General features: G+C 66.5%; 32 protein-coding genes and 1 pseudogene. 15 read left to right on the top strand and 18 right to left on the bottom strand.

All coding sequences use genetic code 11. From position 1 onward, the window contains the following. Positions 1-75 precede the first annotated feature (75 nt). Positions 76-1,191, bottom strand: coding sequence for an iron-siderophore ABC transporter substrate-binding protein (locus tag VE759_RS11035; RefSeq protein ID WP_324931710.1), 1,116 nt, complete (start codon positions 1,189-1,191; stop codon positions 76-78). Positions 1,192-1,313: 122 nt separating this feature from the next. On the opposite strand from VE759_RS11035, the gene ctaD reads away from it, so the two are divergent. Next, positions 1,314-3,065: a cytochrome c oxidase subunit I gene (gene ctaD / locus VE759_RS11030; RefSeq protein WP_324931725.1), complete on the top strand. Its 1,752-nt coding sequence runs from the start codon at positions 1,314-1,316 to the stop codon at positions 3,063-3,065. Positions 3,066-3,125: 60 nt separating this feature from the next. Here the strand turns inward: ctaD and VE759_RS11025 are convergent, their stop codons facing one another. Then, positions 3,126-3,386: a hypothetical protein gene (locus VE759_RS11025; RefSeq protein ID WP_324931708.1), complete on the bottom strand. Its 261-nt coding sequence runs from the start codon at positions 3,384-3,386 to the stop codon at positions 3,126-3,128. 239 nt (positions 3,387-3,625) lie between these two features. On the opposite strand from VE759_RS11025, the gene VE759_RS11020 reads away from it, so the two are divergent. Next, positions 3,626-4,468 carry a class I SAM-dependent methyltransferase gene (locus VE759_RS11020; protein WP_324931705.1) on the top strand — a complete coding sequence of 281 codons (843 nt, stop codon included), beginning with the start codon at positions 3,626-3,628 and terminating at the stop codon, positions 4,466-4,468. Positions 4,469-4,552: 84 nt separating this feature from the next. On the opposite strand, the gene VE759_RS11015 is transcribed toward VE759_RS11020, so the two are convergent. From VE759_RS11015 to VE759_RS11005, 3 genes are all read right to left on the bottom strand, one after another. Next, positions 4,553-5,110 (bottom strand): hypothetical protein, encoded by a 558-nt coding sequence (locus VE759_RS11015; protein WP_324931702.1) that lies wholly within the window; start codon positions 5,108-5,110, stop codon positions 4,553-4,555. Between the two features lie 37 nt (positions 5,111-5,147). Next, a complete protein-coding gene (locus VE759_RS11010; RefSeq protein WP_324931700.1) occupies positions 5,148-5,378 on the bottom strand; it encodes a hypothetical protein in 231 nt (76 codons plus the stop codon). Between the two features lie 308 nt (positions 5,379-5,686). Beyond that, positions 5,687-8,050, bottom strand: coding sequence for a RyR domain-containing protein (locus VE759_RS11005; RefSeq protein WP_324931697.1), 2,364 nt, complete (start codon positions 8,048-8,050; stop codon positions 5,687-5,689). 200 nt (positions 8,051-8,250) lie between these two features. Here VE759_RS11005 and VE759_RS11000 point away from each other — a divergent pair, with 200 nt between their 5' ends. Next, positions 8,251-12,360: a TIR domain-containing protein gene (locus VE759_RS11000; protein ID WP_324931694.1), complete on the top strand. Its 4,110-nt coding sequence runs from the start codon at positions 8,251-8,253 to the stop codon at positions 12,358-12,360. 1 nt (position 12,361) lies between these two features. On the opposite strand, the gene VE759_RS10995 is transcribed toward VE759_RS11000, so the two are convergent. After that, complete coding sequence (locus VE759_RS10995) at positions 12,362-13,525, bottom strand: adenylate/guanylate cyclase domain-containing protein (RefSeq protein ID WP_324931690.1); 1,164 nt, start codon at positions 13,523-13,525, stop codon at positions 12,362-12,364. 22 nt (positions 13,526-13,547) lie between these two features. Between VE759_RS10995 and VE759_RS10990 the strand changes: the two genes are divergently transcribed. Further along, positions 13,548-14,453 (top strand): SDR family oxidoreductase, encoded by a 906-nt coding sequence (locus VE759_RS10990; protein WP_324931687.1) that lies wholly within the window; start codon positions 13,548-13,550, stop codon positions 14,451-14,453. Between the two features lie 49 nt (positions 14,454-14,502). Here the strand turns inward: VE759_RS10990 and VE759_RS10985 are convergent, their stop codons facing one another. From VE759_RS10985 to VE759_RS10975, 3 genes are all read right to left on the bottom strand, one after another. Next, positions 14,503-14,991 carry a DNA-deoxyinosine glycosylase gene (locus tag VE759_RS10985; protein WP_324931684.1) on the bottom strand — a complete coding sequence of 163 codons (489 nt, stop codon included), beginning with the start codon at positions 14,989-14,991 and terminating at the stop codon, positions 14,503-14,505. After that, positions 14,991-15,809 carry a helix-turn-helix domain-containing protein gene (locus VE759_RS10980; protein WP_324931682.1) on the bottom strand — a complete coding sequence of 273 codons (819 nt, stop codon included), beginning with the start codon at positions 15,807-15,809 and terminating at the stop codon, positions 14,991-14,993. The genes VE759_RS10985 and VE759_RS10980 overlap by 1 nt, the downstream gene beginning before the upstream one ends. 220 nt (positions 15,810-16,029) lie before the next feature. After that, positions 16,030-16,566 (bottom strand): TetR/AcrR family transcriptional regulator, encoded by a 537-nt coding sequence (locus tag VE759_RS10975; protein WP_324931679.1) that lies wholly within the window; start codon positions 16,564-16,566, stop codon positions 16,030-16,032. A gap of 58 nt (positions 16,567-16,624) precedes the next feature. Between VE759_RS10975 and VE759_RS10970 the strand changes: the two genes are divergently transcribed. From VE759_RS10970 to VE759_RS10960, 3 genes are read left to right on the top strand one after another with little or no spacing between them, the layout of a single operon-like run. Further along, positions 16,625-17,590: an aldo/keto reductase gene (locus tag VE759_RS10970; RefSeq protein ID WP_324931676.1), complete on the top strand. Its 966-nt coding sequence runs from the start codon at positions 16,625-16,627 to the stop codon at positions 17,588-17,590. Positions 17,591-17,600: 10 nt separating this feature from the next. Then, a complete protein-coding gene (locus tag VE759_RS10965; protein ID WP_324931673.1) occupies positions 17,601-18,032 on the top strand; it encodes an HIT family protein in 432 nt (143 codons plus the stop codon). Further along, positions 18,029-18,466, top strand: a complete 438-nt coding sequence (locus VE759_RS10960) for a nitroreductase family deazaflavin-dependent oxidoreductase (RefSeq protein ID WP_324931670.1) — start codon at positions 18,029-18,031, stop codon at positions 18,464-18,466. The genes VE759_RS10965 and VE759_RS10960 overlap by 4 nt, the downstream gene beginning before the upstream one ends. Here VE759_RS10960 and VE759_RS10955 read toward each other — a convergent pair. Then, the gene (locus VE759_RS10955) at positions 18,463-19,500 is read right to left on the bottom strand and encodes an LLM class flavin-dependent oxidoreductase (protein WP_324931722.1); all 1,038 of its coding nucleotides are present in this window, start codon (positions 19,498-19,500) and stop codon (positions 18,463-18,465) included. The two genes, VE759_RS10960 and VE759_RS10955, sit on opposite strands and share 4 nt — an antisense overlap. A gap of 20 nt (positions 19,501-19,520) precedes the next feature. Continuing rightward, entirely contained in the window at positions 19,521-20,360 is an 840-nt protein-coding gene (locus tag VE759_RS10950) for a uracil-DNA glycosylase (protein ID WP_324931668.1), read from the bottom strand. Positions 20,361-20,433: 73 nt separating this feature from the next. Here VE759_RS10950 and VE759_RS10945 point away from each other — a divergent pair, with 73 nt between their 5' ends. The 3 genes from VE759_RS10945 to VE759_RS10935 all read left to right on the top strand — a co-directional run bounded on the left by VE759_RS10945 (position 20,434) and on the right by VE759_RS10935 (position 23,691). Beyond that, a complete protein-coding gene (locus VE759_RS10945) occupies positions 20,434-21,675 on the top strand; it encodes an MFS transporter (protein WP_324931665.1) in 1,242 nt (413 codons plus the stop codon). Between the two features lie 196 nt (positions 21,676-21,871). Then, complete coding sequence (locus tag VE759_RS10940) at positions 21,872-23,107, top strand: cytochrome P450 (protein WP_324931662.1); 1,236 nt, start codon at positions 21,872-21,874, stop codon at positions 23,105-23,107. After that, a complete protein-coding gene (locus tag VE759_RS10935) occupies positions 23,107-23,691 on the top strand; it encodes a TetR/AcrR family transcriptional regulator (RefSeq protein ID WP_324931659.1) in 585 nt (194 codons plus the stop codon). Before VE759_RS10940 ends, VE759_RS10935 begins: the two co-directional genes overlap by 1 nt. Here the strand turns inward: VE759_RS10935 and VE759_RS10930 are convergent. After that, on the bottom strand, positions 23,657-24,811 hold the full coding sequence (locus VE759_RS10930; RefSeq protein ID WP_324931656.1) for an acyltransferase: 1,155 nt from the start codon (positions 24,809-24,811) through the stop codon (positions 23,657-23,659). The two genes, VE759_RS10935 and VE759_RS10930, sit on opposite strands and share 35 nt — an antisense overlap. Next, positions 24,808-26,457, bottom strand: a complete 1,650-nt coding sequence (locus tag VE759_RS10925) for a DEAD/DEAH box helicase (RefSeq protein WP_324931653.1) — start codon at positions 26,455-26,457, stop codon at positions 24,808-24,810. The genes VE759_RS10930 and VE759_RS10925 overlap by 4 nt, the downstream gene beginning before the upstream one ends. 58 nt (positions 26,458-26,515) lie before the next feature. On the opposite strand from VE759_RS10925, the gene VE759_RS10920 reads away from it, so the two are divergent. Beyond that, entirely contained in the window at positions 26,516-27,127 is a 612-nt protein-coding gene (locus VE759_RS10920; RefSeq protein WP_414687888.1) for an LppP/LprE family lipoprotein, read from the top strand. A gap of 50 nt (positions 27,128-27,177) precedes the next feature. Here the strand turns inward: VE759_RS10920 and VE759_RS10915 are convergent, their stop codons facing one another. After that, positions 27,178-27,993 carry a hypothetical protein gene (locus tag VE759_RS10915; protein WP_324931647.1) on the bottom strand — a complete coding sequence of 272 codons (816 nt, stop codon included), beginning with the start codon at positions 27,991-27,993 and terminating at the stop codon, positions 27,178-27,180. 49 nt (positions 27,994-28,042) lie between these two features. On the opposite strand from VE759_RS10915, the gene VE759_RS10910 reads away from it, so the two are divergent. Continuing rightward, positions 28,043-31,507, top strand: a complete 3,465-nt coding sequence (locus tag VE759_RS10910; protein ID WP_324931644.1) for a TM0106 family RecB-like putative nuclease — start codon at positions 28,043-28,045, stop codon at positions 31,505-31,507. Continuing rightward, positions 31,504-32,865: an FAD-binding oxidoreductase gene (locus VE759_RS10905; protein ID WP_414687887.1), complete on the top strand. Its 1,362-nt coding sequence runs from the start codon at positions 31,504-31,506 to the stop codon at positions 32,863-32,865. The genes VE759_RS10910 and VE759_RS10905 overlap by 4 nt, the downstream gene beginning before the upstream one ends. On the opposite strand, the gene VE759_RS10900 is transcribed toward VE759_RS10905, so the two are convergent. The 3 genes from VE759_RS10900 to VE759_RS10890 form a co-directional block, all read right to left on the bottom strand. Further along, on the bottom strand, positions 32,862-34,829 hold the full coding sequence (locus VE759_RS10900) for an MFS transporter (RefSeq protein ID WP_324931716.1): 1,968 nt from the start codon (positions 34,827-34,829) through the stop codon (positions 32,862-32,864). The genes VE759_RS10905 and VE759_RS10900 overlap by 4 nt on opposite strands. Positions 34,830-34,931: 102 nt before the next feature. After that, positions 34,932-35,516 carry a PadR family transcriptional regulator gene (locus tag VE759_RS10895; protein ID WP_324931642.1) on the bottom strand — a complete coding sequence of 195 codons (585 nt, stop codon included), beginning with the start codon at positions 35,514-35,516 and terminating at the stop codon, positions 34,932-34,934. A 117-nt stretch (positions 35,517-35,633) separates the two neighbouring features. Then, positions 35,634-36,818, bottom strand: a complete 1,185-nt coding sequence (locus tag VE759_RS10890) for a multidrug effflux MFS transporter (protein WP_324931713.1) — start codon at positions 36,816-36,818, stop codon at positions 35,634-35,636. Positions 36,819-37,003: 185 nt separating this feature from the next. Between VE759_RS10890 and VE759_RS10885 the strand changes: the two genes are divergently transcribed. Beyond that, entirely contained in the window at positions 37,004-37,756 is a 753-nt protein-coding gene (locus tag VE759_RS10885; RefSeq protein WP_324931640.1) for a hypothetical protein, read from the top strand. A gap of 235 nt (positions 37,757-37,991) precedes the next feature. Next, positions 37,992-41,747, top strand: a complete 3,756-nt coding sequence (locus VE759_RS10880; protein WP_324931637.1) for a multifunctional oxoglutarate decarboxylase/oxoglutarate dehydrogenase thiamine pyrophosphate-binding subunit/dihydrolipoyllysine-residue succinyltransferase subunit — start codon at positions 37,992-37,994, stop codon at positions 41,745-41,747. 42 nt (positions 41,748-41,789) lie between these two features. Here VE759_RS10880 and VE759_RS10875 read toward each other — a convergent pair. Continuing rightward, positions 41,790-42,072: pseudogene (locus tag VE759_RS10875) on the bottom strand (RNA polymerase subunit sigma-70); the annotation flags it as partial.

The following is a 42,072-nucleotide window of genomic DNA, read 5'->3' as shown; positions in this document are numbered from 1 at the left end:
GGGCGGGTCTGCTCGATGACGTCCAGCGGCTGCAAGTAGGTCAGCCTCAACACATGAAACACGTCGGCACCTCAACTAGTTGATCGGCGCATTGACCCAGCGCAGGTCGGCGACGACGCCTCGGGCGGCCACCACGCCTTGCCCGCTCTGCCATACTTCGTTGTTTACCACGAAAACCCGGTTGTCGCGGTTGGCCGCGAGCTTGCGCCATGGATTGCTGTTAAGTACCTGGGGCGCACGGTCTTTCGCAGCCGGCGAGGCGAACGAGACATAGACGATGTCGCCGTCGGCAGGTGCGAAGTCGGTGGCACCGCGCAGGTCGGTGTCGGTGATTCCTATTTCCATGTACGGCTTGTCGGTGAACCGCTGCGCGGCCGGGCGGTCCACTCCGACGTCGGCGAGCACGCTGGCCGGGAAGTTCGCGGCGCCGTACACGCGCATGGTGTTGTCGGTGAACTGCACGATCGACGCCTGGAAGTGGATCGCGTCGCCGTCGGCGCCCACCTTGGCCGCTTGGGCGTTGAAGCCGTCGACGATGGCATTGCCGGGGCCGGCACGTCCGGTGGCGGCGCCGACCAGTCGCACGTTGTCCTGCCACATGTTGCCGGGTGCACCGGTGAACACCGTGGGGGCGATCGCCGACAACGCGGGATACGCCTCCGGCGTCAGGCCTTGTGAGCCGAGGATCAGATCGGGCTTGGCCGCCCGGATGCCCGAGATGTCCGGCGTGCTCCGGGTGCCGACGGCCGGCAGGTTGTGCACCGCCGTGCCCAGATACCACGGCTGGGTCGGCGAATCATCGGGCAGCGCCGCCGCGACGATGCGCGACTGCAGACCCAGCGCACATAGGGTGTCGAGCTCGTCACCGGCGAGCACGACGATGCGCTGCGGATCGGCAGGCACCTGCGTCTCGCCCGCAGCGTGCCGGACCGGCCTGGTCGGCGGCCCGGGGTCCGGTGCGGCCGGCTGGGCCGCGCAGGATTCGTCGGGCCGACGCTCATTGCCCAGCACCCCGGCCCCGCCGATCTTGGTGGTGCTGGTGATCACCGATTTCGACGGCGGCGGTGTGCTGCCGCCGCTGCAGCCGGTGACGACGGTGAGTGCCGCGGCGACGACGGCGGCCGCGGCGGCAACCAGCACACGTGCGGCGGGCAGCAGCGCGGCGACCCGGGGACGAGCACCGCTGAGCACGGGGCCGACGCTAACATCTCCGCGGGTCGCGGCCGTGTACGACAGTTTGTAGGACCCGCCCCGACAGACCGGCGGCGTCGGGCTACGATTCGGGTGACCGGGTCGAACGTTTGGAGTGAACCCTGACCGCTGAAGCACCCGCGCTTGCCGGGCTCGAGGTCCGCCGCCCGTTCCCGGCGCGGCTGGGCCCCAAGGGCAACCTGATCTACAAGCTGGTGACCACGACCGATCACAAGCTGATCGGGATCATGTACATCGTCGCCTGCTTCGGCTTCTTCTTCACCGGCGGCCTGATGGCGCTGTTCATGCGGGCCGAGCTGGCCGTGCCCGGGCTGCAGTTTTTGTCCAACGAGCAGTACAACCAGCTGTTCACGATGCACGGCACGATCATGTTGTTGTTTTATGCAACGCCGATTGTGTTCGGTTTCGCCAACATCGTGCTGCCGCTGCAGATCGGCGCCCCCGATGTCGCGTTCCCGCGTCTTAATGCGTTTTCGTTCTGGCTGTTCCTGTTCGGCGGGTTGATCGCGCTGGCGGGCTTCGTCACACCCGGCGGCGCGGCCGACTTCGGCTGGACCGCATACACGCCGCTGACCGACGCGATCCACAGCCCCGGTCCCGGTGGTGACCTGTGGATTATGGGCCTGGCCGTCGGTGGTCTCGGCACCATCCTGGGCGGTGTGAACATGATCACCACCGTCGTGTGCATGCGTGCACCGGGCATGACCATGTTCCGGATGCCGATTTTCACCTGGAACATCATGGTCACCAGCGTCCTCGTGCTGCTGGCCTTCCCGTTGCTGACCGCCGCACTGTTCGGGCTCGCCGCCGACCGCCACCTCGGCGCGCACGTGTTCGACCCGGCCAACGGCGGCGCGATCCTGTGGCAGCATCTCTTTTGGTTCTTCGGCCACCCCGAGGTCTACATCATCGCGCTGCCGTTCTTCGGCATCGTCACCGAAGTCTTTCCGGTGTTCAGCCGCAAACCGCTGTTCGGCTATTCCACGCTGATCTACGCGACGATCAGCATCGCCGCGCTGTCGATCGCGGTGTGGGCACACCACATGTATGCGACCGGCGCGGTGCTGCTTCCGTTCTTTTCGTTCATGACCTTCTTGATCGCGGTGCCGACCGGGATCAAGTTCTTCAACTGGATCGGCACAATGTGGAAGGGCCAGTTGACGTTCGAAACGCCGATGCTGTTCTCGGTGGGTTTCTTGGTCACATTCCTGCTGGGCGGCTTGTCCGGGGTGCTGTTGGCCAGCCCGCCGATCGACTTCCACGTCACCGACTCGTATTTCGTTGTGGCGCACTTCCATTACGTGCTGTTCGGCACGATCGTTTTCTCCACATTCGCCGGCGTCTATTTCTGGTTCCCGAAGATGACCGGCCGGCTCCTCGACGAGCGGTGGGGCAAGCTGCACTTCTGGCTGACCTTCATCGGGTTCCACACCACATTCTTGGTGCAGCACTGGCTGGGCAATGCGGGAATGCCCCGCCGATATGCCGACTACTTGCCCACCGACGGCTTCACCGCGCTCAATGTCGTGTCCACGATCGGGGCGTTCATCCTCGGCGTCTCGATGCTCGTGTTCACCTGGAACGTGGTGAAGAGCTGGCGCTACGGCGAGCCGGTTGTGGTGGATGACCCATGGGGCTACGGCAATTCGCTGGAGTGGGCGACCAGCTGTCCACCACCGCGGCACAACTTCACCGAACTGCCGCGCATCCGCTCCGAGCGCCCCGCCTTCGAGCTGCACTACCCACACATGATCGAACGCATGCGCCGCGAATCCCACATCGGCGGTCTTCGTGAACATCGCCGCCAGGACGACCAACCCAGTCCGCTGCGAGTCGCACCCGATCGAAGCTGACTACCTCTCCCGTCCCTTTTTCGTCCTCAACTAACCTCAGCCGAGTTAGCGCTTGCACCACTAACAAGGGTCGCCATCGGGCGTGTAGTACGGCACACCCTCCACCGAGTAGCACGGCTCCTCGCCCGGCCAGTACGGGTCGGTGGCCGCCGCTATGGCCACGCCGGTCGCCACGTCACCGGCTATGTTGCTGCATCCACCGGCCGCAACATGGCGTCCGTGTGCGCCGGCGCACACTTCGGCGTGCGCCGCCGGTGCTATGGCCACCGGCACGGCCGCCATCGTCGTTGCTGCCAGTAACGCCGCTGCCAGCTTCTTCATCTCATTCTTCCTCTTGCTCGCCCGGCCCACGGTGATTATCGCGCCCACCCACCCACGCCGCTGGGAATTCACCAAACAATATTTGCCAGCGATAATTATGGTGGGTTCAGCCGACTTCCCGTGTCGCGAACTCACCTGCGGCCAGCAATTAATTCGTTGGATACTGCGCACATGACTTCACGAACTACCGCAGTGAGCTGGGCACCAAGTCGTCGTGGTACGCACGGGCAACAGCCCGCGTGACGCCAGATCGTCGTCATGATCGGCCGACCGTGATCCAGAAACTACGCGGCCATTACTTCGCTGCTGCAGCAGACCCCCGCGACGAACTCGCGCGCCTACGGCTCTTGGAAAGCGAATGCGACCCGCACACTCGCCGTTTCATCGACGCCCTCGGCATCGGCCCGGGATGGCGATGCGTCGACGTGGGCGCGGGCGCCGGCGGGCTGGTGGGCTGGCTCGCCGAACGAGTGGGCTCAACCGGGCAGGTAGTGGCGGCCGATATTGCCCCGAAGTATCTCGGCGACATTCGCCAGCCCAACATCGAAGTGCGCCAATGTGATATCACCGTCGACAAGCTCGAGCCCGGGCACTACGACCTTGTTCACAGCCGCTTTCTGTTGATGCATCTGGACGACCCGGCCGATGCCCTGCGCCGCATGGTGGCGGCGTTGCGGCCCGGCGGCTGGCTCGTCGCCGGAGAGCCTGACAACGACGTCGCGGGCTCAGTGGATCCCGCGCATCCTCTTGCGCGGCTATTCGACTCCTGCTACCGCAAACGGATCGAATTCGCTTTGGCCGCCGGCATTACCGACTTCCGGTTCGGCAAGCGCCTGCCACTTCATTTGGAGGCGGTGGGCCTCGTGGAAGTCGGCAACCAGGGTGTCGCACGTGTTCTCCACGGCGGCGACCCGTTCTCGCACATGTGGATCAAGACATGGCAGCGCATCGACGACGCGGTCATCACCAACGGCGTCCTCTCGGAATACGAGGTGGCGGAGATGCGACGCGCATACGAGGACCCCGCGTTTACCTACCGCGCTCAATTGACACAGTCGGCCTGGGGGCGCAAGCCGCTGTAGCGGGATGCCACGGCGGGCGGCACCGGCACCAAACGGGATCCGTTCTACACCAGGGCCGCCCGCCGGGCGGCTAGCCGGACGACCCTATACGGCTAGCCCGTTCTTGATCGCCGCGGCCTGCTTCTGGCCGAATTCAATGACCATGTCGGAAGGCGCAGGATCGTTCGTTGGACCATCGAACTCGATCGTCGTGGCGGTGTTGCCTTGGGCGAACTGCAGCACCGTGACGGACTTGGACCCGTCCGGTGACGTGCCGGAAACCATTGTGCCGCCCCCAGTACCCACCGGCGCGGGCGCAGTCTTGCCGTTGGCCACCTTGCCCGCCACGTTCGAGCCATTCAGCGAGTTCGTCGCCGCGGCAGCGTCCGGCAGCACGAGGATGGTGTTGGTGATCTGCCGAGTACCGTCGCGGTGGCTATAGACACCGGAAGCGCCGGGTTGCCCATTCGGGTTCACCGTGGGCGGAGCAGCGGCGGTGTACGCCATTGAATCGGTCGCTTCGTTCGGGTTTATCAGCAGAATGCTGTAGTCGGTGGGTTGCGCTGCGGCAGTCCCGAACCCGCCGACAGTCACACCGATTGTCAACAGTGTGCTCGCGGTTAAGCTTCGGATGACGGGGAGTTTCACGGTGACGTGCTCCAATCTGACAAGTCGGAAACGTTGTCCAACGATGACGGGGTTAGCAGGGGTAGCAGCCCCAGCCGCGCCAGCCGTCGCGCCAGAACCACCCCGGGCCACAGCCGTGCCCTCCGGTACTGCCGAAGCAGTCGAGTGCGTGGATGACCGGCACCGGCGCCGGTGTATTCACAGTCGTGTCGTGGGTGGTCTGCGCGGCATTGGCGGGTTGGAGGCTGACGAACGAGCCTGTCATCAGCGCTGCCGCGGCGACGGCTATGACAATTCTTCGCATTAGAGTCTCCCCGTTGTCCGGCGATTAGATTCAGCATGTTACGCCGATGTTGTCGACCAGTTGACCGAATTGGACAAGTCCGACGCGTAATTGTCGAAGCGTGCCGCCACGCTGCACCGTGGTCCAGTTACATTCTCCCAGCGGGGAGTTGGGGACGGCTCCTGCAACACAAAATGATAATCGCTTGTAATCCGCTATTAATTGCCGCACCGGTAAATAGTGACGAAATAAGCCGGCGGCGAGCCACGCGGCAGGCCTGTGATGCCGCTGGGAAGCGACTGATATCACAACGCGTCGCCGATATCAAATCACTCCACAGGTCCCTGATATCGACGCGCGAATTCTTCGGCGGATACCGGCCACTGCTCGCCTTGATCGCCCTTAACTACCCAGCCACCCTCGGGCGCCGTCGTCGGACCCTCCAGCGTGTCGATCCGTTCCCCCGGCCTTGCCGAGCGGGCCAGCACGAAACCCTTCCTGCGCCACAGGGACCCGTTGACGTGTTCGTGTGTGGCGCGGAAGATGTCGTCGCGTACCGACCAACGATGGCCACCGGGGTCCTCGACCACCCAGTCACCAGGTTCTGCTTGCATCTCGTGTCCGGTTTCGGTGGTCCACGTCCAAGGCTGCGGGCGTTGCTCTGCGGTTACTGTGCCGACGCGCCGGTACCGACGCCATGCCGGCACCGACCGGTAGCCGAGTTCGCGCAGTTGCGACAGCGTTTCGGCCAAGCTGGTCAGCGCCGCGTTGAGGAGCGCAGGGTCGGCCTCGATGACCCGCCAGTTTGTGAGGTTGGGATGCGTCTTGGCCTGTTCGTCGCGGACTTTCCCGTGCTTCCACCCGGCCTTCTTGTAGTAGCGGCACCAGTCCTCATGCTCGGCGCGCGCCATGGCCAATGCCGAAGACCGATCAAATCCCATGGCTTGCAACCGCTGCAAGGGTTCCGCCGGCGTCGACTGCGGCGGCGTCGCTGCCACACCGGCGTCCAATCCGTTCCAGGTATGACCGCCGATCTGTTCGACGATCCACAGCGCGTTGCGCACCTGGCGCCGGTTCGACCCCCGATAAAACTCGTCGAGCTCCGCCCAGGGCAGCCTGGCAGGCGAGGTGCCGCCGACCGCGCTTCGGTATCTCTCGTGGATCAGCATCGCCGCGCGCTCCCATGCATCATGAGCCTGACCAGACGGCAAATCCATGGTCAATCGGTATGTTCGCAACTGCCCGAAGATCGAGCGCGCGTTGCTCGTGGGCGCCCCGCTGGCATTCCACGCAAAAATCACCAGATCGGGAAATCGCATCGCAAGTCGTGTGCCGATCGTGGGATCGATCCGCGCGCCGAACAGCGGGTCGGCATCGACGAGGATCACCGCGGTAGCCCCGGCATCGGTGACGTCGTATGCGTCGATTAACCGCGTGAGCACCGACATCGACGGCGTTTCGTTTATCGCGTCGATGGATTCGTCTCCGGACGGCAGGCCAAGTCGCTTCTGACGGTGCAGGTGGTCGCGCCGGTATTCTTCGGCGGCGTCGCCGACCAGGGTAATGGCCGGCACCGCCCCGCCAGCGCCGTCGGCGTGGAAATTACGTTCGCGCCTGCGCTGGTCGAGATCTGCGCATAGCGCCAGGGTCAGCGGCGACGTGCCGCAGATGAGAATCCGGGCAGCGCCCAATTCCGTAATCTCGTCGAGCAAGCGCCGCGCCGTCACTTCATACTTGCCCACCGCATCGGCGGCCCATCTGGCGTCACTGCCACCGAACTGCGCGGCTCGCCAGCCTGCCGCGTGCCACGGATCGTCGATTCGCACGATCAGCGGGATCCGGCGGTCGACGCCAAGCTCCGAGCTGCGCTGTCCGATCAGCTCCAGCCGCCGCAGGTTCGTCGCGGCGTCGGCATCCAGCAGGTACAACCGGGCGAGCTTGTGCCACACCGGAAGAGCCTCAACGGCCTCGGGCCCGTCCAGGTTGGCGCCTAAGACGCGTGCCCCTTCCCTTCGGGACTCGGTCGCGTTGGGGTTTCCGGGATCTTCGGTGACGAGGACAAGCTGACAGTTGGGTTCCAGTGTGTCTGCTACCGCCTTCACCATCGACCGCGAGTCGTCGTCGACACCGACGACGACCGTCACCGATCGGGCGGTGCGGGCCCGGAGCCGATCCACCTGCGCGTGAAACATTGCCACTGCAACGCTCGTGACGCCGACGAAAATTACGCCGAGCGACGATAATCGCGCGACGTCGAGCGCCACCGGCGGCGGGTTGGGACAAATGGCGCCGTTCAGCTGCACCTGGGAGGTGCTGCCCTTGACCAGTTGCGCGGTGTACATCAACGGGGTTACGAATACCGGGTGCGTCGTATCGTGGCAATTCCAGAACGACGCCATTCCCAGGATGCAGTTCATGATCGTCAGCGACAACACAACGGTCAGCGACACGCTGCCTATGCCTTGCGTGGTCCCGGATCGGTAACTGATGACACACAGCGCGATAATCGCGGCGGCGATGATGACCATCGTCTGCCACGACGCGGGTCGACCGAACCACCGCAGCCATGCCGGCAGACCGTCTCGGATAGACGGATGCACCGCCAGCACCGCGAGATACGCGGTCGTGACGGCGACAAAGCCGAGCAGCGTGGCCCGTAGCACGCGCACTGCACCGGCGTCACGACGTCTCAAGGATCGTGCTCCCCATCACCGTGAACAGAAACCGCTCCGTTGATCCTCGCTCACGAACCGTCGATTGAAATCGCTTTTCGGCGTTTTTCGCCGTTGTTGCGGCACCAACGGAAATACGCTGGGTCGGTTGCAGATGAATTTCTTGCGGGCAAAGCGGTCGGATCTACTCCGCGGTCACCGGCTTCGGGGCTGGTGATCGAATGTCGCGCATCTTCTTGAGCCACTCCAGCCGTGATAATCGCCAGGCGATTGCGTTGCGGCAATGGCTGATCGAGCAGGATCCGCGGTTAGCTAATGAAATCTTCCTCGACCTCGATCCCGACGTCGGAATCAGCCTGGGGGTGCGGTGGAAGGACGCCCTCCGCCAGGCGAGCACCCGTTGCGAGGCGGTGATCTGCCTGGTGTCGGCGAACTGGCTGTCCTCCTCCGAGTGCAGAACCGAATACCGGTTCGCGGAGTACTTGAACAAGCGGATATTCAGTGCCCGCATCGGCCCGTTGACCGGTGAAGACCCGACGTTGGAATGGCAGCAGATCGACCTGTGCGGTGAGGGCCCCGCCACCGAGATCGACGTCGGCGACGGCGGGGCGCCGGTGAGGTTTCTCTCCGAAGGCCTATACCGGCTGCGAGAAGGCATCATCGGGGCGGGAATCGGCGCGGAGTCGTTCCGGTGGCCGCCGCCCAACGATCCGCAGCGAGCGCCTTATCGGGGCTGGGAACCTCTTGAAGAAGTCGATGCGGCCGTGTTTTTCGGCCGCGATGCGCAGATTGTGCGCGGACTCGACGCACTTCGTGGAATGCGGAGATCCGGACTGGAGACCCTGTTCGTCGTGCTCGGTCCGTCGGGGACGGGCAAGTCGTCGTTCCTGCGGGCCGGCCTGTTGCCACGCCTACGTCGCGACGATCGCGAATTCGTGTTGCTCGACATCGTGCGCCCCCAGCGCAACGTGCTCACCGGCGACACAGGGTTTGCCCGGGCGCTACACACCACCCGGACGCGGCTCGGGTTGACCGGCCCGCAGCTCGGTCAGATCAAGCAGACCTGCCTGCGCGGCGATGTGCCCCTCGTGCGTGAGTGGCTGCTCGAGGCGCAGCGAGCCGCCGGCTCGCGGCTTCTCGACGAACATGGCGAACAGCCCATGCCGACACTGATGTTGTCGGTTGATCAGGGCGAGGAGCTGTTCGTCGCCGACGCGGGACGCGAGGCGTCGCTCTTTCTCGAGCTGATCGCCAATTTGGCCGGCGGCAATGGCGAGGAAGACACGGCCAAAGTGGGGTTGATCGTCGCCGTCACGATCCGCACCGACCTGTACGAGGCGTTGCAAACCGCGCCGCAGTTGGGCGGAGTCGGCAGCGTTTTGTTCGACGAACTCAAACCGATGCCGCGCACTCAGTTCAAGGAGGTGATCACCGGCCCGGCCGAACGAGCCAGCGATGGTGGCCAACCGCTACAAGTGGAACCCGCACTGGTGAACCGCCTCTTGGACGATTGCACGGAGGGGGCCGACACGTTACCGCTGTTAGCCCTGACCCTGGCTCGGCTGTACGAGGACTACGCGAGCGACGGCATGCTGACGCTGAGCGACTACCTGTCGATGGGCGGCATGCAAAGTGTGGTGCGCTCCGAAATCGACGGGCTGCTTTCGTCGGACCCCGAGCGGCGGGCCGCGGAGCTGCGTCAGTTACGCGGTGCCTTCATTCCGTGGCTGGCCACCATCAACCCCGACAACGATCAGCCGATGCGGCGCGTCACGCGATGGGGTGACCTGCCGGCCGAAAGTCGCCCGCTGCTCGACAAATTCGTCGCCAAGCGGCTGCTGGTCAAAGACAACCGCGACGGTAACGTCGTCATCGAAGTGGCGTTGGAAAGCCTGCTGCGGCAGTGGGATGAGCTTGGTCGATGGTTGGCCGAGGAGCGGGACGACCTCAAAGAGGCCGACAATCTCGAGCGCGCCGCACTCGCGTGGGAACAAAATGACCGCGACGACGCGTGGCTTCTCGAGGGCACGAGGCTTGCCGATGCCGAAAAGCTCTCCGCCAAAACCGGTTTCGCCGATCGGCTGCAATCGGCGCGCGAATTCGTTGCCGCCTCCCGGGCGCGCGAGCAGTCACGCACCGAGGCTGAGCAGCGGCGACGGGCCGCGGAATTGCAGGCCGCCAAGGATCGCCAGCGAGCCGCGGAGGCGTTGGCGCAGGCCGAATCCGAGGCTCGGGAGAAGGCGCAGGCGCACGCCGCCGTATTGCGGCGGCGATCGCTGATATTGCGCATTGTGTTGGCCGTCACCGTGGGCGTCGCCGCCGCAGCCGTGTACGGGTTCGTCATGGCCACCAAGGCCACACACCAAGCCCAACAGCGCAACCGCGAGGCCCTCGCATTGTCGTTGACGGCGGAAGCGCAGGCCATGCTCGCCGGTGTTCAGGGTGGTGGCGACATCGAGGCGTTACAGAAGGTCCTCGCCGCCCACGACATCATGTCCAGCCCCAACGCGCTCTTCACCGCGGTGGTCACCCGGTTGGACACGCTCAAGATCATCCCAACGGCCGGCCAAGTCGAGGACGTGTCGTTCAGCCCGAATGGCCACCACCTGATCTCCGGCACGGCCCACGACACCGTGCGGGTGTGGGATACCCTCACCGGCCAACCGGTGGGGGCACCGATCATCGGTAAGGCCAGCGGCGACACGAACCTGGCGCTCAGCAGCGACGGCCACCACGTCGTCTTCTGCACCGACGACAAAACGCTGCGGGTCTGGGACGCCGTCACCGGGCAGCCCGCGGGCCCGCCGATGAGCAGCGCAGGCACGATCACCGCTGTTGATTTGAGCGACGACGGTGGCCGCGTCGTCTCGGGCACCGCCGATGGCGTGATCCAGGTGTGGAATGCGGACACCGGACAGCCCATCGGGCCGCCGGTGACCGCTCATGCCGGCAGCAGCGTCGCAAGCGTCGCGTTCAGCAACGACGGCCAACGCGTCGTCACCGGCAGCACCGACGGCACGGTTCAGGTCTGGAACGCCGACACCGGGCAGCCCATCGGGCCGCCGATGACCGGACACGTCGGCGCCGTCACCAGCGTCGCGTTCAGCCCCGATGCCCAACGGGTGGTTTCCGGCGGCGCCGACCACACCGTGCGGGAGTGGAACGTTGCCACCGGACAACCCGCGGTGCCGACGATGATCGGCCATATGAACCAGGTGACCAGTGTGGCGTTCAGCCCCAAGGCTCACCGAATTGTCTCGGGCAGCTATGACGGAACCATACGGCTGTGGGACGCCAACACCGGCATGGCAGCCGCGCAGCCAATGACCGGCCACCAGGGGTCGGTGAACGGCGTCGCGTTCAGTAACGACGGCAACTTCATCGTTTCCGGCGGCGATGACGCGACCATTCGGTTGTGGGATGCGGACTTTGACGTCCCGCCGAGCACCGCCGACGCAACCGTCACGAGCGTGACGGTCAGCGCGGACCGGCACCGCATCGTGTCGGGTGACCGCGATGGCAGCCTGCGGCTATGGGATGCCGATAACCGCCAAGTCATCGCCACGTTGACAAACGGGCGCGGAGCGGCGGTGACCGGCGTGGCGCTCACGACGAATGACGAGCGCGTTGTCTCGGGAAGCTCGGACGGCACCGTGCAACTGTGGGATGTCCAGGCACGAAAACCAATCGGCTCGACAATGAACGCCCAGCATGGCGCGGTGGACAGCGTCGCGGTCAGTCCGGACGGCCACGGCATCGTCGCGGGCAGCGCCGACGGCAGTCTGCAAATGTGGAACGCTGATACCCAAACCGCCGTCGGCGGCCCGCTCACCGGCCATACCGCCGCGGTGCTGTCCGTGGACTTCAGCCCGGACGGACACCGCATCGCCTCGGGCAGCGCCGACACGAACCTTCGGCTCTGGAATGCGGATACACGCCAGCCGATCGGCGATCCGATGACCGGGCATACCGCGGCGGTGACCAATGTCGAATTCAGCCCGCAGGGCCGACGGATCGTGTCCGCCAGCGACGACCACACGGTGCGTCTGTGGGACGCCGGGACCGTGCGCCCGATCGGCGAGCCGATGAACAGCCACAACAGTTTGATGGTCGGCGCCACGTTCAGCCCGGACGGCCAGCAGCTTCTCACCACCGGTGCAAACGCCACCCGGCTGCTGTGGCCGCGACCGGAATTGACGGCGTGGCCAGGCATGGTCTGCATTAAACTGACTCAGAACATGAACCAACAGCAATGGCGCGACTGGGTGTCGCCCGATATCGGATACACCCAGCTGTGTCCCGGCTTTCCAATCGCGCCGGAGAGTAATTGACTCACGCCTTGGCCTGAGCCGTTGGCTCCCGATTCACACCGAAGAGCTTCACCTCGCCCCTCACTCCCTTGAGGCGTCGTACGCCGGCGGGTGACCAGTCGAAGCCCGATGCGTTGCCGACGGCGTCACGCGTGGACTCGGCGACAAGCACAGATCCCGGCCGCGCGGCGGCCGTCACGCGGCTTGCCACATTCACCGGACTGCCGAACCAGTCGCCCGCACGGCTGACCGCGCAACCGGACGCGACCCCGATACGCAGGCGCGGCAGGTTTTTTGCCCTCGCGGTCTCTGCAAGGTCCAGCACGGCCCGCAACATCGGCGCGGGATCGGGGCACACCAGCATCACCGCGTCGCCGATGGACTTGACGAATCGCACCGGCGCCATTGCGACGTCGTGGGCGACCTCGGCGAGTTCGTTGGCGACATGCTCGAGTTCTTCCGGTGGCAGCGCCTCACCGAGCTTGGTAAATCCCGTGATGTCGGCGAACGCCACCGTCACCGGCCGCGCACCGGGAAGCGTGCCGGCGGCGCGTTCTGCGGCGTTCACCGCCTCCGTCTCGAACGAGTGCCGTAGCTGAAGCCGCAGGAAGTCCTCCATCATCGGACCGATCTGCGGCATGGACCTGCGCGCCAGCTCCTCCGATGCTTGCGCGAGTTCGATCTCGGTGGCGCCGGGCCTCAGCATGGACTTCAGCGCCGCCTCGCGCATGATTGCGGCGGCGTGCGCGAGCCCGTCCATCAGCACCCGCATGATGGCAACGGTCTCGTCGGGATCGATGCCAAGGTCCAGGAAGAATTTGGCGCGCACGGCGGCCTCGGCATCGGCGCGCGGCAAAACCGCAGCGTCGGGGTCCGCGATGTGCGGCAGGCCGATCGCGCGTTGCAGTCGCTCCAGTAGTTGCAGGTCAAAACCGGTGGCGTTGCATACCTCGCGTGCTGACACCAACTGGCCGTCGTCACCGAGCACCCGATGCGCGGGCAACAGCAAAGGCGCCGCAAGCGATCCGCGGATCTGGTCGATGGTGAAGCCATAGTCGAGAAGCCACGCGATCAGGTCCGCGCGCTCTTGGCGTGCTTCGCCCTCCAGGCCGTCAAGCAGGCCCAACGCCTCGATGTCGGGGTGAGATCCTCTTCGCCCAAGAGGCTCTTCGGGGCCGCTTCCCACCGGGCCAACGTACAACGGAAGCATGACCCTCCCACTATCCGGACACGTCGCCGTCGTGGCCGGCGCCACCCGCGGCGCGGGCCGCGGCATCGCCGCCGGCTTGGGTGAAGCCGGCGCGACCGTGATCTGCACCGGTCGCAGCAGCGTCACCGGGCGTGGCGGCTCCGATTACGACCGCCCGGAAACCATCGAGGAGACGGCGGCGATCGTCACCGAACTCGGCGGCGCCGGCGTCGCGATGCAGGTCGACCACCTCGACGGGAACCAGGTAAGCGCGCTCGCCGGCCACATCCGCGACGAATACGGCCGTATACATCTTCTGGTCAACGACATCTGGGGCGCGGAGACACTCAAGGGCCCACCATCGCAGTGGAATACCCCGATCTGGGAGCACGACCTCGACGCCGGATTGCGAATACTGCGCCTGGGCGTCAAGACGCATCTGATCACGTCGCACTATCTGCTACCGCTGATGATCCAGCATCCGGGCGGCCTGCTGGTCGAAGTCACCGACGGCACAACGGAATACAACGCGGCCAACTATCGCATCTCGGTGTTCTACGACCTGGCGAAGACGGCGGTGAACCGGCTCGCCTATTCCCAGGGACACGAGCTCGCGCCGCACGGCGCTACGGCGGTGGCGATCACGCCGGGCTGGCTACGCTCCGAGATGATGCTCGACGCTTACGGAGTCACCGAGGGCAACTGGCGAGAAGCGATGAATTCCAACAGAACCGACGGATACCCCTCCGCACCGCCCCCGTTCGCGAATTCCGAGTCGCCACGCTACGTCGGACGAGCAGTCGCAGCACTGGCGGCCGACCCCGATCGAGGGCGCTGGAATCAGAAGTCCGTCACATCGGCGCGGCTGGCGAGCGAGTACGGCACCGTAGATATTGACGGAACCCAGCCGGACGGCTGGGCTTAGCTGCCATGGCGCGACCGACGCCTCGGTCGGCGTTCGGAATCCTCAGTTCTTAGCGCTCGACAATCGCCCGCCACGCCTGCAGTTTCACGCCATAGGGAATCGACGCGTTGGCCGGGCTCGTCGACGGCAGCCGCCGATAGGCGATGTGGTCGCGTGTCCGTCGAACCAGCCGCTGGAACATGTGCTCAGCCTTCGCGCCGTTGAAGAACACCCTGCGGATGTCGGGGTACGCACTGAGCAGTGAGTGGAAGTCATTGGGCACTGCGCTGTCCCGCGCGATCGACGAGTCTAGGCTGCCGCGTCGCTCGCAGGTGTGCAGCACATCCCACAAGGCAATGCCGGCCTCACGCAGTGCCGCGGTGCGGACGTCATAATCCGCATCGGCGTCGAACCCGAGAAGCTCACCGGTAATGCACCAGAACATGTTTCGGGGGTGGGCGTAGTACTGCCCGCGCTGCAGTGACAGCACCCCCGGCATCGAGCCCAGCACAAGCAGCGAGGCGCGCTGGTCGACGATGGGTGGGAATCCGGTCAACATCATCGCGTCCGTACCAGGTACTCGCCCGGTGTGCAGCCAAGAAACGAGCGGAAGTCGTTAATGAAGTGCGCCTGGTCATACCACCCGAGCCGCACCGCGAGCTCGGCGAAGTCGAGGTCCGGCTCCTGTTCGATTTCCAGCGCGGCCTGCTGCAGCCGATACCGGCACAGCACCCACTTGACCGGCACACCGACGTAGTGGCGAAACACCCGCTGCGTTGTGCGCGCACTCCACGGTGCAAGCTCCACCACCTGCTCCACGCGCTGCAACCGGTCGTCGTCACGAATCCGGTCGACGAGCGTGCGCAACCGCCGGTAGGCGACGTCCGGCTCGGCGTCGGACGCGATCGCCGATTCCAGCGCGGCCACCGAGGAATCGACGTCATGCGGAGCGTTCGGCACGATGTCGTCGGCGCGCTCGACCCGTCCCGTCAGCGACGAAGCGTTCCGGCCGAACCGAGCCGTGAACCCGCCCGGCCGGAACCGGGCACCGACGACCGTGCCGGCGCCGCGGATCGTTGTGCGAAACACCCGCTCGACGACGCCGTGCAGTAACACCGCAGGCAGCCGGTGGCCGTGGCGGCTGCCGCCGGTGCCCCACTCGGTGGTCAGGTGAAGCGCCGGGAACGTGATCACCGTGCTCTCGTAGGGCTGCTTACCACGCAGGTCCCACCGCACGATCCAATAATGATCCACGAAATCGGCGGCTCGCCGCGACGGCGGCCGCCGATCCAACGAAAACAGCGAGCCCGTGTGAGCGCGGCCGACGAGCCCTCGAACCGAGGACGAATCGGCTGTCGCGTTTTTCCAAGCCGCCACGTCGTCCACCATACGAAACTCGCGAAATATGAGCGTCAAACCAATTCCGGCGGGCTACGCCAGCCTGACCCGTTCATATGGGTCGACGGCGCATCGGCAGTCGACAACGGCCGAATGCAGCTGTCCAACCCCCAAGAGGCCTACTAGATCGCCGCACCGGACCGCACGGCGTTCGCGACGCACGCGACCGGCGAATGGCCAAGTGGGCCAGCGAGAACGTCTAATTCGTGCGCGCGCCGTCGAGAAACAGAGTCGCGACGGCCTCGGCCGCCGCCTCGGGCGTCACCTTCTCGCCGACGGTGAGCCACAGCGCCCGCTCGACAAGCGCGCTGAACATCTCGAAAATGGTGTCGCCCGGCAGGTCGTCGCGTAGCACGCCATCACGTACGCCGCGGGCGATGACATCGCGCACCGGCTTGGTGGCGCGCTCCTTGGCCGCCGGGTCGTGGTACTCATCGAGCAGGCTGACCAGCGCGGCGTACTTGGCGCCGGTGCGGAGGAAGACGGCGGTGAGCCTGGCGATGGCGCGATCGACCCGGAGCCCATCCAGATTGGCCGCTTCGATCCCGTCGGCCAGCTCGGCGATTCCGGTGTCGGCCACACCGCGCAACAGCGACTCCCGCGTCGGGAAATGCCGATACAGGGTGGCGCGCCCGATGCCGGCCTCGTCCGCGATGTCGGCCATCGTCGCGTCAGGACGCCTGCGCAGCACCCGTGCGGCGGCGTCGAGGATGGGCGTCTGCATCCGGTCAGCCACTCAACGATGTTATCTCATTGCGAGACACATATGTCTCATTTCGGTGTAGTTTTGCCTCATGACCACTCGAGAGCTTGGCCGCACCGGAATCCACGTCTCCCCCATCGGCTTGGGCTGTATGCAGTTCTCCGGTGGGGGCCTCGTCGCAGCGACGTTCTTTCCCCCGATCCAGCAGTCCCAGGTGGACAAAATTGTCAAGACGGCGCTCGACGGCGGGATCAGCTGGTTCGACACCGCGGAGATGTATGGCCACGGCAGGTCCGAGCGGGCGTTGAGCGCCGGCCTCACGCATTCCGGGATCAAACCTGGTGACGTCACTGTCGCGACGAAATGGGCGCCGTTCGGCCGGACCGCCAGGAGCATCGCGCGCACTATCGACGACCGGCTTGACGCGCTGGATCCGTTCCCCGTGGATCTGCACCAGATCCACCTGCCCTACGGCAGCCTGTCACCGATTCGTGCCCAGGTGCAGGCGATGGCGCGATTGGCCGCGGCACACGAGATCGCTGCCGTCGGCGTCAGCAACTTCACCGCGCGGCAAATGGAGATCGCCCACGCAGAACTGGCTAAACGCGGAATTGCATTGGCAACCAACCAGGTTCAGATCAACTTGCTGCACCGCAAGGTTGAAGCCAATGGAGTGCTGGACGCCGCTCGCCGGCTCGGCGTCACGCTGCTCGCATACTCGCCCTTACGGAGCGGGCTGCTGACCGGCAAGTTTCATGACGACCGCAGCGTGGTGGCCCAAATGCCGCTGATGCGCCGCGCGTTGTTCTCTGACAGGAATCTGGACCGCACGGCGCCGTTGATCGACGTTCTGCGTGAGATCGGCGCCGCGCACTCGGCCACGGTCACCCAGGTCGCGCTCGCATGGCTGACCACCTACTACGGCGACACCGTCGTCGCGATTCCCGGTGCCTCCAAGCCGCACCACGCGGCGGAAGCCGCCGCCGCGATGAAGCTGACGCTCAGCCAGGAGGAGAAGGACAGGCTCGCCGCACAGTCGAGTGACGTCACGCGCTAGCGTGGCGATCATGGCTTGCGTGTTCTGCGAGATCGTCGCCGGGCGGGCCCCGGCGATCCGAATCTTCGAGGACGACGACCACCTGGCGATCCTCGACATCCGACCGTTTACCCGCGGCCACACGCTGGTGTTTCCCAAGGCGCACACAGTGGACCTGACCGACACCCCGGCGGAGACGTGCGCGCAGCTGGTGACGATCGGGCACCGCATCGCGCGGGCTACGCGCGCCTCCGGCTTGCGCGCCGACGGCAACAACATCGTCATCAACGACGGCAAAGCGGCCTTCCAGTCCGTGCCTCACATCCACCTGCACGTGGTTCCGCGCCGCGACGGCGACAAAATGTCGTTCGCCAAGGGAGTGCTGCTGAGGCGCGACCCGGACCGGGAAGAAAGCGCACGCATGCTGCGTGCGGCACTAGCAAGAATCGAGGCGTCGGAATGAACCCTTTGGTGGAAAAAGCGTTGGGGCAGGTCCTGCGCATCCATGACGCGGTCTACAAGGGCACCAACGGCTGGATCGGTCACCGGACGCTCGGAACCCCGAGTCTCCTACTGCATACGGTCGGCGCCAAGACCGGAAAGCAGCGGACGACCTCGCTGTCCTATGCCCGGGACCGCGACGACTACCTGGTCGTCGCGTCCAAGGGTGGCGACCCCAAAGCGCCGGGCTGGTATCACAACTTGAAAGCCAAGCCCGATGTCGAAATCAACGTCGGTCCAAAACGTTTCGGCGTGACCGCGAAGCCGGTGATGCCCGGCGACCCCGATTACGACCGGCTGTGGCAGATCGTCAACCGAAACAACCACAATTTCTACATGGGGTACCAGAAGAAGACGTCGCGCCCCATTCCCGTCGTCGCGCTGACGCCGCGCTAGAACAGTTCCTTCGCGAGCAGCTCCAGCGTCACTTCGCGGGCGGGCGCGGTCGCCGGATCGGTGCCGCGACTCGCGGACGCGACCGGATTCACCATGACCTCGTCGACGTCGAACCGCTCGGCCAGCGCACGCACCTGCTCGGCCGCCTCCGCAGGCGTGCCGACCGCCGCGCGTCGCAGTCCGGCCTCGACGATCGTCTGCTCCTGCGACGACAGTTCCGCCGCCTGCGCGTCCTCGACGAGATCAAGCGGGCCGAGCGGCTGACCCGTTCGCAGCCGGGCCATCATCTGCAGGTTGGGCAGTAACAGTGACACCGCCTCGTCATGAGTCGGGGCGACGGCCGCGTTCACGGTCAGCAAAGTAACCGGCTCCGGGGCAAGCGTGCTGGGAACGAACTCGCCGCGGTACACCCGCAAGGCCTCTTCGGTGCCCTGCCCCGAGAAATGGTGCGCGAACACGTACGGCAGCCCCTTCGCGGCGGCCAGATGCGCGGAGTACATCGACGATCCGAGCAGCCACAGCCGCGGCTCGGTGCTGGCCGCTGGGGTCGCCTTGAGGATGTAGTTGTGCCGCGGGATCGGGACCCGCACGCCGTGGCGTCCCATCAGCGCGACGACGTCGTCGAGATAGTCGGGGAAGTTCTCTATGTCGCTATCGTCACGGCCGGCCGCACCGCGCAGCGCGATCGACGTCACCGGGTCGGAGCCCGGCGCGCGGCCGATGCCGAGGTCGATGCGCCCGGGATAGGCCGCCTCGAGCAGCGCGAACTGCTCCGCCACCGCCAGTGGTGCATGGTTGGGCAACATCACCCCGCCCGAGCCGACGCGAAGCTGCGATGTGTGGGCGCCGAGCAGCGCGACCAGCACCGGCGGGCTGGTGGCCGCGACGGCCGGCATGTTGTGGTGCTCTGCCACCCAGTACCGCGTATACCCGAGCCGGTCGGCGGTCTGCGCCAGCCGAACCGTCGCCGCCAGCGCGTCCGACGTGGTCTGGTCGGTGCGCACCGGGACGAGATCGAGTACCGAAAGCCGCATGACGGCGTCAACGTGTCGGGTCAACCGGATAATCCCGCGTCCCTGGCCGCGCGACCGAAGATGTCGTCGAGCATCGCCGAAGTCAGCTTGCCGGTGAAGGTGTTCTGCTGACTGGGGTGGTAGCAGCCGATCAGTGCGACGTCGCGGTGCGGCGTGTGCAGCGTCGCAGTCGCGCCATGGGCGAACCGTGGTGCGGGAATAGCGATCGTTGCGCCGGCCGCGCGCACCATGTGCAGCGCGGTGCGCCACGCGAACGCGCCCAGCGCGACGATGACTCGCACGTCGCTACCGCAGAGCCGCCACTCGGCATCCAGCCAAGGAACACACGTCAGGCGCTCGGCGGGCGTCGGCGCGTTGGCGGGTGGCGCGCAACGAACCGCGGCGGCGACCCGAGTGCCATTGAGGCGCAAGCCATCCGCCGCGTCGACGCACCCCGCATGATCAGCAAGGCCGGCCCGGTGCAGCGCGGCGAACAGCACATCGCCGGATCGGTCGCCGGTGAACACTCGGCCGGTGCGGTTCCCGCCGTGCGCGGCCGGCGCGAGACCCAGGATCAGCAGTCGCGGCCCCGTCGCACCCCAACCGGGAACCGGCCTGCCCCAGTACGGCTGGTCGGCGAACGATCGACGTTTCTCGGCGGCCACCTGCTCGCGCCACGTCACCAGCCGGGGGCAGGCGCGGCACACGGAGACCCGGGCGTCGAGCTCCTCGACGGTCCCGGCCTCGGCGGCCAGTGTCACCACGTCCTCGGGCGTCGATGCGACCGGGGTGTCGGGCGACGCCGGGTCGCCCGGCCAGCCGGAGCCCGGCGGCACCGGGGAATCGAACAGCGCGCCGGTGCGCGGGTGGGCGAGTGTCACCGCTCCACTGTGCCTTTGCCGCAAAAACGATCGCGGACCGGCCCTCGGTGGAGTTACATTCGGCCCGATCCTCATGACCACGTCCACGCGCCGACCGGTGTATCTGCTGCTATTCGCGACGCTGGTGGCCGCGGCGGGAAACGGCATCTCGATCGTCGCGTTTCCGTGGCTGGTGCTGCAGCGCAACGGCAGTGCACTGGACGCGTCGATCGTGGCAGGCGCGGCATCATTGCCGCTGCTTTTTTCCACGCTGATCGCCGGCACCGCGGTGGACTTCCTTGGCAGAAGGCGAATTTCGATCATCTCGGACGTGTTCTCCGGTGCCACGGTCGCCGCGATACCGGTGCTCGCGTTGGCCCTCGGCGAACGCAGCATCACCGTCGGCGTTCTCGCGACGCTTGCCGCGCTGGGTGCCGTGTTCGATCCGGCCGGTATCACGGCGCGGGAGTCGATGCTGCCGGAGGCCGCGGTGCGGGCCGGTTGGTCGCTGGACCGCACCAACGGCCTGTACGAGGCGATCTTCAACGTCGCCTACATCGTCGGCCCGGGTTTGGGCGGCTTGCTGATAGCGACGATGGGCGGCGTGAACACGATGTGGGTGACCGCGGCGGCGTTTGCGCTGTCGATCGTCGCGGTGAGCGTGCTGAAGCTGGAAGGCGCCGGGCCGCCGCTGGTCGACGAACGGCCCGAGGGCGTGTGGTCCGGAATGGTCGAGGGCCTGCGGTTCGTCTGGAGCGTCAAGGTGCTGCGCACGCTCGCGCTCATCGACCTTGCGGTCACCGGACTGTACCTGCCGATGGAAGGGGTGCTGTTCCCCAAGTACTTCTCCGACCGCCGAGAGCCGGCGGAGCTGGGCTGGGTGCTCGTGGCGCTCTCGATCGGTGGGCTGGTCGGCGCGTTGGCATACCCGCTGATGGTGCGCCACCTTTCGCGGCGGGCCATTCTGCTGATCGCGACGCTGACGTTGGGCCTTTCGACCGCGCTGATCGCGGTGCTGCCGCCGCTGGCCGTGATTCTTCTGCTGTGCGCGCTGATCGGCCTTGTATACGGGCCGATCGCGCCGATCTACAACTACGTGATGCAGACCAAATCGCCGCCGCAGCTGCGCGGCCGCGTGGTAGGAGTGATGACGTCGATGGCCTATGCGGCCGGGCCGCTGGGCTTCGCGTTGGCGGGTCCGATCACCAACGCGTTCGGGCTACGCACGACGTTTCTCGTGCTTGCGATCCCGATGATCGTGATCGGGCTGATCTCCGTGCGCCTGCCGTCGCTGCACGAGCTGGATCGCTCATCCGAGCCCGCCGCATCCGACTGAAGAGCTCGTCAGTTCGGCAGCTGAGGGCATCCAGTGCGAACAGAGGGCGGTACTCACGGGGCGCGTCGTCGCCCGGCTTTCACACTCGACGCCAAGCCTTCACACTCGATGCCAAGCTCTCGACGCCCCTGCCGCCGCGATCAACTAACCAAAATTAACTGTTGACAGTCGATCACTTCTGTCGTACGCATAAGACATGACAGCAACTTTGTCTCACGAGGCTCGCTTCCAGCTGTGCGACGCCACGACCTGGCCCAACCCTTGGCCCATGTACGCCGCACTGCGCGACCACGACCCCGTGCACCACGTGCTGCCGCCGAACAAACCCGACCATGACTACTGGGTGCTGTCGCGTCATGCCGACGTTTGGCAGGCCGCCCGCGACCACGAGACATTCTCGTCGGCGCACGGGCTGACCGTGAACTACGACGAACTGGAAATCATCGGATTGCGAGACAATCCGCCGTTCGTCATGCAGGACCCGCCGGTGCATACCGAGTTTCGCAAGCTCGTTTCCCGCGGCTTCACCCCGCGCCAGGTCGAGGCGGTGGAGCCCAAGGTGCGGGAGTTCGTCATCGAGCGCGTCGAGCGACTGCGCGCCGCCGGCGGCGGCGACATCGTTACGCAGCTCTTCAAGCCGCTGCCATCGATGGTTGTCGCGCACTACCTGGGCGTCCCGGAGCAGGACCGCAAGCAGTTCGACGGCTGGACCGAGGCGATCGTCGCCGCGAACACCGCATCCGGCGGCATCACCGGCGCAATGAGTACGGCGGGCGACGCGGTGGCATCGATGATGGCGTACTTCACCGAGCTCATCGAATGGCGCCGCCGCGTGCCCGCCGACGACACCATCTCGCATCTGGTGGCCGCGGGCGTCGGCGCCGACGGCGACATCAGCGGCACCCTGTCGGTGCTGGCGTTCACGTTCACGATGGTCACCGGCGGCAACGACACCACCACCGGCATGCTCGGCGGTTCCGTTCAGCTGCTGCACCAGCGGCCCGATCAGCGCCGGATGTTGGTCGAGCAACCGGCCCTGATTCCCGACGCGATCGACGAATTTCTGCGGTTGACGTCGCCGGTGCAGGGTTTGGCCCGCACCACGACGCATGACGTCACAATCGGCGACACCACAGTCCCCCAGGGCCGCAAGGTGTTACTGCTGTACGGGTCGGCCAACCGCGACGAGCGCGAGTACGGCCCGGACGCCGGCGAACTCGACGTGACACGGCGGCCACGCAACATCATGACGTTCTCCCACGGTGCCCATTTCTGCCTGGGCGCCGCCGCCGCACGGATGCAGTCGCGGGTGGCGCTGACCGAATTGCTCACCCGCTGCCCGGATTTCGAGGTCGACGAGGCCAACATCGTGTGGGCGGGCGGCAGCTACGTGCGGCGTCCGCTGTCGGTGCCATTGCGGGTGACAACCTGATGGCCGGCGACTGGCTGGCCGCGCGCCGCACCGAGGTGGCCGCCGACCGGATTCTCGACGCTGCAGGAGAGCTGTTCGCCACGCGCGGTGTCGCCGCCGTCGGCATGCACGAAATCGCCAATGCCGCAGGGTGTTCGCGCGCAACGCTGTACCGGTATTTTGACAACCGCGAGACGCTGCGCACCGCCTATGTGAACCGCGAAACCAACCGGCTGAACCAACAGATCATCGAGGAGATCACCGGCATCGACGATCCGCGCCACCGCCTGATCGCCGGGGTCATGGGCGCGTTGCGGCTGGTGCGACAAAGCCCCGCGCTTGCGGCATGGTTTGCGACCAACGAGGCTCCGGTCGGCGGCGCGATAGCAGAGCAGTCCGAACTCGTGCAGGCACTGACGGCCGCGTTCCTGATCTCACTGGGGTCCGACGAGCCCGGCGTGGTCGCGCGCCGCGCTCGCTGGCTGGTACGGGTGATGACGTCGCTGTTGATCTTCCCGGGCGCGGACGAGGCCGACGAGCGCGCGATGATCGAGGAGTTCGTCGTGCCGATCATCGAGCCCGCGGGGGCGGCGCAACGCGGGTAAAGCGGTGCAGCACCCAGGCGAGGGGCAGCGTGATGGCGAGTGTCACGACGAACAGAACCACCATGTTGCCGGTGTAGATCGGCCAGCGCAGTACCTCGACCATCGCGATCTCCATCACGACGAGGTGGATCAGGAAGATTTCGTAGGAGATCTCCCCCAGCCACACCATCGGCCTGGTGGCCAGTAGCCGGGCATACCAACCGCGATCGCCCAGCGCCAGCGGGGCAACGGCGAGCACGGCGATCGCCGCATAGAACGCGGCCTTGGCCAACGCCTCCCACGTCTTGGCCGGTGACGTCGTCGGCGCGCCGGCGATCGGCGTCGACGCGATGAAGTAACAGATCACCGCCAGCGGTAGGCATGCGAACGCATACCAGCGCACGCCAACCACAGACAGCACGGACAGCATCATCCCGCCGACGAACCAGACCAGATAAGTAGGCAGCCACAGTCGCGCCCCGTCGGGCAACAAGTCGGTGGTGTGCACCAACACGATCCAGCCCGGCGTCGCGAGCACAAGCACACCCAACCCCGCCAGCAGCAGTCCCGGGCGCCAGCGGCGCCGGCACAAGACGACGAGCAGCAGGTAGGTCAGCAGCGGCAGGACGACGTAGAAAGCCACCTCGACCGCCAGGCTCCACATCTGGGTGAGGCCCTGATGGATGTAGGCGTAGAAGTAGTGGTCGGTGTAGGTCTGTGTCAGCGTCAGGTTGCGCAGCAGCCCCGACCAGGTGTGGCCGGGATTCGGTCCGGCGGTGCGCCAGTGGTACACGAGGTAGGCGATCACGACCGTGGCGACGTAGGCGGGCATGATGCGGCGCACCCGGTGCCATCCGTAGCGAGCAACTGACGGCGGTGGCCGGTCCTCGGCAAGCGCCTTGACCCAGGGCCGGAACAGCAAGAAACCCGACAGCACAAAGAAGATCGGCACGCCGATCTCCATCCGGGAGTAGACCAGCCCGACGTAGCCGTGCGTGTACTTGCCGCTGGTGTAGGCCGCATGGGTGGCCATCACGAGAAGCGCTGCGACGGCGCGGATTCCGGTCAGCGAGGCCACCCGCTCGGCGGTTGAGATCGATTCGAGGCCGCCCTGAGCGTCGATATCCTTGGAAAGCGTCATCGCGGCTTCCGTCGACCGCCATCGCGCTGCAGGTTTATCAGCACACCCGAAATCCGGGTCTTTTCAAGCGCTTTCAGCGTCTCGCGCGGTAGTTTGGCAGGCAGCTCAACCAGCGAGTGATCGGATCGGATGGTGATGTGCCCGAAGTCGCTGCGGTGCAGGCCGCCCTCGTTGGCGATCGCACCGACGATGTGCCCAGGACCCACTTTGTGCCGTTTGCCGACCGCGATGCGGTATGTCGCCATACCCTCGCCGGGAGGCCTTTTCGGCCGCTGCGGACGCTCGGCGCGCTTTTCCGGCGGCGGCTCGGGCGCCATCAGGAACTCTTCGCCATCGCGTGATTGCACCGCCAGCGCCGCGGCGATGTCGGCCATTGGGACGTCGTTGTCGCGCTCGTAGTCCTCGATCAGTCTGCGAAACATCTCGATGCTCGGCGCGCCCAGCGCGCCGGTGATCGAGTCACGGAACTTCGCTACCCGCTGGGCGTTGACGTCCTCGACGGTCGGCAGCCGCGCCTCGGTCAGCTTCTGCCGGGTCGCCTTCTCGATCTGCCGCAGCAGATGCGTTTCCCGGGGGGTGACGAACAGCAGTGCGTTTCCGGATCGGCCGGCGCGGCCCGTGCGGCCGATGCGGTGCACGTAGGACTCGGCGTCCTGGGGGATGTCGTAGTTCAACACATGGGAGATGCGGTCGACGTCCAGGCCGCGCGCGGCGACGTCGGTGGCGATGAGGATGTCGACGCTGCCGTCGCGCAATGCGGTGATCGTGCGCTCGCGCTGCGCCTGCGGGATGTCACCGTTGATCGCCGCGGCCGAAAACCCGCGCGCCTTCAGCCTTTCGGCAACCTCTTCGGTGGCCTGCTTGGTGCGAACGAAGACGATCATCGCCTCGAACGGCTCGACTTCGAGCACGCGAGTCAGCGCGTCCATCTTGCGCGGGCCGGCCACCTGAATATAGCGCTGCGAAATGTTCTCGGCCGTCGTTGTTTTCGCTTCGACCGTGACCTCGACGGGCTCGTGTAGGTACTTCGACGTGATCGCCCGGATGGCCGGCGGCATCGTCGCCGAGAACAGCGCGACTTGCTTGTACTCGGGGGTGTCGGCGAGGATGCGTTCGACGTCCTCGGCGAAGCCCATGTTCAGCATTTCGTCGGCCTCGTCGAGCACCAGATAGTCGACCCGCGACAGGTCAAGCGTGGCGCGTTCGAGATGGTCGATCACCCGGCCCGGAGTGCCGACGACGATCTGAGCGCCGCGCTTGAGGCCGGCGAGCTGCACACCGTAGGACTGGCCGCCGTAGATCGGCAGCACATTGAGGCCGCGCAGGTGCGCGCCGTAGCGGCCGATCGCCTCGGCGACCTGCAACGCCAGCTCACGGGTGGGCGCCAGCACCAGCGCCTGGGTCACGTGGCTGGCGGTGTCGATCTTCGACAGGATCGGGATCGCGAACGCCGCGGTCTTGCCGGTGCCGGTCTGCGCCAGCCCCACCACGTCATCGCCGTCCAGCAGCGCGGGGATCGTCGCCGCCTGGATTGCCGAGGGCGTCTCGTAACCGACGTCGGCGACGGCCCGCAGCACCGCGGGGTGGATCTGCAGGTCGGCGAACGTGGGGACAGAACTCGACGAGCCCTGGTCAGGGAAGGCCATCGCGTTGCAGTTTAGTGCCCGCACCTCGTCGGCCCCGCCTGCCGGGAACTGGCGGCTGATGGCGGTACGGTGCGCTTTTGTGGAAGCGATCAGGGTGTCCGTTGTCGCCGCCGTGGCCGCGACAACGCTCGCCGCGTGCGGTTCGGGCGATTCGACCGTCGCGAAGACGCCGGAGCCCACCACCCCGCGCACGGTGGTGGCGACGGCCGTTCCGGCGCCACCACCGGCGCCACCACCGACGCCGCCGCCGGTGGCCGCACCGAGCACGACCATCGCACAGCCGGCCGACCCGTGCTCGGTGAACCTGGCCGCGCCGGAGATCGCCAAGGCCGCGGCCGCGTTGCCGCCGGATCCCCGCAGCAAGCAGAGATGGAGTGCCGAGCCGATCGCCGGGAACTACAACGAGTGCGCACAGTTGTCGACAGTGGTCGTGAAGGCCAACACCAACGCCGACAACCCAAATACCCGCGCGATCATGTTTCACCAGGGCAAGTTCATTCCGACCGGTGTACCGGACACGTTCGGCTTCAATGGGATCGATGCGTCGCAAAGCACCGGCGACACCATCGCGCTGAAGTACTCCAACGGAATCCCGGGCCTGGACAGCATCGTGCGATTCCGCTGGAACGGCGGCGGTGTCGAGCTGATCGGCAATGTGCCGGCCGGCTGATCCGCGACACTCCAACGGCCGCGACGACGCGCCGTGAGCGCCGCGGCCGGTTAAGTTTCGGCGGGGTTCGGGAAGAGCCAGCGCATGATCGCCCCGGCCACCACGCCGACGGCGATCAACGCGATTCCCGCCGCGTCCGGTAATGCTTCGGTGACCCATCCGGCGATGCCGATGCCAACCACGAACGCCGGCAGCCAGTCCAGCAGGCGAGCGAACGACGGCAGCGGCTCCGTCGGCTCCCCCGCCTTGGCCAACATCTTCGCCCTCGCATAGTCGGGGTAGAACTCCGTGACCGCGACAGCGGCGAACGTGGCCGCCAATTGCAGGATCCAGCCCGTCCAGAAGTTGTCGCCGTCGTGCCACACCGCGTCGCCGAACACACCGACCACCGTGGAGAACAAGAAAGCGCCCGCCCACACCGTGGTCAGCACATAGTTCACGCGCAGGAACAGCGGGCTGTTCCAATACTCCGGCGCGACGGCATCGCGAGCGTAGGCCATCGTGAAGGGTCGGCGAATCACCAGAGTGACGATCGCGAAGGCGGCCAGCGCGGCGTTCGTCAGTTCACCGGACCACAACTCGAGCCAGCGGATCGTTTCATCCGGCGCGAATATTCCGAACGCCGCGAAGACCCCAAAGACCGCGGCGCCGAAGACCTCGAGGGTATGAATGCGGATCCCGCGGCGATAACCGACCCACATCACCAGCAAGGTCAGCCCAAGCGCGGCGGCCGCGGCCTGCTCGAACCGGCCCGGTCCCGACAGCACAGCCATCAAAATCCATGGCGCGATGCCGGAGAACGGCGACCGCAAGAAGCCGTCGATGAAACCCGTTGATTCGGTGGGCAGCTCCCCGGAATCCGACATAGCCGAACACTAGCGCGGGGCTGTCGGTTCCCGGGCCTACAGTGACAGCGTGTTCGTCGTCGACGACAACAGCATGAAAAGCGTTGTCTACAGCGCATCCGACTTGGCCGCCGCGGCCCGATGCGAGTACGCGCTGCTGCGGGGGTTCGACCATAAGCTGGGCTGGGGCCCGCCGCCGGAGGCCGACGACGACCTGCTGGTGCGCACGGCGCAACTCGGTGCGGAGCACGAGCAGCGCCGGCTCGCCGAACTGCGGCAGCGGTTCGCCGGCGGGGTGGTGGGCATCGGGCGGCCGGCGTTCACGGTCGCAGGGCTTACGGCTGCGGCCGAGGCGACCCGGCGCGCGATCCGCGCGGGCGCACCGGTCATTTACCAAGCCGCGATGTTCGATGGCCGGTTCGTCGGGTTCGCCGACTTTGTGGTCAGGGACGGCGAGCGGTATCAGGTCTGCGACACCAAGCTGGCTCGCTCCGCGAAGGTGCCCGCGCTGCTGCAGCTGGCCGCCTACGCTGACGCGCTCGCCGCTGTCGGCGCGAAAGTCGCGCCCGAGGCCGAGCTTCTGCTCGGCGATCGCACCGCGGTCCGCTACCCGATCCGCGAGTTGCTGCCGGTGTACCACGGTCGGCGTGCCGAGCTGCAACAGCTACTCGACGACCACCTCGCCGGCGGGCGACCGGTCAGCTGGTCCGACGAGCATGTGCGGGCATGCTTCCGATGTCCCGAATGCCAGCTGCAGGTGGCGGCGCACGACGACCTGCTGTTGGTGGCCGGGATGCGGGTCAGCCAGCGGGCCAAGCTGCTCGACGCGGGAATCACCACGCTGACCGAGCTGGCCGGGCGCACCGTCGACGTGCCGGAGATGTCGGCGCGCACCGCCGAAAGCCTGACCGCGCAGGCCAAACTCCAACTGCGCGAGCGGGAAACGGCTGTGCCACAGTTCGAGGTCGCCGACTCACAGCCGCTGGGCCAGCTGCCCGAACCCGACGACCGCGACCTGTTCTTCGACTTCGAGGGCGACCCGCTGTGGACGTCCGACGGTGTCGAGTGGGGTCTGGAGTATCTGTTCGGCGTGCTGGAGGCGGGCGGGCGGTTCCGGCCGCTGTGGGCCCACGACCGCTCGGGTGAGCGCAAGGCGCTCACCGACTTTCTGGCATTCGTGGCCAAGCGGCGGCGGCGCTACCCGAAAATGCACATTTACCATTACGCGGCCTACGAGAAGACCGCGCTGTTGCGGCTGGCGGGACGGTACGGCGCAGGCGAGGACGAGGTCGACCAGCTGCTGCGCGACGGCGTACTCGTCGACCTGTATCCGTTGGTGCGCAAAAGCATTCGGGTCGGCGCCAGTTCGTACGGCCTGAAGGCGCTGGAGCCGCTGTACCTCGGCCACCGTGTTGGCGACGTGACCACGGCCGCGGACTCGATCACCGAATACGCGCGCTACTGCCAGTTGCGTGACAACGGACAGGCCACAGAAGCCGCCGGGGTGCTGGACGCGATCGCGGAGTACAACCGTGCCGACTGCGAATCCACGCGCAAGCTGAGGGACTGGCTGCTGATGCGGGCCTTCGAGTCTGGCGTCACACACCTGACCAAGCCGGCGGCGCTCGAAGATGTCGAGCCGGAGGCCGTGGATCCGCTCGGCCAAAAGCTGGCCGCCTTCGCCGGCGACGCCACCGTCGCCACGCGCAGCGCCGAGCAGACCGCGGTCGCGCTGGTGGCGGCCGCACGCGGCTATCACAAGCGCGAGACGAAGCCGTTCTGGTGGGCCCACTTTGACCGTCTCAACAATCCCGTCGATGAGTGGGCCGACACATCGGGGGTGTTCGTCGTCACCGAGGCCGAAGTGGTCGCCGATTGGCACACGCCGAAGCGGGCCCGCAAGCCGCAGCGGCACGTGAAGCTGCGCGGCGACCTCGCCGGCGGTGTGCTCGACACCCACGTGTTCGCGCTCTACGACCCACCCGCGCCGAAGGGGATGGTCGACGGCGATCCGGATCGGCGGGGCTTTGGCGACGCAGAGATCATCACCGCCGTCGAAACCGACGGCGTGCCAACTGAAGTCGTCATCCGCGAGCGGGCCGCCAAAGACGGTGAGCAGTTCAGTCAGCTGCCGACGGCGCTGACGCCCGGACAGCCCGTGCACACCGGAAAGCTGAACGAGGCGATCGAATCCGTCGCCGACGAGGTGGCCGCGGGCCTCGGGGAGACATCTGCCGTCTGCGGGGGACCACCGCAGTTACCCCACAACGCCGTCATGGACATCCTGTTGCGCCGTGATCCCCGCACCTGCCGCGGTGCGCCGTTGCCGCACAGCGCGGACGACGTCGACGACATCACCGCTGCGCTGCTCGATCTGGACTCGTCGTATCTGGCCGTGCACGGGCCGCCGGGAACGGGCAAGACCTACACCGCAGCCAACGTGATCGCCGCGCTGGTGAACGAACACGGTTGGCGCGTCGGTGCCGTCGCGCAGTCGCACGCCGTCGTCGAAAACCTGCTCGACTGCGTCGTCGAGGCGAAGGTGGACCCGCAAGTCGTGGCCAAGAAGAAGTCGCCTTACGGGCAGGGCGGCAGCGCGTGGCGGCAGATCGGCGACAACGACTACGCCGCATTCCTGGCGTCAGCGTCCGACGGCTGTGTCGTCGGCGGTACCGCCTGGGACTTCGCCAACAGCACCCGGATACCACCACGCACCCTGGATCTGCTGGTCATCGACGAGGCCGGCCAGTTCTGTCTGGCCAACACGATCGCGGTGTCGCCGGCGGCTCGGAACCTGTTGCTGCTCGGGGACCCCCAGCAGCTGCCGCAGGTCAGCGCCGGCACGCATCCCGAGCCCGTCGACGCGTCCGCGCTGGGCTGGCTCGTCGAGGAACACACCACGCTGCCGAACCGGCGCGGCTACTTTCTCGAGCGTTCCTATCGCATGCACCCGGCGGTGTGCGGCCCGGTGTCAGCACTTTCGTACGGCGGGCGGCTGCGGTCGAACGACGTTGCCGCAGAACGTCGTCTCGACGGATATCCGCCGGGCGTGCGGACGCTGCTGGTCGACCACGACGGCAACGCCACCGACAGCCCGCAGGAAGCGCGACGCATCGTCGCCGAGATCAACCGGTTGCTGGGCAGGCAGTGGACGGATGAGAACGGGACCCGGCCGCTGACCGCAGGCGATGTGCTCGTGGTGGCGCCGTACAACGCTCAGGTACTGCGGCTGCGCGGATGCCTGCAGGCCGCCGGCCTCGACGGCGTCGCGGTCGGATCAGTCGACAAGTTCCAGGGACGTCAAGCCCCGGTGGTGCTCGTGTCGATGACGGCCTCGGCGGTGGAGGACGTACCGCGCGGAATGTCGTTTCTGCTCAACCGAAAGCGGCTCAACGTCGCGATCAGCCGTGCGAAGTACGCGGCGGTGATCGTGCGCTCGCCGACGTTGACGAAGTATCTGCCCGCCACTCCGGGCGGGCTGATCGAGCTCGGCGCGTTCCTGTCGTTGTCAAGCGATGAGACGGCCACTCGGTGAGCGACGGGACGTTGGCGAAGCGCCTGGCCGCGATCGTCGGTGCTGCGCACGTCAGCACAGACCCCGACGTGCTGGCCGGCCGCAGCATCGACCACACCGGGCGCTACCGCGGGCGTGCCGCCGCGCTGGTGCGGCCCGGCACGGCCGAGGAGGTGGCCGAGACGCTGGGTGCGTGCCGCGATGCCGGCGCTTATGTAACGGTGCAGGGCGGCCGCACGTCGCTGGTTGCGGGCACGGTGCCCGAGCACGATGACGTGTTGCTCTCGACCGAACGGCTCACGGCCGTGGGCGATCTCGACACCAGCGATCGCCGAGTCCGGGTGGGAGCCGGCGTGACGCTGGCGGCGGTGCAGCAAGCCGCCGCGGGTGCCGGGCTGCTGTTCGGCGTGGACCTGGCGGCGCGTGACTCGGCCACCGTCGGTGGCATGGCGTCGACGAACGCCGGCGGCCTGCACACGGTGCGGTACGGCAATATGGGCGAGCAGGTGCTAGGTCTGGAAGTCGTGCTGCCCGACGGCTCACTGCTGCACCGGTACAGCCGTGTTCGCCGCGACAACACCGGCTACGACCTGGCCGCCCTGTTCGTCGGCGCCGAGGGCACACTGGGCGTCATCACCGGGCTGGACCTGCGCCTGCATCCGGCACCCACGCACCGCATCACCGCAGTGTGCGGGTTTGCGGAGCTGACCGCGCTGGTGGCTGCGGCCCGGCAATTCCGCGACCTCGATGGCGTCGCCGCGCTGGAGATGATCGACAGCCGCGCATGCGCGGTCACCGCCGAACGCCTCGACGTGGCCGCCCCAATTGACGCGCCGTGGCTGCTGTTAGTCGAACTGGCCGGCAGCTCAGAGTTGACGGAGCGGCTGGCCGACGCGCTGGACGGCGTCGACCTGTCCGGGGAGCCGGCCGTCGGCATGGACGCCAGCGCGCAGCAGCGACTATGGCGGCTACGTGAGGCGGTCACCGAGATTCTTGGCGCATTTGGGCCGCCACTGAAATTCGATGTGTCGCTTCCACTCTCCTCGGTGGCGGCGTTCGCGCGGGATTCAACCGAACTTGTCGCCGCGCATGCGCCCGACGCGATACCGGTGCTGTTCGGACACATCGGCGAGGGCAACCTTCACCTGAACCTGTTGCGGTGCTCGCTGGGCGGCGACCGCGAGCGCGCGCTGTATGAGGACATGATGGGCCTGATCGCCGGCAGCGGCGGCAATGTCAGCTCGGAGCACGGCGTAGGCAGTCGCAAGCGTGACTACGTCGGGATGTCGCGGGAACCGGCGGACATCGCTGCGATGCGCGCGGTCAAGAACGTGTTCGATCCGACGGGATATCTCAACCCCGCCGTGTTGTTCGGCTAGTCCCTCACCGCGTGCCGGCCATAGCTATCCGGATCGGGGTCGTCGCGGTAGTGACGAGGCTTGGCCTGGGTACGGTGGTGCGCGCCAGCGCCGGCGCCAGTGCTGTTACCCGGATCGCTCCTGCGCGCGACCTGGTGCAGGTCACGGAACAAGGGCTCGCGGTCGGCGTGAAAACCATTGTGCGCGAAGCCTATCGGCTCGACTCGCTCGTCCCGCCACGACTCCCAGCCTTCTTCCGGCCACGACTCCCCGCCTTCTTCCGGCCACGACTCAACGGGTTCTTCCGGCCCCGGCGAGACGGGGTCGAAATGCCAAGATTCGAACGGATCATCGTCTCCTTGGTGCGGCGACAGCGTGCCGGCGCTGGCGACGCCAGCGGACATCGGCTCGGTGACCTCGTCATCGAGGCGCACCTCCTCCGCCGACACCGTGTACTCGACGTAGTCGTCGTCGTCGAATATGTACTCCTCGGGCTCCCGCAACATCGACAGCTTTTCCGTGTAGCCCTCGCCGTCGTCGACGCCGACCGCCGCTTCCTCCCCAGTCTGATGAGGCTGCCGATCGCCCCGCGAATTCCGGGCCGCGAGCATGTACAACGCGGCGATCACGCCGAACAGCGCGACGAACGCCGGCAACAACACCGACTGCGACATCGCACCGGCAAACGGCACATGCAGGAAATCGGGCAGCTGCGTCACCGACCCCTGCGACATGCTGGTCCCGCCGTCCGGCATCGGCGGCACCTCGGCACTGAGCCGCCACGTCATCAGCGCGGCCATGCTGGCGCTGCCCAGCACCGAGCCGACCTGCCGGATTGCGTTGTACACACCAGAGCCCGCACCCGCCAGGTCGGGCGGCAGATTACGCGTGGCCGTCGCGGCCAACGGAGCCCAGATGAACGCCATCCCGATTCCCATCAGCATCTGAGGCAGCGCCAACCGCCAGATCGGGGTGGTCGGAGTCATCTCGATCGACAGCCAGGTCAGTGCGATCGCCAGCACCGCGAAACCTGCGCCGATGACCGGGCGCGGGTGGGTCCTGTCGACGATCCTGCCGACGAACGGAGCGAGCACCAACGCCGCTATCGCCGTCGGCGCGCCGACCAGCGCCGCGCGGGTGGGCGAGAGTCCGCATACCGCCTGCAGATAGAACATCAACGGCAGCATCAACGCGACGGCCACGAACCCCATGACCGCGATGCCCAGGTTGGACAGGCCGAAATTGCGGTCGGAGAAAATCCGCGGCGGAATCAACGGCTCGTTCTTGTTGGCCACCTGCCAGAAGACGAACGCTGCCACGAATGCGATGCCGCCGGTCATCGTGCCCCAGATCCATGAGGCCCAGTGGTGTGATTGACCCTCCTGCAGAGCGAACACGATGAGGAACATGCCGATGCCCGAGAGCAGTACGCCGAGCAGGTCGAAGCGATGACGCTGGATGGACAGCGTCGGGATCAGCCACACCGCTAGGCCAAGGCCGATCAAGCCAATTGGCACGTTGACGAAGAAAATCCATTGCCAGCCGAGCGCGTCGACCAGGACCCCGCCGGCCAGCGGTCCGAGCAGGGTGGCCACTCCGGCGGTGGCTCCCCACACGCTCATGGCCACTCCCCGCCGCTCGGCCGGGAAGATGCGAGTGATCATGGACAACGTCTGCGGGGTCAGCAGCGCGGCACCGACGCCCTGCACAACTCGCGCCGTGATCAGCATCTGTATGGAGCCGGCGAGGCCGCACCACAACGACGATGCGGTGAAGACCGCCAAGCCGACCAAATACAGGTTCTTCGGGCCGAAGCGGTCACCGAGCCGACCCGCCACGAGCAACGGCACCGTGTAGGCCAGCAGGTAGGCGCTGGTCACCCAGATCACCGCGTCGTAATCCGCGTTGAGCTTGTCCTTGATGACAGGGTTGGCCACCGCCACGATCGTCGCGTCGACGAGGATCATGAAGAAACCGACCATCATCGCCCACAGCGGCCGCCACGGGTTCGCCCGCAGGTCCTCGTCCCGCGCGGGCCCGCGAATCGGCCCTGAGACCACGGCCCTACTCAATTTCCCACCTCATGTTCAGCTCACTTTGATGGTCTCGGGTTCCATGGCGGCCCGCCACTGAAGCCGTCCCGAGCGCAACGACTCAACAAACTGGCGCAGCCACTCGACCTTGGCTTCCGTCGTCGCCAGCAAGTAATCGAGCGCCACCAAATAGATAGCTGGCGCGGTCGCCGCCTCCCGCAGTGCCGTCATCTCGGCCACGCTGGCCTCCAACGCGGCGATCCGGCGCTGCACCGCGTCGACGGCGGTGTCGAAGTTGAGATTGTGAATCTCGGCCAGCGCGACGACGAATCTGGGAAATTCGTTGACAGGGGTGGCCACCAGCTCGCGCACCCGCTCGGTCAGCGCCTCCGCACCGGCGTCGGTCAACTCGTATGTGGTTCGCTCCGGCCGATTTCCGTTGCGGCCGATGCCAACTGGGCGGATCAACTTCTCGTCGGCCAACCGGTACACGACGTGATAAAGCGATCCAGGCCGGACCTTGAGAATGCGAGCCTCGTGCCGGGCGGTCAACATCTGGAACATCTCATAGCCGTGCATCGGCCGCTCGCGCAGCAGCGCCAACACTGAGATACCCAACGACGTCAACTGGTATGCCATCTAGCGATCCCGCCCTATTCGATGTTGACTACTCCGGCCGGAGTAATACGACGCGACGCTACGGAATGGTGTTCGCCGAGACAACCCGAGCGGTCTTGCCAGGGGCTACCCGGTGGGCTATGCCGCCTCGGCGGTCGTCTCGCGCCGCGAGCCGGAAAGATTCACCGACAGCAGCGCCAGCAAGGCGACGACCATCCCGGTCATCATCACCACAGCCAGCGCGAATGCGTCGTTACCCAGCACGCCGACCACGGGTGCCACCGCGGCGCCGAGGCCGAACTGCGCCGCGCCGAGCAGCGCCGCCGACGTGCCCGCGGCCTCGTGATGCCGGGACAACGCGATGGCAGGCGCATTGGGGATGACGCAGCCCATCGCCGCGAGGATGGTCAGCACGGGTATCAAGAAGCCCGGCAGCCCACCGGTCGCCGACACCGCCAGCGCGACGAACAGCGCGCCCGCGGCCACCGCGGCGACCAATGCCCACATCACAATGGCCGACGGCGAAAACCGTCTGAGCAGCAGGACATTGAACTGTGTGGCGCCGATTAGCGCAACCGCCCCAGCGCCGAACACCAATGCGAACGTCTGTTGGTCCAACCCATAGCGGCCCTCCAGCACGAATGACGCTCCGGCGATGTAGGCGAACAACGCCGACATGCCCAGCGCCGCGACAAGCACCAGGGTCACAAATCTCACATCGCGCAGCAGCTGCCCGGATGTCGCCGCGATCGCACCGACCTTCAGGGGCCTGCGATGCGCCTGTGGCAATGTTTCCGGCAGCGCCGTAGCAGCCAGCACCAAAAGTCCGCCGGCAAGCACCACCAGCACCACGAACACCCAGTGCCATGACGCGTGCAACAGCACTGCAGCGCCAAGCGACGGGGCGATGACCGGTGCGGCGCCGAGCACCAGAATCAGCCGTGACAGCACCGTCGCAGCCGCGGAGTCGTCGAACAGGTCACCGACGACGGCGATCGCGACGACCATCGCGGCGGACGCGCCGATGCCTTGCAGCACGCGCCCCGCACCGAGCAGCTCAATGTTCGGCGCGAAGATGCACAGCACCGAGGCCAGCATGTGCAGCACGATGCCGGCCATCAGCGGCCGCCGGCGGCCGACCGAGTCCGACAGCGGACCGACGATCAGCTGGCCCAACGCCAGCCCGGCCAGCGTGCCGGTCAGCGTCAGCTGCGCCACCGAGGACGAGACGGATAGGTCGTCGGCGATCTTTGGCAGCGCCGGCAGGTACATGTCAATCGTCAGCGGGCCGAGCGCGACCAACGCGCCCAGCACCACAATCATCCGGGCCCGATTCGGCTCGGCCGGCGATGCGGCAGCCGCAGGCTCGGCGCGGTCGGTCGTCAACTCCACATGGATGATGTTGCCATGGAAGTTGTTAGCGCCGCTTCTCAATATTTTGTTCCTGGGATCCGCTTGTGGATCGATGGCAGTAGCCTGAAAGTCAGTCCGTCCGCAGGGAGGCAACCATGAGCGCCGACCGCAGGTCCAGCGCGTCACAACCGGCCGCCAGCCCCGACGAGAAACCCGGCGCCGTCGCGCGGGCCCTGTCCCAGATTCTCGAGCGCAGCGCCCGCGTGCAGGGGCCAGCCATCGAGGCGTACGTGCAGCGGCTGCGCCGCGCCCATCCCGATGCCTCACCGGCCGAGATCGTCACCAGGCTCGAGAGGCACTACCTGGCCGCCGTGATGGCCAGCGGTGCCGCCGTCGGCTCCGCGGCGGCATTCCCGGGAATCGGCACATTGGCCGCGATGTCGGCGGTGGCAGGCGAAACCGCGCTCTTTCTCGAGGCCACCGCGGTGTTCGTGCTGGCCGTCGCCGGCGTGTACGGTATCCCGGCCGACCATCGCGAGCGACGCCGCGCCCTGGTGTTGTCGGTGCTCGTCGGCGAGGACAGCCGCCACGCGGTCGCCGACCTCGTCGGCCCTGGCCGCACGCGAGGCGCGTGGATCACCGAATCTGCCGCGACTCTGCCGCTGCCGACCATCTCGCAGCTGAACAACCGGCTGCTGAAGTACTTCGTCAAGCGCTACACGCTCAGGCGCAGCACCATGGTGCTCGGCAAAATCCTGCCAGCGGGTATCGGGGCCGTGGTCGGCGGCGTCGGCAACCGGATGACGGGCAAGAAGATCATCGCCAACGCGCGCAAGGCCTTTGGTCCCCCACCCAACCGGTGGCCGGTCTCGCTGCTCGTGCTGCCGACGGCCACCTCGTCGAATTAGCGGCCAAACACCGTTCACAGAACGGGCGTACTGTTGGAAATAGCGCGGTCGGGAATCATGCCAGCATGGTCGGCGAGACGACCAACGCGTTAGCCTTTATGCGGCGGAAACCGGGGCCCGGCGGGTAGGAGGCTGCGACCCAGACTAGGCAGGGACCGCCGCGTGCGAAGACGACCGCATGGGCAGGCGCTCGACGATGCTTGCCGGAGCAGAGGAATCGAGGCGAAAAGCTGCTGTGAGCAGTTCACCATCACCATTCGGGCAAAATGAGTGGCTGGTCGAAGAGATGTACCGCAAATTCCGGGACGACCCATCGTCGGTCGATCCGAGCTGGCACGAATTCCTCGTCGACTATTCGCCGGAACCCGCCACCACCGACACCGACAGTCAAGCCGGCAACGGCCGGCCTTCGGTGCCCGCGTCGGCCACCACCGCCACGCCCGAGACGTCCCAGTCGCCCGGCCACCTCGCCGCAACCACGGCTGAGCCACCCAAGGCTGAGCCACCCCAGGCTGAGCCACCCAAGGCCGAGCCACCCAAGCCCGAGCCACCCAAGGGTGAGGCTGCCAAGACCGAGGGCAAGGCGCCGCCAATTTCGACCCGGCCCGACGACGAGTTGCGCATGCTGCGCGGCGCGGCCGCTGCGGTAGTCAAGAACATGTCGGCGTCGCTGGAAATGCCGACGGCGACCAGCGTCCGGGCGATCCCGGCAAAGCTGATGATCGACAACCGGACCGTCATCAACAACCACCTCAAGCGCACTCGCGGCGGCAAGATCTCGTTCACGCACCTGATCGGCTACGCGATCGTCCAGGCGGTCAAGAAGTTCCCGAACATGAACCGCCACTACGCCGAGGTGGACGGCAAGCCCAATGCGGTCACGCCCGCGCACATCAACCTCGGGCTCGCGATCGACCTGAAGGGCAAAGACGGCACCCGGTCACTTGTCGTCGCCGGCATCAAAGCCTGCGAGACCATGCGCTTCGGCCAGTTCATCGCCAGTTACGAGGACATCGTCCGACGCGCACGCGACGGCAAGCTGACCGCCGACGACTTCGGCGGCGTGACGATCTCGCTGACGAACCCGGGCACCATCGGCACCGTGCACTCGGTGCCGCGGCTCATGCGTGGGCAGGGCGCGATCATCGGCGTCGGCGCGATGGAGTACCCCGCGGAGTTCCAGGGTGCCAGCGAGGAACGCATCGCCGACCTGGGGGTCGGTAAGCTGGTCACGCTGACGTCGACCTATGACCACCGCATCATCCAGGGTGCGGAATCCGGCGACTTCCTGCGCACGATTCACGAGCTGCTGCTCTCGGATGGCTTCTTCGACGAAATCTTCCACGAGCTCGGCATCCCGTACGAGCCGGTCCGCTGGCGCACGGACAACCCCGACTCGATCACCGACAAGAACGCCCGGGTCATCGAGCTGATCGCGGCCTACCGCAACCGCGGGCACCTGATGGCCGACATTGACCCGCTGCGGCTGGACAAGAGCCGCTTCCGCAGCCACCCCGACCTGGACGTACAAACCCATGGCCTGACGCTGTGGGATCTGGACAGGGTGTTCAAGGTCGACGGCTTCGGCGGCGCGCAGTACAAGAAGCTACGCGACGTCCTTGGGCTGCTGCGCGACGCGTACTGCCGCCACGTCGGTGTCGAGTACACCCACATCCTCGAACCGGCCCAGCAGCAATGGCTGCAGGACCGCGTCGAGGTCAAACACGAGAAGCCGACTGTCGCCCAGCAGAAGTACATTTTGAGTAAGCTCAACGCCGCCGAGGCGTTCGAGACGTTCCTGCAAACCAAATACGTGGGCCAGAAACGGTTTTCACTCGAAGGCGCCGAGACCGTCATCCCGGTGATGGACGTGGCGATCGATCAGGCCGCCGAGCACAACCTCGACGAGGTGGTCATCGGCATGCCGCACCGGGGCAGGCTCAACGTGCTGGCTAACATCGTCGGCAAGCCCTACTCGCAGATCTTCAGCGAGTTCGAGGGCAACCTGAACCCGTCGCAAGCGCACGGTTCCGGCGATGTCAAGTACCACCTCGGTGCCACCGGCACCTACCTGCAGATGTTCGGCGACAACGACATTCAGGTCTCGCTGACCGCCAACCCGTCGCACCTGGAGGCCGTCGACCCGGTGCTCGAGGGGCTGGTTCGGGCCAAGCAGGACATGCTGGACAAGGGCTCCGGCGACGAGGGCTTCACGGTGATGCCGCTGATGCTGCACGGGGATGCCGCGTTCGCCGGACAGGGCGTGGTGGCCGAAACGCTCAACCTTGCGCTGCTGCGGGGCTACCGCACCGGCGGCACCATCCACATCATCGTCAACAACCAGATCGGGTTCACCACCTCGCCTAGCGACGCCAAGTCGTCGGAGTACTGCACCGACGTCGCGAAGATGGTTGGGGCGCCGATATTCCACGTCAACGGCGACGATCCGGAGGCGTGCGTGTGGGTGGCGCGACTGGCCGTGGACTTCCGGCAGAAATTCAAGAAGGACGTCGTCATCGACATGCTGTGCTACCGCAGGCGCGGGCACAACGAGGGTGACGACCCGTCGATGACCCAGCCGTACATGTACGACGTGATCGACACCAAGCGCGGCGCCCGCAAGACCTACACCGAAGCCCTGATCGGTCGCGGCGACATCTCGATCAAGGAAGCCGAGGACGCGCTGCGCGACTACCAAGGGCAACTCGAGCAGGTGTTCAACGAGGTCCGCGAGCTGGAGAAGCAGGAGATCGAGCCGAGCGAGTCGGTGGAGTCGGAGCAGCAGCTTCGCAAGGGCGTGAACACCGCGGTTGAAAAATCGCTGCTGGCCAGGATCGGCGACGCGCACCTCGCCCTGCCGGAGGGCTTCAACGTGCATCCGCGGGTGAAGCCGGTGTTGGAAAAGCGCCGCGAGATGGCCTACAACGGCAAGGTCGACTGGGCGTTCGCGGAACTGCTGTCGCTGGGCACACTCGTGGCCGAGGGCCACACCGTGCGGCTGTCCGGCCAGGACACCCGCCGCGGCACGTTCACCCAGCGCCACTCGGTGATCATCGACCGCAAGACCGGCGCGGAGTTCACCCCGCTGCAGTTGCTCGCCACCAATGAGGACGGCACGCCGACCGGTGGCAAGTTCATGGTCTACGACTCGCCGCTCTCGGAGTACGCCCCGGTCGGCTTCGAATACGGCTACTCCGTCGGCAATCCGGAAGCAATGGTGTTGTGGGAGGCGCAGTTCGGCGACTTCGTCAACGGCGCCCAGTCGATTGTCGATGAGTTCATCTCCTCCGGCGAGGCCAAGTGGGGCCAGCTGTCCGATGTGGTGCTGTTGTTGCCGCACGGTCATGAAGGCCAGGGCCCGGACCACACGTCGGGCCGCATCGAACGCTTCCTGCAGGTGTGCGCCGAGGGCTCGATGACGGTCGCGATGCCGTCCACTCCGGCCAGCTACTTCCATCTGCTGCGCCGGCACGCCTACGACGGCATCCAGCGGCCACTGATCGTGTTCACGCCGAAGTCGATGCTGCGCAACAAGGCCGCCGTCAGCGACATCGGGGACTTCACCGAGCGCAAGTTCCGCTCGATCCTCGAAGAGCCCACCTACGAGGAGGGCACCGGCGACCGCAGCAAGGTCAGGCGCATCCTGCTCACCAGCGGCAAGCTGTACTACGAGCTGGCCGCGCGCAAGGCCAAGGATCAGCGCGACGACGTCGCGATCGTGCGCATCGAGCAGCTGTATCCGCTGCCGCAGAATCGGTTGGCGCGCACGCTGGACGCCTACCCGAACACTGAGCAGTACTTCTGGGTGCAGGAGGAGCCGGCCAACCAGGGCGCGTGGCCGACGTTCGGGCTGATCATGCCGGAGTTGCTGCCGGACAAGTTATCCGGCATCAAACGCATCTCGCGACGCGCGATGTCGGCGCCGTCGTCGGGCTCGTCGAAGGTGCACGCGGTCGAGCAGCAAGAGATCCTCGACGAGGCATTCGCCTAGTTCTATTGCCAGACACCGAAGCGGTTTGTCTCACGCAGCGGTTCATTTCCTCGGCGCCGGAGGGAAGCTGTCGGCGAGCACCGCGGCGGCGACGTGGCTGACGCGATCGGGGTCGCGGATACCCTCGATCTCCACGATCTTGCCGCCCACGACACTGAAAGCCAGCACGGCGAACGGCCGTCCGTTGACGGTGACCACCGCCCCGACCGCGCCATTCACTAGCACAGGGTGCAATTGGGCACCGCGTGGGGCGCGGGCCCACTTGGCCACGGCCTGCATGCCGCGCACGACGACCGGGGGCCGGCCGGCGCCCAGATCGGCGCGC

The sequence above is a fragment of the Mycobacterium sp. genome (assembly GCF_035640695.1).
Classification (GTDB): domain Bacteria; phylum Actinomycetota; class Actinomycetes; order Mycobacteriales; family Mycobacteriaceae; genus Mycobacterium.
This window is presented reverse-complemented; position numbering and strand designations above follow the sequence as displayed.

Excerpts from the sequence above, each read along its gene's own strand:
- VE759_RS11025 (WP_324931708.1), bottom strand. The coding sequence starts at position 3,386 with ATGAAGAAGCTGGCAGCGGCGTTACTGGCAGCAACGACGATGGCGGCC.
- VE759_RS11010 (WP_324931700.1), bottom strand. The coding sequence starts at position 5,378 with ATGCGAAGAATTGTCATAGCCGTCGCCGCGGCAGCGCTGATGACAGGC.
- VE759_RS11000 (WP_324931694.1), top strand. The coding sequence starts at position 8,251 with ATGTCGCGCATCTTCTTGAGCCACTCCAGCCGTGATAATCGCCAGGCG.
- VE759_RS10990 (WP_324931687.1), top strand. The coding sequence starts at position 13,548 with ATGACCCTCCCACTATCCGGACACGTCGCCGTCGTGGCCGGCGCCACC.
- VE759_RS10985 (WP_324931684.1), bottom strand. The coding sequence starts at position 14,991 with ATGTTGACCGGATTCCCACCCATCGTCGACCAGCGCGCCTCGCTGCTT.
- VE759_RS10970 (WP_324931676.1), top strand. The coding sequence starts at position 16,625 with ATGACCACTCGAGAGCTTGGCCGCACCGGAATCCACGTCTCCCCCATC.
- VE759_RS10965 (WP_324931673.1), top strand. The coding sequence starts at position 17,601 with ATGGCTTGCGTGTTCTGCGAGATCGTCGCCGGGCGGGCCCCGGCGATC.
- VE759_RS10960 (WP_324931670.1), top strand. The coding sequence starts at position 18,029 with ATGAACCCTTTGGTGGAAAAAGCGTTGGGGCAGGTCCTGCGCATCCAT.
- VE759_RS10955 (WP_324931722.1), bottom strand. The coding sequence starts at position 19,500 with ATGCGGCTTTCGGTACTCGATCTCGTCCCGGTGCGCACCGACCAGACC.
- VE759_RS10945 (WP_324931665.1), top strand. The coding sequence starts at position 20,434 with ATGACCACGTCCACGCGCCGACCGGTGTATCTGCTGCTATTCGCGACG.
- VE759_RS10940 (WP_324931662.1), top strand. The coding sequence starts at position 21,872 with ATGACAGCAACTTTGTCTCACGAGGCTCGCTTCCAGCTGTGCGACGCC.
- VE759_RS10935 (WP_324931659.1), top strand. The coding sequence starts at position 23,107 with ATGGCCGGCGACTGGCTGGCCGCGCGCCGCACCGAGGTGGCCGCCGAC.
- VE759_RS10930 (WP_324931656.1), bottom strand. The coding sequence starts at position 24,811 with ATGACGCTTTCCAAGGATATCGACGCTCAGGGCGGCCTCGAATCGATC.
- VE759_RS10925 (WP_324931653.1), bottom strand. The coding sequence starts at position 26,457 with ATGGCCTTCCCTGACCAGGGCTCGTCGAGTTCTGTCCCCACGTTCGCC.
- VE759_RS10920 (WP_414687888.1), top strand. The coding sequence starts at position 26,516 with ATGGCGGTACGGTGCGCTTTTGTGGAAGCGATCAGGGTGTCCGTTGTC.
- VE759_RS10915 (WP_324931647.1), bottom strand. The coding sequence starts at position 27,993 with ATGTCGGATTCCGGGGAGCTGCCCACCGAATCAACGGGTTTCATCGAC.
- VE759_RS10900 (WP_324931716.1), bottom strand. The coding sequence starts at position 34,829 with ATGATGGTCGGTTTCTTCATGATCCTCGTCGACGCGACGATCGTGGCG.
- VE759_RS10895 (WP_324931642.1), bottom strand. The coding sequence starts at position 35,516 with ATGGCATACCAGTTGACGTCGTTGGGTATCTCAGTGTTGGCGCTGCTG.
- VE759_RS10890 (WP_324931713.1), bottom strand. The coding sequence starts at position 36,818 with ATGATTGTGGTGCTGGGCGCGTTGGTCGCGCTCGGCCCGCTGACGATT.
- VE759_RS10885 (WP_324931640.1), top strand. The coding sequence starts at position 37,004 with ATGAGCGCCGACCGCAGGTCCAGCGCGTCACAACCGGCCGCCAGCCCC.